Source organism: Caulobacter sp. GW456-12-1-14-TSB4, from assembly GCF_059424195.1.
The window spans coordinates 114,891-169,991 of the sequence record NZ_JBWKZF010000011.1 but is presented as its reverse complement, the minus strand read 5'-3'; the positions used below and the strand labels follow the sequence as shown (position 1 = coordinate 169,991).

The following is a 55,101-nucleotide window of genomic DNA, read 5'->3' as shown; positions in this document are numbered from 1 at the left end:
TACCGCTCTTGGTTGCCAAGGGGTGACCCGGTCCGACTTCCGTTATGACGACATTAACGACATTCTGGTCCTTCTAGAGGTCAACACGCAGCCCGGCATGACGCCGACCTCGCTCGCTCCCGAGCAGGCCGATCACGTCGGGATCCCTTTTGACCAACTAGTTCTATGGATCGTGGAGGACGCTTATGCCCGCTGTAGTGCGGGGGGGACCGCCTAAGCCTAGGCGACCCCGGGCCGAAGCGCCCGCAAGTCCGAGCAAAGGCAAGCCGGCGCCCCGGGGGGCGCAGCCGGCCGCGAAGTTGCACGCCGCCAAGGGCGTGGGTTTGTCGCCCACGGTGGCCCTGAGCGTTGCGGGCGCGGCCTTGGGTCTCGGTCTTGTGATCATGCTGGCGACCGGCCACCGGGCCGAGCGCATCGGCGTGTCCATGGTCCACGGCGTCGACAACTCGTTCGCTTCGGCGGGCTTCAAGTTGAAGACGGTTCACATCCGCGGCGCCTCGGCGACCGCGCAAGGCGATATTCTGGCGGCCTCGGGCCTCTATCTGAACCAGCCGACGCTGGGCATGGACCTGAACGACGTCCGCACGCGGGTGCAGGGCGTGGGTTGGGTCAAGGACGCCAAGGTCGTGCGCATGCTGCCCGACACCGTGCTGATCGCGGTGGAGGAACGCCCGGCTCTCGCCGTCTGGCAGAACCAGGGCCGCATGAAGGTGATCGACGGCGAAGGCCGGGTGATCAGCGAGGCCGATCCGGCCCGCTTCCCCGCCTTGCCGCTGGTGGTGGGGCAGGGCGCCGACCAGGCGGCCGGCCTGATCCTGCCGGCCGTGGCCTCCCGGCCGCGCCTGCGGGATCGTCTCGAAGCGCTGGTGCGCGTCGACGATCGCCGCTGGGACTTGAGACTGAAGGACGGTTCGCTGATCCAGCTGCCGGCCATTGACGAAGAATCCGCGCTGATTCAATTGGATCAGCTCGACCAACGACAGCGAATCCTCGACATGGGATTTGCGCGGATCGATCTGCGCGACCCCGAAATGGTGGCTGTCAGACCCCGCGACGCCGTGCTCCCCGGAGCACCGGCGGCTGACGGGGCGTAGACGACGAAATGATGTGCTGAGGTGACGATAGCGATGTCGCGATTGGAGGAACGGAAGCAAGCTCGCGAGGGCCTGAAGGCCACGCTCGTGCGCCAGCCCGCCATCGCGGCCGTCGACCTGGGCGCGTCCAAGGTCACGTGCTTCATCATGAAGGCCGACGGTGTCCACCGCGACAACCGCACCCTGACGACGGCCGGTGTCGGCTACGTCCAGTCGCGCGGCGTGCGCGGCGGCGCGATCGTCAATCTGGACGAGGCCGCCCAGGCGATCGCCCAGGCGGTCGAGCGCGCCGAGACCGTGGCCGGCGTCAACGTCCAGGGCGTGTCGGTCTGCACGGCCGGCGGCCAGCTGGCGTCGAACCGCGTCCACACACAGGTTTCGCTGGGCGCCCGCCCGATCGGCGACGGCGACCTGTCGCGCGCCATCACCTCGGCCCTGGCCCAGGTCCGCATTCCCGGCCGCAAGCCGATCCACCTGCTGCCGATCGCCTGGTCGGTCGACGGCCAGCGCGGCATCCGCGACCCGCGCGCCATGTTCGGCCGCTCGCTGGGTCTCGAGCTGCTGGTCGTCTCGGTCAACGAGAACATCTTCCACACCCTGGCCCACTGCGTCGAACGCGCCCACCTGTCCTTCGAGGGCGTGGTCGCCGCGCCGTTCGCCTCGGCCCTGGCGGCCCTGGAAGAGGACGAGATGGATCTGGGCGCCGTCTGCATCGACATGGGCGGCGGCTCGACCTCGGTGGCCGTGTTCAACAACGGCGCCCTGTGCCACGTCGACAGCCTGTCGGTCGGCGGCGGTCACGTGACCCAGGACATCGCTCGTGGCCTGCAGACCTCGGTGGTCGGCGCCGAGCGCATCAAGACCCTGCACGGTTCGGCGATCGCCTCGGCCAACGAGGATCGCGAGATGATCGAGGCCCCGCCGCGCGGCGACGATCCGGGCGCGGGTCCGGTAATCGCGCCCCGCAGCCTGCTCAAGGGCATCATCCAGCCGCGCGTCGAAGAGACCCTGGAACTGCTGCGCGAGCGCCTGAAGGCCTCGGGCGCGCCGGTCGAGCCGGGCGCGGGCATCGTCCTGACGGGCGGCGCCAGCCAGCTGGCCGGCGTCCGCGAAGTCGCCGTCCGCGTGTTCGATCGCCCGGTCCGCCTGGGTCGTCCGCGCCGCGTGCCGCACCTGGCCGACGCGGCCTCGGGTCCCGCCTTCTGCGCCGCCGCCGGCACCCTGCACCGCACCGCCTTCGGGCCGCGCGAAGCCGTTTCCTCGAAGGCCCTAGCCGGTGGCCCGGTCCGCAAGCGTCCGCTCGATCCCAATGCTTCGCCGATGGCCAAGGCCGCCGCGTGGCTGCGCGACAACCTCTAGCTTGGACCAGTAGCCAAGCTTCTAAGTTTTAAGCGTGATTAACTGTACTGCTTAACTTTAAAGGCCCGGCCGAGCTTCTCGGCCGGGCCTTTTGCTGTCCGAGTCAGCGTATATTCGCCAGAATTCGCGCTTAGCGTCGTTCGGTCGCACGCGTCTGTGAATCCCCGGTGGAACCCTTGGTTCCTTTGGAGATTCTGTTGATAGACCACAATTTATCCCACGGTCGCGCTCGACCAGACCACGACTCAGATTATGCAGTTAACTGCCGATTAACGATGGTGGTTGTTCTGTTAACACGATCGTCGAGGCATCCCCGGCGATTGGGTGTCGCCGAGGTCTACATTCGACGATTTCGGCGTTAAGGACGCGAGGGTCCCATGGCTATTTCTCTTTCTGCGCCGCGTACGACTGAACTGAAGCCGCGTATCGTGGTGTTCGGCGTCGGCGGCGCTGGCGGCAACGCCGTGAACAACATGATCGAGGCGGGCCTCGAAGGTGTCGAGTTCGTGGTGGCCAACACCGACGCGCAACAGCTGCAGTTCGCCAAGACGGACCGTCGCATCCAGCTCGGCGTGCAGATCACGCAGGGCCTGGGCGCTGGCGCCCATCCCGAAGTCGGCATGAGCGCCGCCGAAGAGTCGTTCCCGGAGATCGGTGAGCACCTCGACGGCGCCCATATGGTCTTCATCACCGCCGGCATGGGCGGCGGCACCGGCACTGGCGCGGCCCCGATCATCGCCAAGTGCGCTCGCGAGCGCGGCATCCTGACCGTTGGCGTCGTGACCAAGCCCTTCCACTTCGAAGGTCGTCACCGCATGCGCCTGGCCGATAGCGGCATCCAGGAGCTGCAGCGCTACGTCGACACCCTGATCGTCATTCCGAACCAGAACCTGTTCCGCGTCGCCAACGAGCGCACGACCTTCGCCGAAGCCTTCGGCATGGCCGACCAGGTGCTGCACTCGGGCGTCCGTTCGATCACCGACCTGATGGTCCTGCCGGGCCTGATCAACCTCGACTTCGCCGACGTCCGCACGGTCATGACCGAGATGGGCAAGGCGATGATGGGCACCGGCGAGGGCACGGGCGAAGACCGCGCCCTGATGGCCGCTCAGAACGCCATCGCCAACCCGCTGCTGGACGAAGTCTCGCTGAAGGGCGCCAAGGCCGTGCTGGTCAACGTGACCGGCGGCATGGACATGACCCTGCTGGAAGTCGACGAGGCCGCCAACGCGATCTCGGACCAGGTCGATCCGGAAGCCAACATCATCTTCGGCGCGGCGTTCGATCCGTCGCTGGAAGGCGTGATCCGCGTGTCGGTGGTCGCCACGGGCATGGACGGCGCCTCGATCGCCCAGATCGAGCCGAAGCCGGTCACCCGCAACACCACGACCCAGCCGCTGATCGCCGACACCACCCGTCCGGCCCCGCAGCCGGAACCGGCCCGTCCGACCGGCCGCTACGAAGCCGCTCGTCCCGTCGAGCGTCCGTCGTCGGCCTTCGCGCCCGAGCCCATGCCGGCTCCGGAGCCCGAGATCGTCATGTCCGCGCCCCAGCCGGAGCCGGAAGCCGAGCTGTACTACGACGAGCCGCGTGTAGCTGAAGAACCGCGTATTTCCGCGCCTGCGCCCCGGCCGGTGACCCGCATCGTCGACCCGATGGTCGATGACGTCGCCGCCGAAGAGCCGCTGTTCCCGGAGAACAACTACTACGAAGAGCGTCGTCCCCAGAAGCAGGGCGGTGGCTTCTTCTCGATGTTCGGCGGCGGTCGTCAGCGCTACGAGCAGCAGGCTTCGGCGGCTCCGCAGCCGCAGGCCCGCTCGACCCAGAGCGCCCGTCCGCAGCTGCAGCCGATCGAGACGCCGCAGACCGACGACGGCGAGGACCTGGAAATCCCGTCGTTCCTGCGTCGCCTGGCCAATTGAAAGGAAGACCCCAAGCGGGATCCTTCCAAACGACCTAAGTGACTACGAAACGCCCCGGGGAAACCCGGGGCGTTTTGCTTTGCGGGCTTCGCCTTGCGACTCCCGTTCCGCCTGGGCCAGAGTGCCGCCTTCGATCGCGACGGTTCGCGGCGGGGGAAATTCATGCGGAAAGTTCTGTTCGGCCTGGCGGGCCTGGCCTTCGTCGCGACCGGGGCCGCGGCGGCTCAAGACCCGGGCGTCAACGCGCCGACCCAGTACGAGGTCTCGTTCGACAACGCCCGCCACCACGAGGCCCAGATCGTCGCCACCTATCGCGGCGTGCCCAAGGGGCCGCTGAAGGTGCGGATGTCGCGCTCGTCGCCGGGCCGCTACGCGATCCACGAGTTCGCCAAGAACGTCTACCAGGTCAGCGCCGTCGACGGCGCTGGCAAGCCGCTGAAGGTCGAGCGCAGCGAGCCCTACGGCTGGACCGTGGCGGGCCACGACGGGACCGTGAAGGTCACCTACACGCTCTATGCCGATCGCGGCGACGGCACCTATTCGCAGGTCGACACGACCCACGCCCACCTGAACATGCCGGCCACCTTCCTGTGGGCCGAAGGCTATGACGCCAAGCCGATCCGCGTAACCTTCAAGCGCGCCGACCCCAGCTGGAAGATCGCCACCCAGCTGCCGGCGGTGGCGGGTCAGGCTGACGCCTACTGGGCGCCGAACCTGCAGTACTTCATGGACAGCCCGACCGAGATCGCCGCCCTGACGGTGCGCGAGTGGCAGGTGACCGACAGCGGCCGCACCTACACCTTCCGCCTGGCGCTGCATAACCCGGGCACGGACGAGGACGCCGACAAGTTCGTCGAGAAGCTGAAGGCCATCGTGCCCCAGCACATCAAGGTGTTCGGCGAGCTGCCGAAGTTCGACCACGGCCAGTACACGTTCATCGCCGACTACATGCCGCAGATCACCGGCGACGGCATGGAGCACCGCAACTCGACCTTCATCAGCCAGCCGCGCTCGCTGTTCCGGGGCAATTTCAGCCAGCTGGGCACGGCCAGCCACGAGTTCTTCCACGCCTGGAACGTCGAGCGCATCCGCCCGGCCGAGCTGGAGCCGTTCGACTTCACCAAGGCCAATCCGACCCCGTCGCTGTGGCTGGCCGAGGGCTTCACCCAGTACTACGGCCCCTTGCTGATCCGCCGCGCGGGCCAGTCTACCGTAGACGAGTTCCTTACCGGGCTGTCGGGCACGCTGAATGGCGTGGTGACCGGCCCGGGCCGCCTCTATGGCTCGCCGCAGGAGATGAGCTTGCGCGCCCCGTTCGTCGACGCCGCCGCCGCGCTGGACCCGACCAATCCGAACATCTTCACCTCGTACTATCCGTACGGCGCGATCATCGGCCTGGCCCTGGACCTGCAGATGCGCGGGCGCGAGACGCCGGTGACCCTCGACGACTTCATGAAGCAGATGTGGCGCGTCCACGGCGCGCCGGAGAAGCCCTACAAGCCCGCCGACATCCGCGCGGCCCTGGCCAAGACGACCGGTGACCAGGCCTTTGCCGACACCTTCTTCAAGGCCAGCATCGAAGGCTCGGCCCTGCCGGACTTCGCGCCGCTCCTCGACAAGGCCGGCCTGAAGCTGCGGCCCAAGTCGCCGAAGAAGGCCTGGCTGGGCGCGTCGCGCGTGAAGGTCAGCGGGACCGACGTGATCCTGGACGCCCCGCCGGTCCCGAACAGCCCGCTCTATGCGGCCGGCGTCGAGATCGGCGACCGGATCGTCAGCATCGGTCGCTTCGAGTTCGCCAACGACGGCGACTGGACCGACGCCCTCGACCGCCTGAAGCCAGACGACGCCACGACGGTGAAGTTCGTCCAACGCGGCCAGACCCGCGAAGCCCCGCTGAAGATCGCCGCCGACCCGACCATCGAGGTCGTCCGCTACGAAAAGGCCGACCTGAAGCCCACGGAGGCGCAGCTGGCTTTCCGCAAGGCGTGGCTGGGCGAGGAGATGGAAGCGGCGAAGTAGGAACCGATACCGACGCTCATACGCTGCCTTCAGGAACAATCCTGGAGGCGGCCATGAGCCTAGTGATGCGTGTGACCACCGGTTTGATGCTGACCGTCGCGGTCAGCGGCTGCGCGATGGGCGGCCGGATGGCCAGCGGCGGGCCCAGCAGCGACGAGCGCATGTTCGCCACCACCTTCGCCTCGTGCCGCGACCAGGTGCGGGCGGGCAAGACCGACAACTTCAAGATCTCGTCGGCCTCGCCCGCCGCCCAGGCGACGCCCGGCGGCGACACCGGCCTGCGCCTGAAGGCCCCCTACGACCGGACCAAGGGCAAGTCCCGCCACGGCCGCGACGCCGCCATCGAGGCAGCGACAGACCGCTGCCTGACGGCGAACGGGTATCAGCTCTAGTCGATCTTCACGAACGGCGTGGACCCGCCGGTGACCTTTGGCAGCTCGCCGTTCCACTTCTCGATGGCCAGCTGCTGAAGGACCTGCGGGTTGGCGCGCAGCGCCTCGCCCTTGATGCGGATCGACTCGGCCTCGCCGCGCGCCTTGGCGATGGCGGCGTTGGCCAGGGCGGTTTCCTTGGCTTCCAGAGCCTTGGCGGCCAGGGCTTCCTGCTCCAGCTGGGTCTTGGCCTGCATCTGCTGGATGATGGCCGCCGGGTAGCGGATCGAGCCGATCCAGTCGAGCTGCGAGACCGTCACGCCGTGGCGGGCCCATTTGTTCGACACCCGGGCATAGGCGCGCTGGATCACCTGCTGGCGGCCGCCGCTGTAGAGGGTCTCCACCCCGACCTTCTCGGCCTCGGCGGCGACGGCCGAGCGGACGTCGTTGCGGATCGGTCCGTCCAACAGCTGGTCGAACGACAGGCGGTAGGTCTGGTAGAGGTTCGGGGCCGAGGCCGGATTGACCTGCAGGGTCACCGAGATATCGGCCGTCATCGGCAGGCCGGTGTTGTCGGAGAAGGTGATCTCCTCGTTCTCGTTGCCGCGCTCGTCCTTCTCGCGGGTGTAGCTGTAGGTGCGCTGGATCACCGGATACTGGATGATCCGCTCGCCGATCCCGCGGAAGTACCAGCGGGCGGGCAGGGGCTCGGGCGCGACGCCGGCCGAGGCGCCCAGGGTGCGAATCTTCACGCCGACATTGCCTGGCTCGACCGTGGTGCTGTGCGACAGCACGCTGCACGAGCCCAGCAGCAGGATCAGCACGATCGTCGCGCCGCCCAGGACCCGCTGGCCCTGTTGCTGGAACGGCGTCTTCAGCTTCTTGGGCGAGGCGAAGGGGCTGTCGGTCATGGCGGGGTCCTGGCGCTGTGCGTCTCGCCCGATGGTAGAGCGTCAAGCGGAGCCTTACGCAAGGCTCGTCTCCCTACGGACTTGGAAATGCGCTAGCTTGGCACATCCTGCCAATGCCTAGCCTGAACCGGTCACGATGAAGCTCACCCGCGCCGATCGGAAAATCCTCCAGATCCTGCAGGAGGACGGCAAGATCTCGAACGTCGACCTGGCCGAGCGGGTGGGGCTGTCGCCCAGTCCGTGCCTGCGGCGGGTCAAGCAGCTGGAGGCCTCGGGGCTGATCAGCGGCTATGTCGCGCTGCTGGACCGGCGCAAGGCCCAGCTGGGCGTGCTGGCCTATGTCGAGGTGCAGGTCGACCACACCGAGGGGGCGGCCGAGGCCTTCAAGCAGGCGGTGCTGCGCGAGCCCGAGGTGGTCGGCTGCTATGTGATGACCGGCAGCTACGATTACCTGCTGCGGGTGGTGGCGCCGGACCTCGACGCCTATGGCGACCTGATGATGCAGCGCTTGCTGAAGATGCCCGCCGTGAAGGACGTGCGCTCGGCCTTCGTGCTGGACACGGTCAAGGATTCCACGGCCCTGCCGCTGGACTATATGGATTGATCATGTCGTGCCGAGTTCGGCGTTATCCGTTGGCATGATGTGACCGAATTGACATCCACCATGGTCATCATCGCCACGTTCTGACTTCAGGACCGCGATAAGCTGCTTTCCGTCGAAACTTCCCCGGCCTCCAGGCCGGCGGGCCGTCCGGAAAGCGCCATGACCTCCTCCGTGTTCACCGGCCTGACGCCTCAGGCGCCGGACTCCCTGCTGTCGTTGATCGGCCTCTATCGCCGCGACCCGCGCCCCGCGAAGATCGACCTGGGCGTGGGCGTGTTCCGCGACGACGCCGGCGCGACGCCGGTGCTGGAATGCGTGAAGACCGCCGAGCAGATCCTGCTGAACACCCAGACCACCAAGTCGTATCTCGGCCCCGAGGGCGACATCGGTTTCCTGGACCTCTTGAAGCCGATCATCTTCGGCGACGCGGTCGGCCATGAGATGTTCGGGGTCCAGACGCCGGGCGGCACCGGCGCGGTGCGTCTGGCCTGCGAGCTGCTGAAGGCCGCCAAGCCCGACATCCGCATGTTCATCGGCGCGGCGACCTGGCCCAACCACACCCAGATCCTGGACCAACTGGGCATCGAGACGGTCACCTTCCGCCACTACGACCAGCGCGCCCAGAAGCTGCCCTTCGACGAGATGTTGGCGGCGCTGGAAACGGCGCGTGCTGGCGACGCGGTGCTGCTGCACGCCTGCTGCCACAACCCATCGGGCGCCGACTACAGCCTGGAGCAATGGGCGGCGATCGCCGAGCTCGTTGGTCGTAAGGGGATCACGCCGCTGATCGACCTGGCCTATCAGGGCCTGGGTCTGGGCCTCGAGGAAGACGCCGCCGGCATGCGCCTTGTCCTGGCCGCCGCCGAGGACGGCCTGTTGGCCTATTCCTGCGACAAGAACTTCGGCCTGTACCGCGAGCGGGTCGGCGCGCTCTACACGCTCACCCGTGACGCCGCGACCCTGGACCTGGCCGCCAGCAACATCCGCGCCCTGGCCCGCACCAACTGGTCGATGCCGCCGGATCACGGCGCCGCCACGGTTCGTGTTATCCTCGAGAGCGAGACCCTCACGACGCTCTGGAAGTCCGAACTGGAAGCCATGCGCGCCCGCGTGGCCGACCTGCGCCAGCGTCTGGCGACGGCGGTCCCGGTGCTGGCGCCGCTGGCCGGTCAGCACGGCCTGTTCGCCCTGCTGCCGCTGTCGCCGGCCCAGGTGGCCCAGCTGCGTGAAGACCACGCGATCTACATGGCGGGTTCCGGCCGCATCAATCTGGCCGGCCTGACCGTTGAGAACATCGACACATTCGCGCGGGCGCTGAACGCCTGCCTGCAGGGAGAACCCGCATGACCCTCGTGACTGAACAGAACCCGCTGGGCCTCGACGGCTTCGAGTTCGTCGAGTTCACCAGCCCCGATCCGGCGGCCATGATCGGCCTGATCGAGCAGCTGGGCTTCGTCGCCGCCAGCAAGCACCCGACCAAGGCCGCGACCCGCTACAAGCAGGGCCGCATCAACCTGATCGTCAACCAGGAGACGGCCGGCCAGGTCGCCGATTTCCGGCAAGCCCACGGCCCGTCGGCCAACGGCATGGCCTTCCGCGTCGAGAACGTCGAGCAGGCCTATGCCGACGCCCTGGCGCGCGGCGCCAAGGCCGCCGACGCCTCGCGCTCGCTGCTGGGCGCGGACGCCAAGGTGCTGGAAGGCATCGGCGGGTCCTTGCTGTATCTCGTCGACCGCTACGGCGACGGCGGCACCATCTATGACAGCTGGGAGCAGGTTCCGGGCGCGGCCCTGGAAGAGGCCAAGAACAATGTCGGCCTCGACCTGCTCGACCACCTGACCCACAACGTCAAGCGCGGCCAGATGCGCACCTGGTCGACCTTCTACAACTCGGTGTTCGGCTTCGAGGAGCAGAAGTACTTCGACATCAAGGGCCAGGCCACGGGCCTGTTCAGCCAGGCGATGATCGCGCCCGACAAGGCCATCCGCATCCCGCTGAACGAGAGCCAGGACGACAAGAGCCAGATCGAGGAGTTCATCCGCCAGTACAACGGCGAGGGCATCCAGCACCTGGCCCTGACCACGGACGACATCTACGGCACGGTCGAGAAGCTGCGCGTCCGCGGCGTGAAGCTGCAGGACACCATCGAGACCTATTACGAGCTGGTCGACAAGCGCGTCCCCGGCCACGGCGAGGACCTGGAGCGCCTGAAGAAGAACCGCATCCTACTGGACGGCAATGTCGGCGACGAAGGTCTGCTGCTGCAGATTTTCACCGAGAACCTGTTCGGCCCGATCTTCTTCGAGATCATCCAGCGCAAGGGCAACCAGGGCTTCGGCAACGGCAACTTCCAGGCCCTGTTCGAGAGCATCGAGCTGGACCAGATCCGCCGTGGGGTGATCACGGTCGAGGCGTAGGCCTTCCGGTCGGGGAGGGAGGATGCTTACCTCTCTCCCGTCTTCCCGGCGAAAGCCGGGACCCAGGTGAAACCCACGAACAGCTCAGGATGAATCTGGGCCCCGGCTTTCGCCGGGGAAACGGCGTGGGGAGGAAGCGAAGAGATTCCGACCACATGACAGATGCGCTCAAATACCAAACCGGCTTCGGCGCCCACTTCGCCACCGAGGCCGTGGCCGGCGCCCTGCCGGTGGGCCAGAACTCGCCGCAGCGGGTTCCGTTCGGGCTCTATGCCGAGCAGCTGTCCGGCACGGCCTTCACCGCCCCGCGTCACGAGAACAAGCGCAGTTGGCTCTACCGCCTGCGGCCCAGCGCCGGCCACGGGCCGTACGCGCCCTACGCCCAGGACAAGCTGGTCTCGCGCTTCGACGGCCCGGTGACGCCCAACCGCCTTCGCTGGAGCCCGCTGGAAATCCCGGCCGCGCCGACCGACTTCGTGGACGGCCTCGTCACCCTGGCCGGCAACGCCGACGCCGCGACGCTGAACGGCATGGGTGTCCACCTCTACCTCGCCAACGCCTCGATGCAGAACCGCGTGTTCTACGACGCCGACGGCGAGCTGCTGATCGTGCCGCAGCAGGGCGTGCTGACCTTGGTCACCGAGTTCGGCGTGCTGAAGGCCGGCCCCGGCCATATCGCGGTGATCCCGCGCGGCGTGCGCTTCCGCGTCGAGGTCGACGGCCCCTCGCGCGGCTATGTCTGCGAGAACTACGGCGCGGCGTTCAAGCTGCCGGACCTGGGACCGATCGGCTCCAACGGCCTGGCCAATCCGCGCGATTTCGAGACCCCCGTGGCGGCGTTCGAGGATGTCGATGCGCCGACGCAGGTCATCCAGAAATTCCAGGGCGCGCTCTGGACCGCCGAGTGGGATCACAGCCCGCTGGACGTCGTGGCCTGGCACGGCAATCTCGCGCCGTACCGCTACGACCTGTCGCGCTTCAACACGATCAATACGGTCAGCTTCGACCACCCTGATCCGTCGATCTTCACGGTCCTGACCTCGCCCAGCGATACGCCTGGGACGGCCAATTGCGACTTCGTGATCTTCCCGCCGCGCTGGATGGTGGCCGAGCACACGTTCCGCCCGCCGTGGTTCCACCGCAACGTGATGAGCGAGTTCATGGGTCTGGTCCACGGCGCCTATGACGCCAAGGAGGGCGGCTTCTCGCCGGGCGGGGCGTCCTTGCACAACTGCATGAGTGATCACGGCCCGGACGTGGCCAGCCACAAGAAGGCGACCGAGGCCGAGTTGGGGCCGCACAAGATCGACGGGACCATGGCTTTCATGTTCGAAAGCCGCTGGGTGATCCGGCCGACGAAGTTCGCGCTGGAGACTTCGGCGCTTCAGGGTGACTATGACGCGTGCTGGACGGGCTTCCCCAAAGCCCGCCTGCCGTAACGAGAACAGAATAAGAGGAAGCGCCGATGAAGCTCGCGTCTCTCAAGGGCGGCCGCGACGGCCGGCTTGTGGTGGTCTCCAACGACCTGGCCTGGTTCACCGACGCCGGGACCATCGCGCCGACGTTGCAGGCCGCGCTGGACAACTGGGAGCGCTGCGGGCCGATGTTGCAGGGGCTGGCCGACAGCCTCGAGCACGGCGCCGTGCCGCAGGAACGCTTCCATGAGCACGACGCCCTGAGCCCGCTGCCGCGCGCCTATCAGTGGGTCGACGGCTCGGCCTATGTGAACCACGTGCAGTTGGTGCGTCAGGCGCGCGGCGCCGAGATGCCCGAGAGCTTCTGGACCGATCCCCTGATGTACCAGGGCGCGTCGGACGGCTTCCTGGCCCCCCGTGACCCGATCCCGCTGGCGGACGCCAGCTGGGGCTGTGACCTGGAGGGCGAGGTCGCCGTGATCGTCGACGACGTGCCGCAGGGCGCGACCCGCGAGGAGGCTCTGGCGGCCATCCGCCTGGTCATGCTGTGCAACGACGTCAGCTTGCGCAACCTGATCCCGGCGGAGTTGGGCAAGGGCTTCGGCTTCGTGCAATCCAAGCCGCACAGCGCCTTCTCGCCGGTGGCGGTGTCGCCCGCAGCGTTGGGCGACGCCTGGAAGGACGGCAAGCTGCACGGCGCGCTGCTGGTCGAGCTGGACGGCAAGGACTTCGGCAAGGCCAATGCCGGCGTCGATATGACCTTCGACTTCGGCACCCTGGTGGCCCACGCCGCCAAGACCCGGTCCTTGAGCGCCGGCACGATCGTCGGCTCGGGCACGGTGAGCAACCGTGGCGAGGACGGCGGTCCCGGCAAGCCGATCAGCGAGGGCGGCCTGGGCTATTCGTGCCTGGCTGAGCTGCGCACGGTCGAGACCATCCTGCACGGCGCGGCCAAGACGCCGTTCCTGCTGGGCGACGACACCATCCGCATCGAGATGAAGGACGCCAAGGGCCACACGATCTTCGGCGCCATCGAGCAGACGGTCGAGCGGGTTTGAGCGAAGACGCGCCTGCCACGGTCGGACGGATCTGGTCGACGCGCGCCGGGATCAATCTCGGCCCGCTGGACCTGATCGCCGACGGCAAGGCGCGGAACTATGTGCTGCAGATCGGCGAGAACCGCTTCCACGGCTTCGTGGTGCGCCGGGGCGAGGCGGTGTTCGGCTATGTCGACCGCTGCCCGCACGCCGGCCTGCCGCTGGCCCAGGAACTGGACCGCTATTTGACCCCCGACGGCGAGCTGATCATGTGCTCGTGGCACGGGGCCGTGTTCACGGTGGAGGAGGGGGCCTGCGTCGGCGGTCCCTGCGTGGGCGCCAAGCTTTCGCCGTGGCCGGTCGAGGCGCGGGAAGGACGCATTGTCACGGCCTGAGGGTTAACCCTGTTTGGTCAGGCCTGCTTAAGGCTTGCCGCCCAGATTGCCCGCGATCCGCAGAGGAACGCGTCGTGCAGATTTCCGCCTCCAACGCCGCCCAGTACACGCCGCGCCCGGCCACTTCGAGCGACGCCGCCGCGAAGATCGTCGACCTGACGCAGCTGGCGGTGGCTCAGACCAACGCCCAGGCCACGGCCTCGGCCGGCGCGGCCCTGGCGCAGACCACGGGCGAGCTGACCGGCACGCTGGTCAACATCTCGGCCTGAGCAGCTTAAGACCGCCCCGTCTCCCACGAGAGAAGACGGGGCCAGTTCCAGTTCTAGAACAGAATGCCCGTCTCGATCAGCGCGCGGGTCTGGGATTTCTTGTCGCCATTGGCGCCCAGGCCCGAGCCAGCGGCGTAGTCGTTCAGCTTGATGTAGGCGACCTCGCCCCGCACGAAGAACGCGCCCTTCTGGTAGGTGGGCGTCAGGGTCAGGGTCGTGGCCTTGCTGTCGGGGCCATACAGCAGGTTGGTCACGCCGTTGCCGTCGGTGGTGATGTGTTCAGCCCGGGCGGCCAGCGAGAAGGTGTCGCTGAAGCTGTACTTGCCCAGCACCGCCACGCCCGTGGTCGAGGCCTTCTCGGTGACGCCCAGCGACGGCATCTTGGGCACGCGCGTGTACTGGACGTAGGGCATGATCGTCAGCGGCCCGTTGGTGTGGGTCCAGATCAGGTTGTAGATTTCGGAGTTGTTCTGCAGCAGCGGCGTGGCCGAGGTGGAGACGTCGACCGCCTTGTCGAAATTGGCCCCGCCGGCGAAGGCGATGACGTTCTTGTCGTTGACGGCGTAGGACACCAGGGCCGAGCCCCAGCTGTACTTGTCGGAATAGAAGCCGTCGTTCAGCGAGGCGGAGATGCTGAGCGGGCCGGCGGCGTAGTTCACCTGGACGCCGCGGTTGATCAGGTTCTCCTGGTTCCACAGCTGGCCGCGGGTGATGTTGGCGTTCTGGAAGGTGAAGCTGTACTCGGCGCCGATCAGGGTCGGGAGCTTGCCGACCATGATCGAGAAGTTCTCACTGGGCACGAACTTCACGAACGCCTGCGACACCGTGCCGAAGGTGTTCTTGGTGTTGTCGGTCGCCTCGCCATAGGGGACGCCGATGGTCGGGAACGAGTAGGCGCCGAACTGGGCGAAGAACTGGATCGGCCCCTCGGTGGTCTGGACCATCACCTGGGCGTTGGAGATGTCGCCACGGGATTTGACGTCGCTGCCGGCCTTGCGGTCCTGCACATAGCCGATGCCGCTGATCGCGCCGGTGACATAGACATTGCCCAGCGGCCCGGCGTCGATCGAGGTCGGCTTGGGATTGGCGGCCAGGGGCCAACTCATCGACGGCGTGGTCATGGCTTGGGCCGAGGCCGACCCGGCGGCGGCCAGGGCGAGCATCATGGCGGCGCCAGCGAGCGCGGCGGACTTGGTGAATTTCATCGGACTATCCCCTTGGACGACGACAACCGCGGTCTTCCGGTCGAGCGGAAGGGCGTGTCGAATGTCCAAGGCTGAGACGTGAGCGGGTCTCGGCGAAGCATAGTGGCGCTGAACTGCGCCCATCTTCTGATTGTGGGCTAAATATTGAGCGGCTTGTGGCTCAATGGTTGAACATTTCTACATCGGAAAATGATAACATTTCCAGATGCTTGCTGTATCGTGTCAAACTATGTCTATCGATTTTATTGTTATCTATTGTCTTGGGTGATGGCTGGCTCGTCATCGCCCAGGCGCGCTTCGAGCCCATTGCGGAGGTGTTTCGAAGCACTCCATTTTACCCGCTCGATTCCGGGGTGGGTGGAGCGTTCAAGTGTCTGATGGACCGCGCGTGGCCAAGAGCGGCTGGATGCTCTTCGGGATCGGACTTCTCGCCGCTTCCCCGTTCATTCCCCCGACCCAGATCGGGCTGCTGCTGCCGGGGATGATCGCGTTGGGCTTCATGGCGCGGAGCCACATGCTCAATCCGGACCTCTCCATCGCCGTCTATCCGTATCAGGTCCTGATCTTCAACATCCCGATCGTGGGCTGGTGGCTGGCGCTGAGGCCGATCGTTCCGGACGGGCGCTGGGAGCTGCCGGCCATGGCGGCCGCATCGGTGTGCTACAGCTTCTCGGTCGGCGCCGTTGGCCTCTATCTGTGGCTCATGCGTCGATCGATGCCGGCGAGATGGGCTCTTCTCGCGGCGACAGCGGGTCTGCTGGCGATCTCCGTCGCCATGATCCTGACGGTCGCCAAGACGCAGGACGGCGCCTTGATCGCGTTCGCCGCCGTCGCCACGACCTTCGCCCTGCTCCTGCAAAGGCTGCTGGCGCTGCCTTTCGACGACGAGCTCCTGGAGACGCGGAACAAGCTCATGGCCGTGACCGGCGTGGCGCTGTTCATCGCGTATCAGTTCAAGCTGTTGCCGGCGATCTTCGCGCCAGCCCTTGTCTATGGCGGCGGCTGGTTGCTGGCCGGGGCGCTGTTCACCCTCGTGATGAGCGCGATCTCGGAGATGCGCGCGTCAAGCTGACGACCGGGGTGGGGATCGGTCGCGGGCCTCTACGCGTCTCTACGGGAGACGCGTAGAAAGGAATCCCGCATGTCTTCACGAGCCATGGTCGCCAGCGTGCTTTCCATCCTGGCCTTGGCCGCATGCGGCGAGCGGTCCGCGCCGGCCGACAAGGCCGAAGCGCCGGCGAGCGCCCCGGCGGCGCCGACGCCCGCGGCGCCATCCGCGCCAGCGCCAGCCGCCGCGCCCGAGCGCGAGGCGCTGATCGAGCCGTCGCGTGACCTGGGCGGCGTCCTGCCGCTCAAGCACGGCATCTTCGTCTCGGCCGACATCCCTTGCAGCGACCCGCCCAACGCGGCGCTGCGCCGCTATGATGGCGAAGGGCTGAGCGGGGCCCACACGCATGCCTGCCGGATCAAGATCGTCGGCCAGCGGGGCAAGTCCTACGATATCGAGCAGTCCTGCATCGACGCGGGCCGGGGACCCGGACCGCGCTCGACCGAGGCGGCGACGATCGACATCCAGGACAATCTGACTTTCACCCTCAAGCGGGGCGGCGCGGGCGAGACGTTCCGCTACTGCGCGGCGTCGGAGCTTCCGCCGGGCCTGCGCAGCTGGTGAGCCGGACGCCAGACAAAAGAACGGCCGCCTTCCAGGAGAAGAAGGCGGCCGAGTCATTGGGAGGAAACGCCCGAAAGGGCTGAGTTCCATATAGCCGTCTGGAAGCGATTTGACAACGTTGTCACGAAATTATTTCGTGGAACGGTGAAATGGGAGCCCCGCGTGGGCTCCGCGCTACTTCTTCTTCGCGGCCTGGACCTCGATCTCGACCAGCATGCCGTCCTGGACCAGCGAGGTGATCTGGCTGGTGATGCGCGAGGGCTTGTTGGGCTGGGTCGCGGTGCCGAAGTAGGTCTTGTAGCCCTCCATCATGCCGGCGAAGTCCATCTTGCCCTCCTTGGCCGGGTCGCCGACCAGCAGGACGCGCATCATGACGACGTCGGCCATGGTCGCGCCCTGGGTCTTCAGCGCGGCCTCGATGCGGCCCAGCACGCCCAGGGTCTGGGTCTTGGTGTCGCCGAACTTGGCCACGCCCGTGGCCTTCTCGTCGATCACCGGCGGGGTCATGCCCGAGACGTAGATGGTGTCGAAGCCGGCCGGCACGGTGACGACACTGGCGATCGGCGACTTGGGATCGCCGCCCCGGACGATCTCCTGAGCGTGGGCGGCGGCGTCGAAGCCGGCGAGGGCGACGATGCCGGCGGCGAGGGCGATGAGGCGTTTCATGATCTTCTCCCGTTGGAATTTGGATTAGTGGGCCTGCAGGCCGCGCGCCTTGGCGGCGGCCTTGGCGGCGTTGCGGGCGGCCAGGACGTCGGCGGGCTTGATGGCCGAGGCCTTGTTGCCCCACGACGAGCGGACATAGGTCAGGATGGCCGCCAGGTCGGCGTCGGTCAGGTCGTCCTTGAAGGCCGGCATGCCGGCGCGGCCATTGAGCACCGTGGTCATGACGATCTTCGGATCGCCCTGCACGAAGGCCGAGCCGGCCAGGGCCGGGAAGGCGCCCTTGACGCCCTTGCCCGTAGGCTGGTGGCAGGCCGAGCAGTTGTCCAGGAACTGCGACTGCGGGGTCGCCGCTGAAGCGAGCGCGGGAAGGGTCAGCGCCGCGACGAGGGCGGCGAGTTGGATAGCTTTGCTCATCATGTCCTCGGGGCTCAGGCTTGCGACACGCGGGCGTGGATCTTGCCGATCTGCTGCCAGGCGGACTCGATGGCCCCGGCCTGCCAGCCGCCCAGATAGCTGAGGTGCTCGCCGGCCAGGTACAGGCGGCCGTCGGGCTCGCACAGGGTGGGATAGCTATCCTTGCGGCCGGTCTCGCCCCACTCGGCCCAGCCCCCCAGATTGTACTCGGCCAGGTGCCAGCTGAAGGAGAAGGCGTTGTCGAAATTGGCGGCGTATTCCGGGAAGATCTTCTGGCCGGCGGCGACCGCGAAGGCCGCGCGCTCGGCCGGGGTCTTGGCGCTGATCCGCGCCGCCTCGCCGCCAAACGCGTAGTAGCCCAGCAGCACGCCCTTCTGACCCTGCCAGCCATAGGAGGGCAGGGTGATCGTGTTGATCCCGGGCAGGTCGTTATAGATGTGGCCGCCGTAGATGTGGTGGTTGTCCTCCCAGAAGCGGCTCTTCATCTGGAGGCCGATCTTGTTGACCGGGGCGTAGGCCACGCCGCTCATCGCCGCCTTGAAGCCGGGCGAGGCGTCCAGGTCGATCTGCTTCAGCACGCTGAGCGGGATGGTGCACAGGCAGTAGTCGGCGGTGACCTCCGCCGCCTTGCCGTCGGCGCCCTTGTACGAGACCGTCACGCCGGTGGGCGACTGCTTGATCTTCTCGACGACCGCGCCGTAGCGGATCATCGGTCCGACCTGCTTCTCGAAGGCCTTGGCGATCTGGTCCATGCCGCCGATCGGCTGCAGCATGGTGCGCTGCTGCTCGTAGCCGGTGACCGAGCTCAGGACCTTCCACGCGCCGCTGTCGAGCACGTCCTTGAAGGCGAAGGGCGGCAGCTCCTTGCCGGGGCCAGGGGCCACGCCCGCGCCTGGGTGGACCGAGAAGCCACGGCCCTCGGTGCCCTTGTAGGCCAGGTCCTTGGACAGGCGCCCTTCGGTGACCAGGTAGGAGACGAACTTCTCGCGATCGATGCCGCTCAGCGGCGCATCCAGCTGGCCCTGGCTGGCGGCCTTGGCGACCAGCTCGGCGGTGTAGCCGCGGATGTCGGCGGCGACCTCGCCCTTGCGGACGGGCTTGCCGGCCAACGGGCCCTGGCCCTTCTCGAAATAGATATAGGCCGCGTCGTTGTCGTTGACGAAGCTCTCCAGCGGCACGCCAAACTTCTTGGTGTAGTGCAGGGTGGAGCGGTGGTGGTACGGGATCCGCCACGGGCCGTGGTTGATGTACTGGCCCTCGTCGAATTCGCAGGTCTGTTCGTGGCCGATCAGGTCGGTGTGCTTGAAGCCCTTGCGCGCCGTCTGGCAGCGGCCGCCGGCATAGGCGCGGGCCTCCAGCACCTGCACCTGATAGCCAGCCTTGCTCAATTCGTAGGCGGCGGTCATGCCCGCCAGACCCGCGCCCAGGATGACGATCTTTGTCCCCTTGGCACCGCCGGTCAGTTCGGGCGGCAGCTCGGTGGCCGAGGCCATGCCGTAGCCCAGCGCCTCCATGCCCGACAGCACCAGCGACATGCCGCCCACCGCGGCCAGGCTTTCGAAGAACCGACGACGGGTGAGTACGCCACCCGCCGAAGACGCGTCCAATCCGCTCATAACATCCCCGCCCGTCTTGTTGTCGGCGCGCGCCTGAGGACGTCGCGCTCGAGGCCGGCGGACGCTGTCGCGCCGGAACGCCGTCATCTCGAAATCACCGCCTCCCCGAGGCAATCCGTTTTCAATCGCGACACAAAGTGACATGTCAGTCGCCTTGGCATTGGGCGCCTGGGGCGGCGGGTGAGCGATCGGTGGGCGAGGGCGGAACATTGTCCGGCGTCGCAGCGAATCCCTGTTTGCTGGCGTCCGGCCGCGACGTGATGGAACCGTGATGAACTCGTCCGAACCCGCCCTTCAATTGCGCCTGGCGCGCGCCGAGGACATGCCCGTCCTGTCGGCCCTGATGGACCGCGCGATCGGCGAGCTGCTGCAAGCGTTCCTGCCGCCCGAGGGCGTGAAGGCCTCGTTCGAGATCATGGGCCTGGACACCCAGCTGATCGCCGACGGCACCTATTTCGTCGTGGAAGATGGTGGCGAAATCGCCGGCTGTGGCGGATGGAGTCGACGCGCCACCCTGTTCGGCGGCGACCACTCGGCCGGCCGCGACGCTGCCGTGCTGGATCCGAAGATCGACGCCGCCCGGGTGCGCGCGATGTACACCCACCCCGACCACACCCGCAAAGGCGTCGGCCGCGTCGTGCTGGACGCCTGCGAGGCCGCCGCCCGCGCCGAGGGCTTCACGCGCGTCGAGATGGCCGCGACCATGGGTGGCGTGCCGCTGTACCGCGCCTGCGGCTACCACGACATCGAGCCGTTCGAGGCGGTGACCTCGACGGGCTACCGCGTGCCGCTGATCCGGATGGGCAAGGGGCTCTAGCGGGGCGCCAGGCCACGCAGGGCCAGGCGCGCCATCTCGCGGAGGTCCGCCTCGTCGACGCCGCCGCGCGCCGAGACCTTCAGGCCCGAGCGTAGGGCCAGCAGCATCTTGGCGGCCGCCACGGCATCCAGCCCGGCGTCGAACTGGCCGGCAGCGATCCCGTCCCGAACGTGCTCGGCGAAAGCGGTGACCACGGCGACGCCGGCCGCGTCGTTCAGGGCGTTGACGTCGGTGTCCGAGCGACTGAACTCGACGATCGAGCCGACGCCCAGGCAGCCGGTCTCGACATCGGCGCTGGAGCCCAGCCCGACCAGCAGGGCGGCTTCGATCCCCTCGACCGGCGTTCCCTTGTCCAGGGCCTCGCGCATCTGAGCCAGCGAGTCGGCGGCGTAGCGGCGCAGGGCTTCCAGGAACAGCCGCCGCTTGTCGCCGAATGCGCCGTAGAGGCTCTGGCGGGCGATGCCCATGCCCTGCAGCAGGTCGCTCGTGGACGCCGCCTCATAGCCATGGCGCGCGAACACCTTGATCGCGCTGGCGATCGCTTCATCCCGATCGAACTCTGAGGGTCTGGCCATTGTCGCATCCTAGCGATCTGGACCAATGAGTCCAGAATGTTATTGACTGATTGGTCCGGAATGGATCATGGATTTGGGACCAATCAGTCCAAAACGGAAATCCATCATGTCAGACACCTTCTCGCCCACCGCGCCTGCCCTGGTCTTCGGCGGCTCGCGCGGCATGGGCGCCGCCATCGTCCGGCGCCTCGCCGCCGAGGGACGTCCGGTCGCTTTCACCTATGTCAGCGCGCCCGACAAGGCCGCAGTCCTGGTCCAGGACATCCAGGCCGCTGGCGGGACCGCCCTGGCGATCCAAGCCGACAGCGCCGACGCCGAGGCGGTGCGCCGCGCGGTCGAGAATGCGGTCGAACGTTTTGGCCCGCTGGGTGTGCTGGTGGTCAACGCCGGCATCCTGATGGGCGGCCCGATCGGCGATTTCGCCATCGAAGACTTCGACCGCATGCTGGCGGTCAATGTGCGGGGCGTGTTCGCCGCCATCCGCTATGCCACGCCGCATCTGCTGGACGGCGGCCGTATCATCACCATCGGCAGCAACACGGCCGACCGGATCGGCAGCCCGGGGTCCAGTGTCTACGCCATGACCAAGGCGGCGGTGGCCCAGCTGGTGCGCGGGGCCTCGCTGGACTTCGCGCCGCGCGGGATCACGGTCAACAACGTCCAGCCCGGCCCGGTCGAGACCGACATGACCGCGCCTCTTATGGACTACATCCGGCCTCGGTTGCCGCTCGGCCGCGTCGGCCAGCCGGACGAGATCGCCGACCTCGTCGCCTGGCTGACCGGTCCCGGCGCGGGCTATATGACCGGCGCCAGCCTGACCATCGACGGCGGCTGGAGCGTCTGACGCCCAAGCAAAAGGGGCGGACCTCGCGGTCCGCCCCTTCGCTGTTCAGTCTGAGCCCAAGCCCTAGAAGGCGTAGGTCAGGCGGCCATAGTAGTAGCCGCCGTTGATGCCGTAGGGCGAGAAGCCCGGGTACTGGGTCACGCAGCCGCCGCCCGAAGCGACACAGGCGGTCTGGAACGCGGCCGAGAACTTGTCCGGATACTTGTTGAACAGGTTGTTGGCGCCGATCGCGGCGGTGACGCCGACCGGGAACTTGTACGAGAGCTCGGCGTCGGTGATCGCCGCGCTGCTGGCCACGGTGTCCAGCAGCGGACCGGTGCCCGGATCCGACAGGGCCGAGGCCTTGCCGTAGAAGGTTTCGGTCAGCGACAGCGAGACCTTGCCGAAGGTGTAGAGGCCGTTCAGGCCGATCTTGTACTTCGGCGCGGCCTTTTCGAGCAGCGAAGCGGCGTTGCCGGCGAACAGGACCTGGCCCGACGGGAAGGCGGTGCTGGTGGTCGCCAGGGCGGTCGGGGCGGCCTTGACCTTGGTGATCTTGGTCTTGTTGAAGTTGCCCGACAGCGTCCAGTCGATGCGGCCCATGTCGCCCAGGTCGGTCGGATAGGCGACCACGAAGTCCAGGCCGCGGGTGCGGGTGTCCAGGCCGTTCGAGAAGATGTTGATGCCGGTGCTGGCCACCGTGCTGTCCAGCACGTTGCCATTGGCGGCGATCGCGGCGTTGACGTTGCTGTTGACCACCACGCCGTTGCGCAGACCGTAGACCGAGCTGGAACCGAAGATGCGGTTCTTCAGGTTGATCTGATAGGCGTCGATCGTCGCCGTCATCTTCGGGATCGGGTGGGCCACGATGCCCAGGCTGTAGTTCTTCGACTTCTCGGGCTTCAGTCCGTCGATGCCCAGCAGGCGAGCGGCCGCCGAGTTCGGGGCCAGCTGCACGAAGGCGCTGGTCGGCGAGACGTTGGTGGCCGAGTAGTAGGATTCCGCCAGGGTCGGGGCGCGGAAGCCGGTCGAGGCCGTGCCGCGGATGGCGAACATCTCGTTGAAGTCATAGCGGCTGGTCAGCTTGACCACCGTGGTGTCGCCGAAGTCGCTGAACTTCTCGTAGCGGACGGCCGCGTCGACCTTCCACTCCGGAACCGGGGTGGCGGCGACATCGCCGTACAGCGCCCAGCTGGTGCGGGAATGGCCGCCGGCGTCGGTCTTCTGGAAGCCCGGATAGGACTGCGAGCCTTCCTTGTAGGTCGAGGCGGCGTCGCCCTGGCCGATACGGTAGGTGTCGCGGCGTTGCTCGTAACCGAGGGCGACGTTCACCGGGGCCGAGAAGCCGACCTCGAAGTCGTGGCGCAGATCGACGTTGTTGGTCCATTGGGTCGTGCGCCAGCTGCCGGCGTGGAACGAGGTCGGGGTGAAGCCCTTGGTCGTCGTGGTCGAGGTGTCGACATAGAGGCTGGCGTTGGCCGAGTCCTCGACGCGGACCTCGATGTCGTCCTTGCCGTAGGTCGACGAGACGTCGAGGTCCCAGCCCATGAGCTTGCCAGAGACGCCCAGCGTCATGGCGTAGTCGTCCTCGATGATGCGTTCACGCGGGCTGAAGCCCTTGGGGAACGGCATGTCGAGGGCGGCGCCCATCTTGCCGATGATGCGGTTGTAGCGGCGGTAGTTCTCGTAGGCCGAGGCGTCCTTGTGGCCCAGGGTGCCGAACGAATAGACCTCGAAGTCGGCCGGTAATTCGATGCCGGCGTTGTAGGTTAGGTTGTTCAGGCGGTACTCGGCGTCGCCCGAGATCAGGTTCAGGTTCGGATAGCCGGGGATCTTGCTTTCGACGGCGTTGTTGGCCGCCGAATAGCCGGAACTGGCCGGGTTGAACACGCGCTGGTCGGGCAGGCCGCGGTTGGAGAAACCGTGATATTTGCTCTCGACGGTGATGTTCAGATAGCTGTTCTCGGTCGGCGCCATGCCGATATTGATCGCGCCGCCGGCCGTCTTGCCGCCGCCGTCGAAATATTCGCCGCCCGTGGCCGAGATCGAGCCGCCCGAGGGGTTCTTCTTCAGGATGATGTTGACGACGCCGGCGATGGCGTCGGTGCCGTACTGGGCGGCGGCGCCGTCGGTCAGCACTTCGATGCGGCCGATGCCGGCCATTGGGATGAAGCCCAGGTCCGCGGCGGCGGCGCCCTGGTAGACGCCCGACAGCACGGCGAGGTTGCCGGTGGTGTGACGGCGCTTGCCGTTGACCAGCACCAGGGCCTGGTTGGGCGAGAGGCCGCGCAGGCGGGCCGAAAGGGTCAGGTTGGCGGTGTCGCCGCCGAACGCCTGGGCGTTGAACGACGGAACCAGGTTGGCCAGGCCGAGGCGAAGGTCGACCGCGCCGGTGCGTTCCAGCGTGCTGGTGTCGACGACCTGAACGGGGGCGGGGCTGTCGATGACGCGCAGGCCGGTCTGGCGCGTGCCGGTGACGATGATGGTGTCGACTTCAGTCTGATCCGGCGCCTTGTCGGGCGTGTCGGCGGCATAGGCTAAGGCAGAGTATCCAAGAGTAACCGAAAGCGCAGAAATACCCGCCAACAAGGCAGGTTTGAAACGCCGAGTCATTAATAGCCCCCTCTTTGTCTTTATGAACGCGTGATGATTCCCTTCTCCATGACGTTTTTCTCCCCGAGTTTATTATTTTTGACGCGGGTACTAAAAATCTATCGGGTACTGTCCGATCTATTCATGGGGATCGAAGTCGCGAATTTCGGCAATGGGGCGCTGAAATAAATCCGCAACACAAATGCCGGCGCCCGGTGGGCGCCGTTTTGCGCGGCGGCGGATCACGGATTTTGAGCAAATGGCGCCGCTTCTCCGCACGCGGAGGCGGTAGAGGGGGCGGTCGGCGCGGTCTGGTTCAGGCGACGAGGCGCATCGGTTCGGCCATCTCGCCGGTCTCTTCGCGCTCTTTGCTGTCTTCGGTCTCGAACAGGTCGAAAGCCTCTTCCCAGGCGGCCATCCGGGAATCGCGCAGTTCGGCGTCGTCGGTGATGCGGACGATCTGATCCTCGCGGTCGTTCCAGACCAGGCCGATGTCGGTGACCCGCTCGGCGTCGCGACCCAGCAGCAGGAAGATGTCGGCCCGCGCCGCGCGCTCGTGGCTGATCCGGCGCAGGGTGCGGCCGCCGCCCAGGTCGCGGTGGATGTCCGCGAAGTCGAGCACGGCCGAGACCATGGCCTGGTTCACGGGAGCGGTAGCCCAGGGGCTGCAAGCGAAGCGCGACATTGGTTTCTCCAGTCTCGACACGGGAAAGAATGTGCGGGTGTTGCGACAGAAACGGTCGTAATGTGTGTGCCTGTTTGAGGAACGCATGAGACACGAGAAAGCTACGCGCCTGCTGGACCTGGCCCGGATGCTGGCCGGTTCGGCCGAGGGGCTGACCCTGGACGAGATGGCCCAGGCGCTGGACGTCGGCCGCCGCACCGCCGAGCGGATGCGCGACGCCGTCTGGGCGGCCTTTCCGCAGATGGAAGCGATCGACGATCCGCCGACCAAGCGCTTCCGCATCCCCTCGGGCCTGGACAGCCTGTTCCAGACCCCGACCGCCGAGGAGCTGGCGGCCCTGCGCACGGCGGCGGATTCGCTGCGAGCTTCAGGCGCGGAAAGTCGCGCGGCCTCGCTTCATTCCCTGGAGGCCAAGCTGCTGTCGGCTCTGCGCGGCTCGGCTCGCCGCCGCGTGGCCCCCGATGTCGAGGCGTTGGTCCAGGCCGAGATGATCGCCGTCCACGCCGGCCCGCGTCCGTTCGAGGAGGAGTCGGTGCTGGCCACCATCCGCACGGCGATCAAAGGCTTGCAGGCCCTGTCGTTCCGCTACGAGGGCGGCAGCACGCCGGGGCGGACGCGGGAGGTGACGCCGCTGGGCGTCCTGTTCGGCCGCAGCAACTATCTGGTGGCGCTGGAAGGGAAGGGCGGCAAGCCGCGCTCCTGGCGCCTGGACCGGATGAGCGATCTGAAGGCGCTCGACAAGCCGGCGCCGCCGCCCGAGGACTTCTCGCTGCAGGCCTTCGCCGACGAGAGCTTCGGCATCTATCACGACGAGATCCAGGACGTGGTGCTGCGCATCAAGCCCAAGGGGGCCGAGGACGCCCTGCGCTGGCGCTTCCACCCGACCCAGACGGTGACGCAGGAGGCGGACGGCTCGGTGACCGTCACCTTCCGGGCCGGGGGCATGCGCGAACTGGCCTGGCACCTGTTCACCTGGGGGGACGCGGTGGAGATCGTCGCGCCCCAGACCCTCAAGGATAAGATGATCGAGGAACTGCACGAGGCTGGTCGCGCGCACGGGGCGTGGTAGGAGCGGGACCATGAACTACCGTCACGCCTTCCACGCCGGCAACTTCGCCGACCTGCACAAGCACGCGATCCTGCTGGCCATGCTGTCGGCCTTGCAGGAACAGAGCGCGGCCCTGTCGGTGATCGACTCCCATGCGGGGGCGGGCGGTTACGATCTCTCGGGCGAGATGTCCCGCCGTTCGGGCGAGGCCCAGGCGGGGATCTTCCGGCTGAAGGCGGCCAGCGATGCGCCGGCGGTGTTCGGTCCGTTGTTGAAGGCCGTGGCGGAGATGAACGGCGGAGAGGATGGCGACCTCTATCCGGGCTCGCCGCTACTGATGTCCCGCGCGCTGCGCAAGACCGACCGCTATGCCGGTTGCGAACTGCGGGCGGATGACGTGGCGCTGCTGCGCAAGAGCTTGGCGCCCTATGCCAACGCCCAGGCTCTGGAGGCCGACGGCTACGCGACCGCCGTGAACCAGGCCGGCAAGAGCGGTCGTCCCTTCATCGTCATCGATCCGCCGTTCGAGCGACCGGACGACTACCAGCAGATCGTGACCACGACCCGCGACGTCCTGGCCCGCGCGCGCGACGCGGCATTGGCCATCTGGCTGCCGGTCAAGGACCTGGAGACCTTCGACGCCTTCCTGCGCGGGATGGAAACCGTCACCAACGACCTGCTAGTGGCCGAGCTCCGCCTCCGGCCGCTGACGGACCCCATGAAGATGAACGGCTGCGCGATGGTGATGGTCGGCGCCCCGGCCAGCGTCGATGGCGCTGCCAGCGAGGCCGGCGACTGGATCGCCGCGCGCCTGGGCGAAAAGGGCGGTCGCTCGCGCGTCTGGCGCACGTGAGCCGTAAGCCGCCCAGCTTCGCCGAGGCCGTTCGGGTCTGGCTGAAGGTCGGGCTGCTGGGCTTCGGCGGTCCCGCCGGCCAGATCGCGCTTCTTCATAGAGAAGTGGTCGAGACCCGGGACTGGATCGAGGACGACGATTTCGCGCGGGCCTTGAGTTTCTGCATGTTGCTGCCGGGGCCCGAAGCCCAGCAACTGGCCACGTGGCTAGGCTGGCGGATGCACGGCATTCGTGGCGGCGTCGCGGCGGGGCTGCTGTTCGTGCTGCCCGGCCTGGCGGTGATGCTCGCCCTCTCGGCGCTCTATGTCGCCCATGGCCGTTCGAACTGGGCCGGGCCGGTGCTGCTGGGCCTGAAGGCGGCGGTGGTCGCGCTGGTCCTGCAAGCCCTGCTGAAGATCGGCCGGCGCACGATCAAGGACCGTACGTCCGCCGTCGTCGCCGGCGCGGCCTTCGCGGTGATGGCCTTCACGACCCTGCCGTTCCCGCTGGTGATCCTCTGCGCTGGAGCGTTCGGCTGGTTGACCGCCAAGGAGGGCGAGGGGAAAGCGCCGCCGCCCGCTCCGCCGCTGAAGGGCCAGGCCAGGACGGCGTTCGTTTGCCTGGCGCTGTGGCTGGCGCCGATCGCCCTGGCCTGGCTGGTCGCGCCGAACTCCGTGCTGGCCTGGATGGGCCTGACCTTCGGCGGGCTGGCGGCCATCAGCTTCGGCGGCGCCTATGCGGCCCTGGCCTATATCGGCCAGACGGCCTCGGCTCTGGGCTGGCTGTCGCCGACCCAGATGCTGGACGGACTGGGCCTGGCCGAGACCACGCCGGGACCGCTGATCCTGGTCTTCGTCTTCGTCGGCTTCGTCGGCGCCTTCCAGACCGCGCCGCCCGAGTGGGCCTGGGCGCTGGCCGTGCTGGGCGGGTTGCTGGCGGCCTGGACGACCTTCGCGCCGTCTTTCCTGTGGATCTTCGCCGGCGGGCCACTGTTCGAGCGCTGGGGCCGCCGGCCCAAGCCCGCGCGGGCGCTGGCCATGATCTCGGCCGCCGCCGGCGGCGTCATCGGCCAACTGGCCCTGTGGTTCGCCATCCACCTGCTGTTCCGCGGCGGCCAGACGATGGAGGTGGCGGGCCTGCTCAGCGTCATGCTGCCGGACGTCGGAAGCCTGAACCTGCCGGCTCTGGGCCTGACCGTCCTGGCCCTGGCGCTGACCTTCGCCACGCGCTTGCCGATGCTGGCGATGATCGGTGTGCTGATCGTCGCGGGCGTGCTCCTGAAGGTGCTCGGCGCGAGTTGACCTAAGGTCAGCATTTTTGCGCTTGCGAACGAATTTTCCGTGTTATGCTGCACCGCAATAGATCGCGGTTGTCAGCCCAACGGAGCGCGCCATGGTTTCGATCTTCTCCTTCCTTCCCGATGACACGGCCCAAAAGGTCGAGTCCCCCGCCGCGCCCCACCTGGCGATCGGCATGGCCTCGCCGCTATGGCTGATGTTCGGCGGCGCGGCCGCCGCCGGCGCTACCTACTGGTGGTGGACCAATCGCTGGCGCGAGGCGGTCAATGTCGAAGCGCTGATGGCGCTGGCCCCCGAGCCGGTGGCCCCGCCGGTCGCGGCGGTCGCCGTGCTGGACGCGGCGCCGGAGCCGATCCTGGAAGCCGTGACCGAGCCGGTCGTCGAAGCCGTCGCCCTGGCCGCCGAGACCACCGAAACGGTCCTCGACGCCACGCAGGAGATCGCCGAGGCCGCCGCCGAGCCGTTGGTGGAGACGATTGTCGCTGCCAATGAAGATGTCGCCGAAGCGGTGGTCGAGCCCGCCGTCTTGGCCGAACCGGTCGCGGCCGAGCCGCTCGTGGCCGAGGCCGTCGAAGCCGCGCCCGCCGCTGTCGAAGCCGCTCTCGACGATCTGACCAAACTGGTCGGCGTCGGTCCCAAGCTGGCGGCCTCGCTGGCCGACCTGGGCGTGACCAAGTTCAGCCAGATCGCCGCCTGGACGCCGGACGAGCTGGCCTCGTTCGACCAACTGCTGAACCTGAAGGGCCGCGCCGAGCGCGAGGCCTGGATCGATCAGGCCAAGCGCTTTTCGGAAGCCTAGGGCCTAAAGGACGACGGCGGTCCCCGAGACGGAGACCATCATCATCTGGGCGTTGGGGCCGACCGTGTTGTAGTCGAGGTCGACGGCCAGGATGGCGTTGGCCCCGACCTTCTCGGCTTCCTTCACCAGCGCCTTCAGGGCGTCCTCGCGAGCGCGCGCCAGCACGCGCTCGTACGACTTGGAGTGACCGCCGACGAAGTCGCGGATCGCCGCCAGCAGATCGAGCACGACGTTCGCGCCCAGGATCGACTGGGCATAGATCGCGCCCTTGTACTCCTGGACCGGGCGGCCCTCGATGAACGGCGTTGTCGAGATCAGCATCCGGGAATCCTGGCGGGCGAACACGGTTAACTTAGGCGCAAACGCCGCCATTCGCGAGGGGCTCCCTCGAAACGCGAGACTTTCCATCACGCCGTTCGCCCAACGAGGGAATCTGACGGGGCGGGCCTTCCTGTACGGCCGTGCTTCGGGCAGATTGCCCGCGTTTACCGCGTCCGGAGCCGTCTGGTGATCTTCGCGAAATCGCACGTCGAACTGCACAACATCCGCAACAACGTGGAGCGGGTGAAGAAGCTGTCCGACAACGTCGTCGGCGTCGGACCGCTGGGCATCGGCCTGGACGGCCTGCTGACCTGGATTCCAGGCGCGGGCGAGCTCTACAGCCTGGGCGCCGGCAGCCTGATCGTGTTCGACGCCGTGCGGGCCCGGGCCGCGCCGATGATCGTCATCCAGATTTGCGCCATCATCCTGATCGACACGGTCGCCGGCTCGATCCCGGTGGCCGGCAAGGCGCTGGACGTGCTGTTCACCGGCCACAAGTGGTCGGCCGACATGCTGACGCGGCACATGGACGACACCATCTATTTCGAAGGCGCGCGCAAGGACGTGCAGGGCACCCAGGAATATCGTGACCTCTTGGCCCGCATCCAGGCGGGCAAGGAAAAGCGCCGGGTCGTCTTCCTGGGTTAGATTCCAGACACAACCTTCAGCGAGGCGGGGCGTTCAGGGAAGCATGACCGACGACATCTCCGTCTCCTCCGGCTATTCGGACGCCCACGCGGATCGCCGCGCCAAGGCCCACCGCGCCTGGCGTTCGGCCGAGACGATCAAGCGTGTCTCCGACCGGCTGATCGGCATCGGGCCCTTCGGCCTGGGCCTGGACGGCGTGCTGGCCTGGGTGCCGGGCGTGGGCTTGGCCTACGGGCTCGGCGCGGGAGCGTTCCTGATGATGCACGCCTTCCACGCGGGGGCGTCGGCGGGCACCCTGGCGCGGATGGCGGCCTATCTGGCGGCGGATAACCTTTCCGATACGGTGCCTGGCCTGGGCTGGGCGATCGACACCCTGTTCCCCGGCCACCTGATGGCCGCCAAGGCCCTGCAGAAGGACATCGAAAGCCGTCACGGCCTGCCCGAAGAGATCGCCTTCGAGCGCTCCCAGAAGAAGCGCGGGCTGTTCGGGCGGAAGAAGGGCTAGCGGATCGGCGGAAGGTTCGCGAGCGACAGCGAGACGCTCGGCAGGACCAGCGCGGTCACGGTGTCTTGGGCCGAATAGCGGGTGACGTCGCGATAGACGCCGTCGGCCGGATCGCGATGGACGATGATCGTGTCGGTGTTCACATCCACGACCCAGTAGTCGCGCACGCCGTGCTGAGCGTAGAGCTCGGTCTTGAAGGCTAGGTCGTACGTGATCGTCGAGTGGGCGACCTCGATGACAAGACCGACGTCGGTCCCGTTGACGGAAGCCAGCGGAAGGCTCGCGTCGTAGACATAAAGATCAGGGTCCGGCGCGTTGGTCGGCGAAAGTCTTAGCGTCGAGTCGACCACCACGATCGCGCTGCCCATGCCCTTGGCCATCAGTGCGTAGGCGATCTGCATCTTCACGCGCGTATGCGGTGCGCCTTCAGGGGCCATTTCAAGCAGCGCTCCGTCGATCAACTCGATACGGGCGCCCTCTTGGAGGATACCGGCCTCCTGCATGCGCAGAACATCGTCCAGCGTGAAGCGGTGCTGTTGCGACGTCTCCAGCGCTCGGACGAGGGCGTTCATGACCTCAGGATAACACGGGCTTGGCGGATCGCTATGCCGCCGTGCCCTGACTGTAGCCTAGCTGGATGTTCAGCTTCTCCAGCACCTCGATGGCCGCTTCGGCGATGACCGTGCCGGGTGGGAAGATGCTGGCGGCGCCGGCGTCGAGGAGGGCCTGGAAGTCCTGGGGCGGGATCACGCCGCCCACCACCACGACGATGTCGGAGCGGTCGCGCTTGGCCAGTTCGGCCTTCAGTTCCGGCACCAGGGTCAGGTGTCCGGCCGCCAGGGATGAGGCGCCGACCACGTGGACGCCGGACTTGATCGCCTCGTCGGCGGCCTCGGCGGGGGTCTGGAACAGCGGGCCGATCTCGACCTGGAAGCCCAGGTCGGCGAAGGCGCTGGAGATCACCTTCTGGCCGCGGTCGTGGCCGTCCTGGCCCATCTTGGCGACCATGATGCGCGGCGCGCCGCCATGGGCCTCGCGGAAGGCGGCGACCATGGCGCGGGCGCGGGCGGCCTTGGGATCGGCACCGGCCTCCTTGCCGTAGACGCCCTCGATGGCCTGGATCACCGCGCGGTGGCGGCCGAAGACCTTCTCCATCGCCAGGCTGATCTCGCCGACCGTGGCCTTGGCGCGGGCGGCGTCGACCGCGAGCGCCAGCAGGTTGCCGGTCCCGCGCGCGCCGTCCTCCAGCGCCTTCAGCGCCGCCTCGGTCGCAGCCGGATCGCGCTCGGCCTTCAGGCGCTCCAGCTTCTCCAGCTGTTGGGCGCGCACGGAGCCGTTGTCGACCTTGAGCATCGGGATCACGTCCTCGCCCTCGGGCTTGTAGCGGTTGACGCCGACCACGCTCTGGCGATTGGCGTCGATGCGGGCCTGGGTCTTGGCGGCGGCTTCCTCGATGCGCAGCTTGGGGATGCCCTGCTCGATGGCCTTGGCCATGCCGCCGGCGGCCTCAACCTCTTCAATGTGGGCAAGGGCCTTCTGGGCAAGATCGTGGGTCAGGCGCTCGACGTAGTAGCTGCCGCCCCACGGGTCGGCGACGCGGGTCGTGCCGCTTTCCATCTGCAGGAACAGCTGGGTGTTGCGGGCGATGCGGGCCGAGAAGTCGGTCGGCAGGGCCAGGGCCTCGTCCAGGGCGTTGGTGTGCAGGCTCTGGGTCTGGCCGTTCACGGCGGCCATGGCCTCGACGCAGGTGCGCGAGACGTTGTTGAACACGTCCTGCGCCGCCAGCGACCAGCCGGAAGTCTGGCTGTGCGTGCGAAGCGAGAGCGAGCGGTCGTCCTTGGGCTCGAACTCGCGCTTCATCAGGCGGGCCCAGAGCAGGCGGGCCGCGCGCATCTTCGCGACCTCCATGAAGTAGTTCATGCCGATCGCCCAGAAGAACGACAAACGCGGCGCGAAGACGTCGATGCTCATGCCCGCCGCGACACCGGCCCGGGCGTATTCGATGCCGTCGGCCAGGGTGTAGGCCAGCTCCAGGTCGGCCGTCGCTCCGGCCTCCTGCATGTGATAGCCGCTGATCGAGATCGAGTTGAACTTGGGCATGTTCGCCGAGGTGAAGGCGAAGATGTCCGAGATGATCCGCATCGAGGGCGCGGGCGGATAGATGTAGGTGTTCCGCACCATGAACTCTTTGAGGATGTCGTTCTGGATCGTCCCCGACAGCTTGTCGGGCGAGACGCCCTGTTCCTCGGCCGCGACGATGTAGAGCGCCAGGATCGGCAGCACCGCGCCGTTCATGGTCATCGACACGCTCATCTTGTCGAGCGGGATGCCGGAAAACAGCGTGCGCATGTCCAGGATCGAGTCGATGGCCACGCCGGCCATGCCGACATCGCCCTTCACCCGCTCGTGGTCGCTGTCGTAGCCCCGGTGCGTGGCCAGGTCGAAGGCCACCGACAGGCCCATTTGGCCAGCGGCCAAGTTGCGCCGATAGAAGGCATTGGAGTCCTCGGCCGTCGAGAAGCCCGCGTACTGCCGCACCGTCCACGGGTTGGTCACATACATGGTCGGGTAGGGACCGCGCACGAACGGCGCGACGCCCGGGAAGCCGCCGGTGAAGTCCAGGCCCGCCACATCGTCGGCATCGAAGACCGGGGCGACGGCGACGCCTTCGGGCGTGTTCCAGGCTTCGCCCTCGGGCGCGGGCGCGGAGGCGACCTCGGCGAAGTCGATGGTGGTGAAGTCGGGGAACTTGCTCATGGTTTCAGGCTCCCTCGAAGGCGGCGGCGAAGCGCACCGGCGTCAGGGCCGGGCAGTGGCTGTCGGGACCAGGCAGGCGGACATCGGGACCAGCGACGGCGATGGCCTGTGGCGTCTCGACCTCCGGCGTCTTGTCGTCGGCGTTCGGGAAGACGGTGACCCCCAGGATCTTGCGGCTCTTGTCGGCGAAGGCGGCTTCCTGCGCTTTGCGGGTGCTCGCCACTGCGTCGGCGACGAGGCCGCTCTCCAACGCCTTGATGATCCCGCCGGCGGCCTCGATGGCCTGGAAGCCGCCCCAGGCGGCGCGGGCCATCTGGTCGGTCAGGCTGTCCAGGTACCAGGCCCCGCCGGCCGGATCGGCGACGCGGCCCAGATTGCTCTCTTCCATCAGGACGAGCTGGGTGTTGCGGGCCTGGCGGCGGGCGAAGGCGGTCGGCAAGCCGATGGCGTCGGTGAAGGCGTCCAGCAGGATCACGTCGGCCCCGCCGACCGCGCCGGCGAATCCGGCCGAGGTCAGGCGCAGCAGGTTGGTCCAGGCGTCGGCCTTGGCCAGCATCCGGCGCGAGGAGCGGACCTCGATCTTCGGGGCCACCGAAACACCGCAGGCGTCGGTCAGCCGCGCCCACATGGCCTTGGCCGCGCGGACCTTGGCGACGCCGGTGAAATATTCCCCGTCCAGGCTGACGCCGAGCACGATCCTGCCGAAGGCGTCTTCCATCGTCAGGCCCTGGCGGACCAGGGCCTTGGCGTAGGCGAGAGCGCTGGCGGTCATCATCGCCAGCTCCTCGGTATTGGAGCCGCCGGCCTCATGCGCGGCGCGGCCGGCAGCCAGGAACAGGCTGGCCTTGACGTAGGTCTGGGCCAGGCGCGAACCGACCGTGGCGGCGCTGAAGACGTGGCTCTCGATCGGGCCGGGGCTGACGCCGGCGGTCGCGAAGGCGGTGAGGGGATCCAGGTGGAAAGCCAGCGGCGCATTGGGCGCGGCCTTGGCCAAGGTCCCCAGCCAGTCGGCGGCCTTGGGGCCCAGGAAACCGGCGTCCAGGGCGACGGGAGCAAGGTCCACCAGCACGCCCGACAGCGCCTTGGCCAGGTCCTCGGCCGAACCCACCGCGACACCATTTTCGCCGGTCGGATCGATCTGCAGCAGCACCGAGGCCGCGCCGTTCTCCAGGTCCGTCAGGACATCCTTGGCGGTATGCGACACGTCGGGATGGGCGGCGCGGACGCGCAGGTCCCAGGGGCGATCCGGATCGCGGGCGCGCAGATCACGGGCCACCGCGACGCCGTCTTGTGCCGTGTACAGGGGCTGGATCGTCAGGCCGTCGGGCGTCTTGACCGTCAGGGCGTCGTCGAAGCTCTGGCCCTTCAGGGTCTTCTCGACCAGGGCCATCCAACGCGCGCGCGTCGCGTCGTCGCCTTGGGCGCCAAAATCCTCGGCCAGGGACGTCGTCGGCACGGTCAAAGCGTCTCTCTCCTGCGGTGCAGCATTTTTTGTCTTTTGGACCGTGATGCGCTCCTGCCCTTACGGCCGTCAAGTCTTGCGCCCGAACCAAACGCGCGTTTAATCTGATCGGTGATCACATATGTCGGCGCTCCAGACCGACTCAAAGGGGAACTCCTCCATGGCTCTGCCGCCGATCCTGCGCGACCGCCTGCGCCTGCCGGTCATCGCCTCGCCGCTGTTCATCATCAGCAATCCCGACCTGGTCATCGCCCAGTGCAAGGCCGGCATCGTCGGTTCGTTCCCGTCGCTGAACGCCCGTCCGATCTCGCAGCTGGACGAGTGGCTGCACCGCATCACCGAGGAACTGGCCGCCCACGACAAGGCCCATCCGGAGGCCCCCTCGGCGCCGTTCGCGGTCAACCAGATCGTCCACAAGACCAACAACCGGCTCGAGGAGGACATCGAGCTGTGCGTGAAGCACAAGGTGCCGGTGGTCATCACCTCTCTGGGCGCGCGCGAGGACCTGAACCAGGCGATCCACTCGTACGGCGGCATCACCCTGCACGACGTCATCACCGACCGCTTCGCTCGCAAGGCCATCGAGAAGGGCGCCGACGGCCTGATCCCGGTCGCGGCCGGCGCGGGCGGCCACGCCGGCACCCTGTCGCCGTTCGCGCTGATCCAGGAGATCCGCCAGTGGTTCGACGGGCCGGTGGCGCTGTCGGGCTCGATCGCCTCGGGCCGTTCGATCCTGGCCGCCCAGGCCATGGGCGCGGACCTGGCCTATATCGGCTCGGCCTTCATCGCCACGCAGGAAGCCAACGCCATCGAGGGCTACAAGCAGGGCATCGTCGAGGGCCGCGCCGACGGCATCGTCTATTCGAACCTGTTCACCGGCGTGCACGGCAATTACCTGCGCTCGTCGATCGTCGCGGCGGGCCTCGATCCCGAAAACCTGCCGGTCAGCGATCCGTCCAAGATGAGCTTCGGCTCGGGCGGCAACCAGGAGGCCAAGGCCTGGCGCGACATCTGGGGTTCGGGCCAGGGCATCGGCGCCATCGACCAGGTGCTGCCGGCCGCCGAACTCATCGCCAAGTTCGCTGCGGAGTACGAGCAGGCCAAGGCCGAACTGGCGGCCAAGACGGCGCTGACCTCCGGAAATCATTTGGCTTTCGCCGCCGAGTAGGCGGGTGGAGCACGGGGACGGAGCAGCCTCCGTCCCCGGCCTTCGCGGCGACGTGATGCTGGGAGCGACTTCAACCCGCTCCCGGAGCCGCCCATGTTCGACGACGTCACGCCTCGCCTCGGTCTGCCCTATGTGGTCGCCGCCCAGGCCCAGAAACACATCCCGATCAATGAGAGCTTGGCCCGGCTGGATGGCCTCGTGCAGCTGGCCGTCGAGAGCCGCTCGGTCTCGATCCAGCCGGCCAGCCCCGTCAGCGGCGCTGTCTGGATCGCGGCTTGGCCCGGTCCGCCCGCCGGGACTCTGATGCGCTTCGAGGCCGGCGCCTGGGAAGCGCTGACCCCCGCCGAAGGCGTGCTGGCCTGGGTCAAGGACGAGAACCAGATGGTCGCCTTCGACGGCGCGGCCTGGGTCCCGTTGTCGGCGACGTTCCGGAGCACCGTGGCGGCCCAGACGCCAAACCTTGCCAACACCCGGCTGGAGGTCCTGGAGCAGGAGGTCACGCTGTCGGGCGTCTCGACCGCCACCAGCATCGCCATCCCCAACCGCGCCATCGTGCTGGCGGTCTCGACCCGGACCACGGTCGCGGTCACCGGCGCGGCCTCTTACAACTGCGGCGTTTCGGGCGAGGTCAGCAAGTTCGGCGGTTCTCTGGGCGTGGCCAAGAATTCCAGCAACATCGGGGTGGTCGGGCCGACGGCCTACTACGCCGACACGCCGGTGCTGATCAGCGCGGTCAGCGGCAGCTTCACCGCCGGCAAGGTGCGGGTGGCCATCCACGTGCTGCGGTTCGACGCACCTGCTTCGGTCGCCTGACGCGTTGACGGCGGCGGCTTGGGCGGCTACACGCGCCTCACCTTTGGGGAGTAGCCGCCCGCATCCATCAGTGGGCCCCGCCGTCAACACACTCGGTCTTCGGACCGTGGCGCGGGGAAGGGAAGCTGAAGTTCAAGCTTCCTTGGCGAGACCAATGGCGCCGATTTTCATCCGGGCCGGGTGGACGTCGACGCTATTGGCATGCGCCCGGCCCGGAGGACTATTTCAAATGGAAGCCCTGCTCGTCTCGACCCTGGTCGTGGCCATCGCCGAAATCGGCGACAAGACCCAGCTGCTGGCCATCATCCTGGCCACGCGGTTCAAGAAGCCGATCCCGATCATCATGGGCATCCTGGTCGCCACCCTGGCCAACCACGCCCTGGCCGCCACGGCCGGTTACTGGGTGTCGGATTTCCTGAGCGGCGAGTGGTTCCGCTGGGCCATCGCCGTGTCGTTCATCGCCATGGCTGGCTGGGCGCTGATCCCCGACAAGGCCGATGACGAAGAGGGCCAGAGCGTTGGCCGCTATGGCGTGTTCGCGACGACGGCCATCGCCTTCTTCCTGGTCGAGATGGGCGACAAGACCCAGATCGCCACCGTGGCCCTGGGCGCCAAGTTCCACTCGATCGCCTGGGTCGCCGCCGGCACCACCCTGGGCATGATGCTGGCCAATGTCCCGGCCGTGTATCTGGGCGAGGCCGCCACCAAGATCGTGCCGCTGAAGTATGTGCGGATGGGCGCGGCGCTGATCTTCCTGCTGCTGGGTATCTGGCAGGTGGCCGAGCTGACGGGGCTGTTGAAGTAGACACCCCAACGGCTATGAGGGGCGGAGCAAGGAGTTCCGTCCCTCATGACTCAAGATCCGCGCGGTTGGGAGTTCTGGATCGACCGGGGCGGCACGTTCACCGACATCGTCGCGCGGCGGCCGGACGGGTCGCTGGTCACCCACAAGCTGCTGTCGGAAAATCCCGAGCACTATGCCGACGCCGCCGTGGCGGGTGTCCGGGCGCTGTTGCCGCACGGCGCGACCATCGACGCGGTGAAGATGGGCACCACGGTGGCCACCAACGCGCTGCTCGAGCGCAAGGGCGAGCCGACGGTGCTGGCGATCACCAGCGGTCACGCCGACGCCCTGCGGATCGGCTACCAGGCGCGGCCCAAGCTGTTCGAACGCCATATCGTCAAGCCCGAAGCCCTCTACGATCGCGTCGTCGAGATCGATGAGCGGATGAGCGTCGAGGGGGCCGTGCTGCGGCCGCTCGATGAGGCCGCAGCGCAGGCAGGCCTGCAGGCGGCGTTCGACGAAGGCTTCCGCGCCATCGCCATCGTGCTGCTGCACGGCTTCCGCTTCACCGACCACGAGGCGCGGGTGGCGGCGATCGCGCGCGAGATCGGCTTCACCCAGGTGTCGGTCAGCCATGAGGTCAGCCCGCTGATGAAGCTGGTCGGGCGCGGCGACACGACGGTGGTCGACGCCTACCTGTCGCCGATCCTGCGGCGGTATGTGGATCAGGTCGCCGGCGCGCTGGGTCACGACACGCGGCTGCTCTTCATGCAGTCGAACGGCGGGCTGACCGACGCGCGGGCGTTCCGGGGCAAGGACGCCATCCTGTCCGGCCCGGCTGGCGGCGTGGTCGGCATGGCGCGGACGGCGGGCGAGGCCGGCTTCGAGCGCGTGATCGGCTTCGACATGGGCGGCACCTCGACCGATGTCTGCCACTATGCCGGCCAGTACGAGCGGGCCTTCGAGACCGTGGTGGCCGGCGTGCGGATGCGCGCGCCGATGATGAACATCCACACCGTGGCGGCGGGCGGTGGCTCGATCTGTAGCTTCGACGGCGCGCGACTGCGGGTGGGCCCGGCTTCGGCCGGTGCCGTGCCAGGACCGGCGGCCTACCGCCGGGGCGGGCCGCTGACCGTCACCGACTGCAACGTCATGCTGGGCAAGCTGCGGCCGGAGTTCTTCCCCAAGGTGTTTGGCCCCAACGCCGACCAGCCGCTGGACGCCGAGGCGGTCTCACGAGGTTTCGAGGCGGTGTCGGCGCAGATCGAAGCCGCGACCGGCAGGGCCATGACCCCGCAGGAAGTGGCCGAGGGCTTCGTCACCATCGCCGTCGAGAACATGGCCAAGGCCGTGCGGCAAATCTCGATCCAGCGCGGCTACGACGTCACGCGCTATGTGCTGGCCTGCTTCGGTGGGGCGGGCGGGCAGCATGCCTGCCTGGTCGCCGACGCGCTGAGCATGACCAAGGTGATGATCCACCCGTTCGCGGGCGTGCTGAGCGCCTACGGCATGGGCCTGGCCGACCTGCGCCTGATCCGCGAGGAGACGGTCGAGCGGCCGCTCGACGCGGCGGGCGATCTGGCCGACCGCGCGAAGGTGCTGGCCGCCGAGGCCGAAGCGGCCTTGCGCGCCCAGGACGTGCCGATGGCCTCGGTCGAGACGGTCGCCAGCCTGCGGGTAAAGTACGCCGGCACCGATACGCCGCTGGTCGTGCCGTTCGGCGATCGGGTTCGCGAGGCGTTCGAGGAATTGCATCAGCGCCGCTTTGGCTTCACCTCGCCCACGACGCCGCTGGTGGTCGAGACGCTGTCGGTCGAAGCGATCGGGCATTCGGATGCGGGAGACGCACCAGAACCTAAATCTAGTGCGTTTGCGGAAGTCGGTCCGCTCGCCACTGTCGAAGCCCGCATGGCCGGCGAACTCCACAGCACCCCCGTCTTCGACCGCGAAGCCTTGGCGATCGGCGCCGAGATTCTCGGCCCGGCCATCATCCGCGAGGCCACCGGCACCACCGTCGTCGAGCCCGGCTGGCGCGCGACCGTCGACGCCCACCTGAACCTGATCCTCGACCGGGTCGTCGCCCTGCCGACCCGCAAGGCCATCGGCACGCAGGCCGACCCCGTCATGCTGGAGGTGTTCAACAACCTCTTCATGGCCGTGGCCGAGGAGATGGGCTTCGCGCTGCAGAACACGGCGTATTCCGTGAACATCAAGGAGCGGCTCGACTTCTCCTGCGCCCTGTTCAGCCGCGACGGCGACCTGATCGCCAATGCCCCGCACATGCCGGTGCACCTGGGCTCGATGGGCGACAGCGTGCGGGCTATCCGCGACGGCCGCGAGCACGACGGTCGAGGCATGCGGCCCGGCGACGTCTACATGCTGAACGCGCCCTACAACGGCGGCACCCACCTGCCGGACGTGACGGTGGTGATGCCGGTGTTCGACGCGGCGGGGGTCTTGCTGTTCTACGTCGCCGCGCGCGGGCACCAGGGCGACATCGGCGGGATCACGCCGGGCTCGATGCCGCCGACCAGCAAGACGGTCGAGGAGGAGGGCGTCCTGATCGAGAACTTCCTGCTGGTCGAGGGCGGGCGGTTCCTGGAGACCGAGACGCGCGCCCTGCTGGCCTCGGGCAAGTGGCCGGCGCGCAATCCCGACCAGAACATCGGCGACCTCAAGGCCCAGATCGCCGCCTGCGCGCGCGGAGCCGAGGCCCTGACCGGCATGGTCGCCGAGTTCGGCCAGGACGTCGTCGAGGCCTATATGGCGCACGTCCAGGACAACGCCGAGGAGGCCGTCCGTCGCGTGCTGGCGAAGACCCGGAGCGGGTCGTTCGCCTACGAACTGGACGACGGAGCGGTGGTCCGCGTGGCCATCGATGTTGATCAGCAAGCCCGTACCGCCCGCGTCGATTTCACCGGCACCAGCGACCAGGTCCCGACCAACTTCAACGCCCCGGCCTCGATCTGCCGGGCGGCGGCGCTGTACGTGTTCCGCACCCTGGTCGACGACGAGATCCCGATGAACGACGGCTGCCTGCGGCCGGTCGAGCTGGTGATCCCCGAGGGCTCGATGCTGCGGCCGCGCTATCCGGCGGCGGTGGTGGCCGGCAATGTCGAGACCAGCCAGGTGGTGGTCGACGCCCTCTATGGCGCGCTTGGCGTGATGGCCGGGGCGCAGGGAACGATGAACAACTTCACGTTCGGCGACGAGCGGCGGCAGTACTACGAGACCATCTGCGGCGGCTCGGGGGCGGGGCCGGACTTCGCCGGGACCGACGCGGTCCAGACCCACATGACCAACAGCCGCCTGACCGATCCCGAGGTGCTTGAGACCCGCTATCCGGTGCTGGTCGAGGCCTTCGGGGTCCGGCGCGGTTCGGGCGGGCAGGGGAGCTATCGCGGCGGCGACGGCGTGGTGCGCAAGATCGGCTTCCGCGAGCCGATGACCGCCACCTTGCTGTCCAACCGCCGCCGCGTGCCGCCGTTCGGGCTGGAGGGCGGTGGTCCGGGCGAAGTCGGCAAGGCGCGGGTCGAGCGGACTGACGGTTCCATTCAGGCGATGTCCGCCACCGATCTCGTCGAGGTCGGCGCGGGCGATAGCATCGTCATCGAGACGCCGGGCGGCGGCGGTTGGGGGAAAGCGTGAAGGCCTCGGTTCTCTTCGTCTGCCTGGGCAACATCTGTCGCTCGCCCCTGGCCGAGGGCGCGTTCCGCGCCGAGGCGCAAGCCTTGGGCCTGGACGTCACGGTCGATAGCGCCGGCATGGGCGGCTGGCACACGGGCGAGGCCCCGGACCCCCGTTCGGTGGCCGTGGCGCGCCGCAACGGCGTCGATATCGGCGGCCAACGGGCGCGCCAGGTGAAGGCCGACGACTTCCGGACCTTCACCCACATCTACGCCCTGGACCACGACAACCTGCGCGGCCTGCTGCAGATCGCGCCGTCGGATGCGACCGCCGAGGTGGGGTTGCTACTGGACCTGGTCAAAGGCCATCGCGGACGGGCCGTGGCCGACCCGTACTATGGCGATGACGCCGGGTTCGATGTGACGTGGAGCGACGTGGTGATGGCGTCGCAGGCGTTGGCGCAGCGGCTGGTGGAAGAGGGCTGGCGCTAGCTGAGGGGCCGAAACCTCGTCCTTCGACAAGCTCAGGATGAGGTTTCTAGTGCAGCGCTCGAATTAGTCTTCATCCTGAGCTTGTCGAAGGACGAGGGCCGGCCCTCAGTGCAGCGTGGGCCGCCGGACAGGCTGAACCACCACCTCCGGCTCGTCGAACCGCATCGGCAGCGCCATGCCGTCATTGGCCAGCGCCGTGTTCAGGAACCGCGCCATGACCGTCACGGTCTCGGGCGTGATCACCATGCCCTCGATCAGGCGGCCGGCGATCTCGGGGGAGGCGGGGCAGACGCCGCAGGCGGTGATCAAGCGCTGTTCGTCGTCGGCGTAGCCCTTGCAGCAGGGCGCGGAGACGCAGAGCGGGCGGCGGACCTGGCCCTCGATGGCGCTCATCATCAGGATGAAGGCGGTGGCCACGCGGGGCGAGACGAAGGCCCCGGCCTTCTTCGACAGTCGCTGGCCGGGCTCCTCACCGAGGACGCGGGCGGTGACCCACTGGCGCAGCATCCAGAGCAGGATCCGCTCGCCGTCGGCCAGGCCGACCGGGCCGCAGTGGGTCAGGTGAGTCTCAGAGAAAGGGTCGGACCGCACGCCGGAAATCTCCTCGCCTGGCAGGGGGCCGACACCCGCCCTGGCGAACCGATCTCGGTGAGCGGCCCGACGCGTTCTTGCGAACACATCGCAACTAGACGGGATGTGTAGTTGCGAGTCAATTGCAAAAACGCGCCGGCGTGATTTAACCGCCGAAACCGCCCCGGAAGCTGCGGCTGGAATAGCTGCTGCCGCTGGAGGAGCCCTTGCCCGTGGCGTAGCTGGAGCTGCCGCGGAAGCTGCTGCGGGCGTAGCTGCGATCACCGCCGAAGCCGCCGCGCGACACGACCGAGGTGCGGGTCTGCACCTTCGGCGGGGTCTGGCGGATATTGGCCGGCGGATCGATGCTTTCGCGGGTGATCACCGTGCGGCCGGTGTTGTAGTCGCGATCGAGGCGCCCGCCCCAGGTCGAGTAGTAGCCATCGTCCCGGTGATAGAGGCCGGTGCCGCGATAGCCGCCGCCGTTCAGCATCTGGCCGACCACGAAGCCCGCCAGCAGCGGGGTGAAGAAGCTGCCGCTCGAACCGTTGTTGTAGCTGCGCGGCACGCAGTTGCCGACGCCGTAGACGTCCTCGCAGGTGGCGCGTTCGTCGTAGCGCGGCGCGTTCTCTTCGTTGTCCTTCTGGGCCGCGGCGTAGGAGGTGCGGCACTGGTCGTCGGTCAGGTCGTTGGCCTTCAGGCACTCCTGCAGGGTCTTGTAGTCGTAGGCCTGGACCTGTTCGCCGCGATTGGGGTCCCAGGTGGCCTGCCCGGCGGGATCGCCGCAGCCGGCCAGGCCCAGGGTGGCCGCGCCCGCGACCATGGTGGTCAGCTTCAGCGAGGTCGAGCGTTTGCGCGTGGTCATGGGAAGCGTCCTCACGCGGTCATGCAGGCGGCGTTCAGCAGGCCGACCGCGATGGAGATGCCGGCCAGGTAGATGCCGATCGAGGTCTCACCGTTCTCGATGCGCGCCTTGACGTCGGGCAGGGCGACCAGGCGCACGCCGGTGAAGGCGGCGATCTGGATGACGCCCGCGACGGTCGCCCAGGCGGCGAATTCCGGCAGGCTGACGGTGTGGCTCAGCGCCGAGGCCAGGGGCAGGGCGTAGCCGATCAGGGCGCCGGCCAGCGAGACGGCGGCGGCGTTGTTGCCCGAACGGATCAGCGCCTTCTCGTTATAGGGCGTCACCCACTGGTAGATGTACTTGAAGGCGATGGTGAACAGGCCGGCCACGACGAAGGCCAGCAGGAAGGCGATCGCGCCGTCCGTGAAACCGATGAAGTCGAACATTCTTGGGGTCCCCCTAGGCCTTGAACTCGCCGGCCGACAGCGGCAGGCCGATCATCATTTCGTGGGTTACGTCGCCGCCTTCGGGCTCCAGCGTCAAGGCGAGCATCAGCTCGCGCCCGTCGCCGTCCGCCAGGTCGCGATGGAACAGCATGGTGGTCTGGAACAGGCGCTTGTCCGGAACGGTCGAGGCGCGGTCGTAATAGACGTCTTCCCAGAAGGTCACCGGGTCCTGCTGTTCGGCCTCCTCGCCGAACCAGAAGCGCCGATATTCGGGAAGGTCGGGCGGGGTGAACGTCCGGGCGCTCAGGCGCTGGGCCCAGGCGAAGCGGCTGCCGTCGCCGGTCCCGCTGCCGGGATACTCGCTGGCCCATGGCAGGAAGATCGTGAAGTCGTCGGCCGTCGCGCCGTCGGGGTCGTTGGAGACCGCCTGGAACAGGATCTCGTCCTCGGTATAGAACCGATGGACATAGCCGCCGTCGCTCAGCTGGATCAGGCCCTGGGCGGTGATCTCCAGCGTATCGCGATCGAGGGCGAAGCGGGTCTCGGAACCGAAGCGACGCCAGGTCAGCGGATCCAGGATCACGGTCCGGCCGATGGTGACGTTACGGACAACGGGCAGGGCGGCCTGGGGCTGCTTGTCCTTGCCGCCGAAAAGCTTACCGAACATCAGTCCTAGACTCCCATCGGATCGGCCAGCCGCCGCTGAGCGACATAGAACAGGCGCGCGCCCGCCGGAAGGTCTGCCTGGCTGCGGACGTCGAACGAAGGCTGGGCGGCGCCAGCGGCCTGCCAGGCCAGCAGGGTGGCGTCCTTGGCGTGCAGGCGCTGGGCGGCCTGGTCGATCGTCGAGGCCGCGCCGCCGCGCCACTCGGCGCAATACAGGGTGGCCGAGTCGTCCAGGTGGCTGATCAGGGCGTTCAGGACGCGGCTGGCGCCGGGGTCCTGCACCGCGCGGACCACCAGCTCGGGGCCGGGCGCGATGATCGACTCGACCTGCGGGCAGTGCAGCTTCAGCAGGTTCGCGGCGTGATGGTCCTGGAAATAGCAGACCACGTGGGCGGTTTCGTTGATGCCGCTGACGGCCAGGGCGGCGGCCAGGGTGTCGGGATCGTTGTCGGTATAGATGGCCACGCGGCGGGCGTTGGGGACACCGGCGCGGCGCAGCTCGGCCGGATCGGTCAGGGCGCGAGCCCGGATGTAAAGCACCCGCTCGTCAGGATCGGCGAGCTCCTTGCGGGTGACCAGCACCACGCGCCCGCCATGGGCCTCGGCGTGCAGCTCGTCGATCATCTTGGGGGTCTGGTCGGGCACGAAGCCGATGACCACGGTGGTGTCCGTCATGCGTCCATAGTCTCCGCGGCCTTCCTTGCGCCGCCGCCAGAAGTCGCCCACGGCGGCGAGGCTCTTGGCCACGATCGTCGTGAAGATGGCGATCGCCCCCGGGAAGATGAAGATCGCCGTGACCAGGCGTCCGGCGGACGTCTGGGGGCTGAGGTCTCCGTAGCCTACCGTATAGGCGGTGGTCAGGTACCAGTAGAGGAACTCGACCGGCGTGACGATCTTGGCTTCGCCATCCAGGGCCAGGACCAGCCAGGAGAGGCCGGCGTGAACCGTCGCCGCCGCGGCCAGAACCCACCAATGCAGTTCCGCGACGGCGAAATGCACGCGGTCAACAGCACGGCGCAGCAGAATGACGAACGACAAGCTTGCCCCCGACCCTAGGTCAACTGCAGGATGAGCCTGCCCGGTCTCTTGTCAAGCGTTCATGGTATGCATACATGTAACGCATGCCCGCCAGGACGACCAGAGGCGCTCAGGCCGCCGAACGAACCCGCGCATGGCGCGAGGCGCGACGCAAGGCCGGCTTCGTCAAGATCGAGGTCTGGGCCCCGGCGGCATGTAAGCCCGACATCCTCTCGGCCGTCCAGGCCATCGTCGTGGAATCGGCGCGCGGGCCTACCCTGAACAGCAACCCCCATCCCCCCAAGGGCGTCAGACACATGGATTCCGTTATCGACACCGCCTGGACGATCCACAGCCTGCGCGACGCGCTGGTGGACAGCGCCCTCGTGCGCGAAGGCGAGCTGACCGCCACCGTGGTCGAGGGCGTCGAGCCCGTGCTGCAGGTCGTGATGCATGAGTTCGGCGACCTGCCGATCTATGTCAGCGGCGGCGCGCTGCAGCTGGTCGTCTCGACGCTGCTGTGGCCCTGCGACGAACAGAACGACCGCGCGGCCTTCAACGAGTTCCTGCTCAAGGCCCAGAAGATCGTGCCGCTGTCGAATTTCGGCATCACCAGCGTGGATGGCCGTGACTATTACGAGCTGATGGGCGAAATCTCGTCCAAGACCACCTTGCAGACGCTGATCATCGAGCTGCGCACCCTGGCCGACAACGCCATCGCCGCCGCCAGCGACCTGCGCGACACGTTCGAAAAAAGCCGCGCGTCGGCCGCCTAAAGAATTGGACCTGGAGACTTACTGATGTCGATCTGGAGCAAGCTCTCGGCCCTGTTCCGTGGGACCGCGCACGACGGCGCGCAGACCATCGTGGACGCCAACGCCCTGAGGATCCTGGACCAGGAAATCCGCGACGCCGACAACGCCCAGGGCAAGGCCCGGGACGAGCTGGCCAAGCTGGTCGCCCGCCGCCGCAGCCTGGAGACCGAGGTCGGCCAGCTGACCGAGCAGGCGCGCAAGTACGAGTCCTCGGCCCGCGCGGCGATGAACAAGGGCGACCAGGCCCTGGCCCTGGAAGTGGCCCAGCGCATCGCCGACCTCGAGAAGGACTCGGGCCAGAAGGCCACGCAGATGAACGAGCTGCGCGCGGCTGAAGAGAAGCTGCGCACGATCATCGCCCAGACCGACACCAAGGTCGAAGCGCTGCGTCGCGAGATCGAGATCGTGAAGGTCAACGAGAGCGTCCAGAAGGCCCAGGCCGCCGTGATCTCGCGCTCGGGTTCGGCCAGCGGCGTCGTCGGCTCGGCCGCCGATAGCTTGAAGCGCATCAAGGAGCGCCAGTCGGTTCGCGAGGAGCAGTTCCGCCTGCACAGCGAGTCGGAAGACCGCAAGACCGGCGCCGATCTCGACGCCAAGCTCGCGGCCGCCGGCATCCTGCCGGGCGGTGGCGGCGCCGAGGACGTGCTGGCCCGCCTGATGGCTCCGAAGGACGAGGCTCTGCCCGCCCCGATGCTGGCCATCGAGGACAAGCAGAAGGTCAACAAGGACGGCTCGGACGCCTGATGCGCCGCATTGATCTGACCCCTCGGCCCGACTGGAAGTCCAAGGCCGAGGCGGTCGGCTTCACCTGGCACCACGCCGATGGTCGTCGCTACTGGGACGAACGGGCCGCCTACGCCTTCACGCTGGAGGAGGTCGAGGGCCATCTGGAGCCGGCGACCGAGGCGCTGCACAAGCTGTGCCTGGAACTGGTCGACGACGCGGTGAAGAGCGACGCCCTGATGGCGCGTCTGCAGATTCCCGAGGCCGCGCGCGATCTGGTCGCCGCTTCGTGGGCGGCGCGCGATCCGTCGCTCTACGGCCGCTTCGACTTCGCCTATGACGGGGCGGGGCCGCCCAAGCTCTACGAATACAACGCCGACACCCCGACCAGCATCTATGAGGCCGGCGTGTTCCAGTGGCTGTGGCTTGAGGACCTGATCGCCCAGGGTCTGTTGCCGGAGAGCACGGACCAGTTCAACAGCCTGCACGACCAGCTGGGCGACCGCTTCAAGGCGATCTTCCCGAACGGCGGCTTCGTCCACTTCGCCAGCGTGCCCGACTTCGTCGAGGACCGGCAGACGGTGCGGTTCCTGGAGGACATGGCGGCCCTGGCAGGGCTGGAGCCCAAGTTCGTGCCGATCCAGGAGATCGGCCTGGACGCCGACGGTCGCTTCGTCGACCAGGACAACTACATCATCGGCGCGATCTTCAAGTTGCATCCCTGGGAAGAGATGTTGCGCGAGCCCTATGCGGCCAACATCGCCGGCTCGGGCGCGCTGTTCCTGGAGCCGCCGTGGAAGGCGGTGCTGTCGAACAAGGCCTTGCTGCCCCTCTTGTGGGAGCGCCATCCGGGGCATCCGAACCTGCTGGAGACCTATTTCGACGACGACCCCAAGGTCGAGCGGCTGGGTAACAGCTACGCCCGCAAGCCGCTGTTCAGCCGCGAGGGCGCGAACGTTGAGCTCTGGAAGGACGGCCGCAAGGGCCGGGTGCTGGACCTGGGCTATGGCGAGGAAGGCTGGATCCGCCAGGAACTGAAGCCGCCGCCGAAGTTCGGCGTGAACTATCCGGTGGTCGGCTCGTGGGTGATCGGCGACGTGGCGGCCGGCATCGGCGTGCGCGAGGATCGCGGCCGGGTGACGCGCGATCGCTCGCGGTTCGTGCCGCACATCATCGAGGGTTGAGGCGGTGGGCAAGCGGAGCGGCGTTCCGGAGACGGACGCGGCCATCGCGGCGCTTTCGACCGAGGCGTTGAGACGTGAGATCCGATCCGCCGAACTGCACTTGCCACATCTGGGCATCCTGCCGCGCAAGGGCCTGCAGAAGCGCCTGCATCGTCTCTACAAGGCGCTCGCCGAACGCGAAGGCTGACCGCGACGAAGCGTCTCCGTTGCGGCTCGTTTCATCTCGGTAGGAAACCGGTATCATTCCCGTGAGACAAGGCGTTCAACGACAACGACGCCTGCCGGGGAGAGACGTCCAGATGACCCACCGCGCCGCCATGATCGGCCTGTTCCTGAGCGCCAGCCTGTTGGCCGCGCCAGCCTTCGCCAGCGTCATCGGAACCAACATCCCCGCTCAGCCGATCACCGCCGAACGGATCGCCGCCCTGCCAGCCGCCCAGCAGCCGGCGTGGAAGGCCTATCTCGACCGCTCGATCGCCCAGGAGAAGGCCGACCGCGCCGCCCTGGCCGCCGAGCTGAAGCCGGGTGAAGCTACCCCGCCGCAGCCGCCGACCGGCCATGGCGACAACGGCATGGTCCTGAACAAGGACGCGGCCTGGTACGCCTCGCCCGAAGCGCGCCACATCGCCGACGTCATCGTCAGCTTCCAGACCCCGGCCGGCGGCTGGAGCAAGAACCAGGACCGCACCGGCGCCCTGCGCCTGCCGGGCCAGCCCTGGCACTCGGACAACAATTCCAAGCACCTCAGCGAGACCGATTTCGACGCCGCCCGCGATCCCAAGTGGGGCTATGTTGGCACGCTGGACAACAACGCCACCATCACCGAGATGCGCTTCCTGGCGAAGGTCGCGGCGCAGCTGCCGGGCAAGGATGGCGAGGCCTATCGGGCGAGCTTCCTCAAGGGCGTCCACTACCTGCTGGCGGCGCAGTTCCCGAACGGCGGCTGGCCGCAGGTCTGGCCGCTGCAAGGCGGCTACCACGACGCGGTCACCTTCAACGACAATGCGGTGTCCGAAGCCGCCGACCTGCTGACCGAGGTGTCGGAGGCCAAGACCGACTTCGCCTTCGTCCCGGCCGAGCTGCGCGCCAAGTCGGGCGCGGCCGCCAAGAAGGGGCGCGCGGTGATCGTCGCCGCCCAGATCCGCGTGAACGGCAAGCCGGCCATCTGGGGCCAGCAGGCCGACCCGTTCACGCTTGAGCCGGTCTCGGGCCGCAACTACGAGCCGCCGGCCCTGTCGACGGGCGAGAGCGCCGACCTGCTGGTTTATCTGATGAGCCTGCCCGATCCGACCCCGGCCGAGATCGCCGCCGTCCACGCGGGCGTCGCCTGGCTGAAGGGCGCGGCGATCATGGACAAGGCCTGGATCGGCGGGAAGGAAAACCCCGAAGGCCGCCGCCTGGTCGATCAGCCGGGCGCGGGGCCGATCTGGTCGCGCTACTACGACACCGCCGGCAAGCCGGTCTTCGGCGAGCGCGACAAGACCCTGCGCGACAACGCCAACGAGCTCTCGCTGGAGCGTCGCAACGGCTATGCGTGGTTCGGCACGGCGCCGGCCAAGGCGATCAAGGCGTATGAGGGCTGGGTGAAGACGCACCCGGCCGCTTAACCCAATTCTTGTCATCCCGGCCGAAGCGAAGCGTAGAGCCGGGACCCAGGGGCGGCCGGCACAGCGTTCACGCCCCCCTGGGTCCCGGACAGCCTCTGCGAGGCTTCCGGGATGACAAGTGTGGGGCGGTTAGAGCGTTCTGAGAATTCGCACGGCCTCAGCGACCGCCGCCTCGTCGGTGTCCCGCAATTCCGGCGGGACGAAACCCATCTCATTCAACTTCGAGCCCGGCTCGGCGCCCGGGATCGGGCCGCTGAACGAGCCGTGGACTTCGCGGACGCCGGTCCGCTTCACTAGCTCGGCGACGTTCTGCGGCTTCACGCCCGCGCCGGCCAGGATGCCGATGCGGCCGTCGGCCTGCTCGACCAGCGCCGCGATCCGCTCCGCGCCCGCCTGCGCCGTCAGGGCGCCGCCCGAGGTCAGCACCCGTTCGAAGCCCAGCGCGATCGCCGCCTCCAGGGCCACCGACTGATCCGGCACGAGATCGAACGAACGGTGCAGGCTCATGCCCAGGCCCTTCGAATGCTCGACCAGGAGTTTCAGCGCGGCGAGATCCAGCTGCCCATCCGGCAGGTTCGCCCCGATCACCACGCCCGCCAGGCCGTATTCCCGCACCGCGTCGATATCGCGCCGGATGTGGTCCAGGTCGCCGGCGTCGTAGCAGAAGTCGCCATTCCGAGGACGGATCATCGGATAGATCGGGATCGGCGCGCCGGCCGCCTGGGCCATCAGGCCGGGAGCGGGGGTCAGGCCCTGCAGCGCCAGGGCCGCGCAAAGTTCGATCCGATCCGCCCCGCCTTTGATCGCCGCCGCCAATCCGGCGGGCGTGTCGACACAGACTTCCAGGAGAATGTGGCCAGCGGTCATGCTCTGCTCCAGCGTGTGGTACGGATTCGCAACGCGGCCTTGTTGGAGCATAGGAATGTTGAATCGTAGAGGCCTGATCGGCGCTTCGCTCGTCGGATCGACCCTGTTGGGGGCGAAGGCCTCGGCTGCGGAACCCGTGACCAAGCTGGACGGGCCTTGCGTGATCTCCACCTGGGACTTCGGCGTCGCCGCCAACCAAGCCGCGTGGGCGGTGCTGTCCAAGGGCGGCCGGGCGCTGGACGCGGTCGAGGCCGGCGCGCGCATCCCCGAGCAGGACCTGAAGAACCACAGCGTCGGCCGCGCCGGCTATCCGGACCGCGACGGCCACGTCTCGCTGGACGCCTGCATCATGGACGAGCTGGGCAACTGCGGCGCGGTCGCCGCGCTGGAGCACATCGCGCATCCGATCTCCGTCGCCCGCAAGGTCATGGAGAAGACCCCACACGTGATGCTCGTCGGAGCCGGCGCCCTGCAGTTCGCGATCGAGCAGGGCTTCACCTACGAGGAGCTGCTGACCCCGGAATCCAAGACCGCCTGGGAGGCCTGGAAGAAGGAGGCCAAGTACCAGCCCAAGGCCAACAGCGAGAACGCCGACTACGGCAAGACCTCGGGTCAGCTGGGAACGCCGGGCGGGGCGAACAACCACGACACCATCGGCATGCTGGCCATCGACGCCAAGGGCGACATCGCCGGCGCCTGCACCACCAGCGGCATGGCCTGGAAGATGCGTGGCCGGGTCGGCGACAGCCCGATCATCGGGGCTGGCCTCTATGTCGACAACGAGGTCGGCGGCGCCACCTCGACCGGCGTCGGCGAGGAGGTGATCCGCAATGTCGGCAGCTTCCTGGTCGTGGAGCTGATGCGCCAGGGCCGCTCGCCCGAGGCCGCCTGCCGCGAGGCCGTCGAGCGCATCCTGAAGAAGAAGCCCAACGCCAAGGAATTCCAGGTCGGCTTCCTGGCGGTCAACAAGCAGGGCGAGGTCGGGGCCTGGGCGATCCAGAGCGGCTTCAGCTACGCCCTGTGCGACGGCAAGAAACAGGACCTGCTGCTGCCGGGCAAGGCGACGTACCAACTGACGACGTAAAGAGGGTAGGCGCTAGCGTAACGCGGTTATAGCGTGCCGGCCTCAAGTTCAGAGGGAGCCCGCCATGTGCGATGACGATATCCATCCAGGCCTCGTGCACGACCCCCGCCTTTCGCGTCGCGCGTTCGGCCTGCTGACGGTCGCGGCCACCGGCGTCGCCTCGGTCGCCTATGCCGACGACACGGTCGAGGAGAAGGACGTCGAGGTGAAAACCCCCGACGGCGTGGCCGACGCGGCGCTGTTCTATCCCAAGGCCAAGGGCAAGTACCCGGCGGTGCTGCTGTGGCCCGACGTCATGAGCCTGCGCCCGGTATTCCGCGACATGGGTCGTCGCCTGGCCTCGGCCGGCTATGTGGTGCTGGTCCCCAACCTCTATTACCGGGTCAAGAAGGCCCCGGTGGTCGAGGGGGCGTTCAACTTCGCCAACCCCGATGACCGCGCCAAGCTGACGCCGCTGCGCGCTTCGGTGACGACGGAAGGCACGTTCAAGGACGCGGCAGCCTACATCGCCTTCCTCGACGCGCAGGCCAAGACCAACAAGGCCAAGAAGGCCGGCGTCCAAGGCTACTGCATGGGCGGCCCGCTCTCGTTCCGCACGGCCGGCGCGGTTCCGGCTCGGATCGGCGCGGTGGCGACTTTCCACGGCGGCGGCCTGTGGACCGACAAGGACGACAGCCCGCACCTGCAGATCGCCAAGACCCATGCCGACTACCTGATCGAGGTCGCCGACAACGACGACAAGCAGGACCCGACCGTGAAGGACAAGCTGAAGGCCGCCTTCGCCGAGGCCAAGCGCCCGGCCCAGATCGAGGTCTTCGCCGGCTGCGCCCACGGTTGGACCGTCAAGGGCAGCCAAGTCTACAACGAGGAAGGGGCCGAGCGGGCCTGGACCAATCTGCTGGCGCTGTACAAGAAGGCGCTGGGCTAGAGCCCTCCGTCTCCCATCGCCCTTTTCCGCTCGACAAATCTCCACGGCGCCGCTCGATTGAGCGAACAGCGTTCTGGAGGGGCGGATGAGAGCGATGGGGCGACGCGCTGCGGCCGCGGCGGGCTTGATCCTGGGTCTGGCGACGGCGTCGACCGGCTGGGCCCAGGCGATCATCGACATGCACCTGCACGCGCTACCGGCGGACGGGCAGGGGCCGCCGCCAGTCTATGTCTGCGCGCCGTATGACACGATGCCCCGGCGAGATCCGCGCTGGGATGCGCGGACCTACGCAATGAAGACCTTCGCGGAGAAGCCGACCTGCGCCCATCCGCTGCTCTCGCCCAGGACGGACGGCGAGCTGCGTGAGCAGAGCCTGGAGGCGCTTCGCAAGTACGACATCCTGGCGGTGACCAGCGGCCCGCCGGACTTCGTCGCCGCCTGGAAGAAGGCCGACCCCAAGCGCATCCTGCCGGCCGTCTATGTCGACATGTCCGACCCGCCGCCGATCGCGGCGCTGCGGGCGCTGCACGCAGCGGGGCAGATGGTGGTGCTGGGCGAAATCGCGGCTCAGTATGACGGCATCGCGCCCAATGATCCGAAGCTGGAACCCTACTGGGCGCTGGCCGAGGAGCTGGATATCCCCGCCGCCATCCATATTGGCCCAGGCCCGCCCGGCGCCGCCTATCTGGGTCTGACCAAGTACCGCGCCAGCCTGTCCGATCCGCTGCTGCTAGAGGACGTGCTGGTCCGGCATCCCAAGCTTCGGCTCTACGTGATGCACGGCGGCTGGCCGAACGTCGACCGGATGATCGCGCTGCTCTACGCCCACCCGCAGGTCTATCTGGACGTCGCCGTCATCGACTTCACCCAGCCCCGCGCGGAGTTCCATCGCTACCTGCGACGACTGGTCGAGGCGGGCTATGGCGACCGGATCATGTTCGGCTCCGACCAGATGGTCTGGCCCAGCGCGATCGGCGCGGCGATCGAGGCGATCACCTCCGCCGACTTCCTCACCGCCGCCCAGACGAAAGCGATCCTGCACGACAACGGCGCGCGGTTCCTACGGCTAGATGAGAAGAAATAGGAGCCGCCGCGCCTCTTCCGGCGGAGAGGCGCGGCGGCCTTTGCGTCAGGCTTTCAGCCAGGCGATGAGTTCTGGTCCGAGCAGCTGGGCGTTCAGCTGCTCGTCCGACAACTCCACGAAGGCGTCCAGATCGCGGATGATGACGACGCCGGTATTCTTGAAGCGCTCGGCGACGTTCCGGATAAAGCCGAAGTCGACCTCGTGCTCGCAGGCGCCCACGAACAGGAAATAGACCTGATCGCCGCGCTGCTCGGACTCCTCCAGGATCCGGGTCGCGCGGACGTGGTCGCTGGGGCTGTTCTCGCCATCGGTGACGAAGATGACGATCGAACGTTTGCGGGCCTTGTATTCGGGCGATTTGGCGCGACCGAAGAACCGGCTCAGGAAGCCGCCGCCCTCCGAGGTCGGCAGCCAGCCGAAATGCTGCAGGTTGCGCTCCAGGACGTAGCTGTAGTCCGTCCCGCCGTTCCAGCCGGGCACGCGGCCCACGACCTTGCGGACGATGTAGTTCTCGCAGTCGTCGGGCGTGACCGTGCCGACGTGGTGAACGTTCTGCCGGGCGTCGCTGAACGTGAAGACGTCGATCTTGCCGTCCGGGTCCAGCTCCATGCCATAGGGCACCAGCCGCGCGACCAGCTTGCTGGTCGTGCCTTCCTCATGCTCGTGGAAGAACGAGCCCGACACGTCGATGTCGAAGATCAGCTCGGCCTTCACGTCCGGCGCGACGCCGGCCTTGTCGAGCGATACGCGCAGCGTGCGCGCCGATTTCTGCAGATTGAGTTGCAGGGTCATGGAAAGCGATCCTAGGACTCGAGGTTGCGAAGAAGAGCGCGAAGACGGTGCTGGAGCGCGCCGACCTCCGTGGGATTGGCGCGTCGCGCCTTGGCCAGGGCGGCGACGCCCTCAAGCCAGTCGGGCAGGGCCGTGAGCACGACATCCTGGATGATGACGACGAGCTTGCGCGTTTCGTCGCGCTGGCCGTTCCGCTCGAACTGGCCGCTTCGGATTTCCAGCGCGGTCTTCGTCAGGCTCATCTCGCGCTGGAGGAAGCGGCGCGCGAGTTCGGGGCGGAGCGTCGCCAGGTGTCCGGCCAGGAACGTCGCGGCCAGTGCGGCCGCCTCGATCTCGAAACCCGTCTCGTCGATGCGGCGCGCATGGTCTTCACGCGCGGCCATGAGCGTTCGCAACGGATCAAACGCGGCCCGCGATCGATCCACGAGTTGCCGCAGTTCGGTGCGGGTGGAGCGCTCTAGATCGCAGGTCGCCGCCAGATCGACCGCCTGGAGAAGGTCGATGATCCGTCCGACATAGCTGCGGGCCAGGTCCAGGAGGTCGAGCTGGGCCGCCTTGGCCCCGTCGGAGGCGAGCAGGGCGTAGTCCTGCTGGGTGGCGTGTCCCCATTGCGCGACGTGCTGATCGCGGGCGTTCTCGACGACGAAGCTGTCGATCAGGCGCACCGCGCGCGCCGCGGCTTGCGACGTGGCGTCTGGAGAGAGCCGCGTGATATCGGCGACGCCCACCGTGATCCGCCTGCGCTGGACGCCCGGAATGGCGGTCGGTGCGAGCACCGCCGGTGGCGACGCAGCCTTCTGGCGTTTCAAGCGGCCGGCGGGCAGATCGATCACCGTGGGCCGCAGCCGCTTCGGTGTCGTGCCGGGTTTGGGGTCTTCCGACACGCGTCTGGTCAGGAGAAGTGCGCGAGCACGTCGTTGAAGTCGCCGTTGAAGCCTCGTCCTACCGCCGCATATTCCCAGCCGTTGGGACCCAGCAGGACGCTGCCCAGCTGGACGACGTTGAATTCCTTGAACTCGGACGAGAGTTGATAGGCGGCGAGT

General features: G+C 67.8%; 58 protein-coding genes (2 of these 58 running past the window's edge). 37 read left to right on the top strand and 21 right to left on the bottom strand.

Translation table 11 applies throughout. From position 1 onward, the window contains the following. From AC07YH_RS13060 to AC07YH_RS13030, 7 genes are all read left to right on the top strand, one after another. Positions 1-217, top strand: the 3' end of a protein-coding gene (locus AC07YH_RS13060) for a D-alanine--D-alanine ligase (protein ID WP_494747411.1). It extends 740 nt beyond the left edge of the window; the window shows 217 of its 957 coding nt (coding positions 741-957); its start codon lies off the left edge, out of view; the stop codon is at positions 215-217. Continuing rightward, positions 186-1,094: a cell division protein FtsQ gene (gene ftsQ / locus AC07YH_RS13055; protein WP_494747410.1), complete on the top strand. Its 909-nt coding sequence runs from the start codon at positions 186-188 to the stop codon at positions 1,092-1,094. The genes AC07YH_RS13060 and ftsQ overlap by 32 nt, the downstream gene beginning before the upstream one ends. A 33-nt stretch (positions 1,095-1,127) precedes the next feature. Then, positions 1,128-2,453 (top strand): cell division protein FtsA, encoded by a 1,326-nt coding sequence (gene ftsA / locus AC07YH_RS13050; protein WP_494747409.1) that lies wholly within the window; start codon positions 1,128-1,130, stop codon positions 2,451-2,453. Between the two features lie 275 nt (positions 2,454-2,728). Then, entirely contained in the window at positions 2,729-2,815 is an 87-nt protein-coding gene (locus AC07YH_RS13045) for a hypothetical protein (protein WP_494747417.1), read from the top strand. A 15-nt stretch (positions 2,816-2,830) separates the two neighbouring features. Next, on the top strand, positions 2,831-4,375 hold the full coding sequence (ftsZ, locus tag AC07YH_RS13040) for a cell division protein FtsZ (protein ID WP_494747408.1): 1,545 nt from the start codon (positions 2,831-2,833) through the stop codon (positions 4,373-4,375). Between the two features lie 162 nt (positions 4,376-4,537). Beyond that, a complete protein-coding gene (locus tag AC07YH_RS13035) occupies positions 4,538-6,394 on the top strand; it encodes a M61 family metallopeptidase (RefSeq protein ID WP_494747407.1) in 1,857 nt (618 codons plus the stop codon). Positions 6,395-6,447: 53 nt separating this feature from the next. Next, positions 6,448-6,786 (top strand): hypothetical protein, encoded by a 339-nt coding sequence (locus AC07YH_RS13030; protein WP_494747406.1) that lies wholly within the window; start codon positions 6,448-6,450, stop codon positions 6,784-6,786. On the opposite strand, the gene AC07YH_RS13025 is transcribed toward AC07YH_RS13030, so the two are convergent. Next, positions 6,783-7,676 (bottom strand): SPFH domain-containing protein, encoded by an 894-nt coding sequence (locus tag AC07YH_RS13025; RefSeq protein ID WP_494747405.1) that lies wholly within the window; start codon positions 7,674-7,676, stop codon positions 6,783-6,785. The two genes, AC07YH_RS13030 and AC07YH_RS13025, sit on opposite strands and share 4 nt — an antisense overlap. A gap of 136 nt (positions 7,677-7,812) precedes the next feature. Here AC07YH_RS13025 and AC07YH_RS13020 point away from each other — a divergent pair, with 136 nt between their 5' ends. From AC07YH_RS13020 to AC07YH_RS12990, 7 genes are all read left to right on the top strand, one after another. Beyond that, positions 7,813-8,280 carry an Lrp/AsnC family transcriptional regulator gene (locus tag AC07YH_RS13020; protein ID WP_494747404.1) on the top strand — a complete coding sequence of 156 codons (468 nt, stop codon included), beginning with the start codon at positions 7,813-7,815 and terminating at the stop codon, positions 8,278-8,280. Positions 8,281-8,439: 159 nt separating this feature from the next. Then, positions 8,440-9,627: an amino acid aminotransferase gene (locus tag AC07YH_RS13015; RefSeq protein ID WP_494747403.1), complete on the top strand. Its 1,188-nt coding sequence runs from the start codon at positions 8,440-8,442 to the stop codon at positions 9,625-9,627. Further along, entirely contained in the window at positions 9,624-10,697 is a 1,074-nt protein-coding gene (gene hppD, locus AC07YH_RS13010; protein ID WP_494747402.1) for a 4-hydroxyphenylpyruvate dioxygenase, read from the top strand. Before AC07YH_RS13015 ends, hppD begins: the two co-directional genes overlap by 4 nt. Before the next feature lie 155 nt (positions 10,698-10,852). Then, positions 10,853-12,136, top strand: coding sequence for a homogentisate 1,2-dioxygenase (gene hmgA / locus AC07YH_RS13005; protein ID WP_494747401.1), 1,284 nt, complete (start codon positions 10,853-10,855; stop codon positions 12,134-12,136). A gap of 26 nt (positions 12,137-12,162) precedes the next feature. Continuing rightward, positions 12,163-13,170 (top strand): fumarylacetoacetate hydrolase family protein, encoded by a 1,008-nt coding sequence (locus AC07YH_RS13000; protein ID WP_494747400.1) that lies wholly within the window; start codon positions 12,163-12,165, stop codon positions 13,168-13,170. Continuing rightward, a complete protein-coding gene (locus tag AC07YH_RS12995; RefSeq protein ID WP_494747399.1) occupies positions 13,167-13,544 on the top strand; it encodes a Rieske (2Fe-2S) protein in 378 nt (125 codons plus the stop codon). Before AC07YH_RS13000 ends, AC07YH_RS12995 begins: the two co-directional genes overlap by 4 nt. A gap of 74 nt (positions 13,545-13,618) precedes the next feature. Continuing rightward, on the top strand, positions 13,619-13,813 hold the full coding sequence (locus AC07YH_RS12990; RefSeq protein WP_494747398.1) for a hypothetical protein: 195 nt from the start codon (positions 13,619-13,621) through the stop codon (positions 13,811-13,813). Positions 13,814-13,866: 53 nt separating this feature from the next. On the opposite strand, the gene AC07YH_RS12985 is transcribed toward AC07YH_RS12990, so the two are convergent. Further along, the gene (locus tag AC07YH_RS12985) at positions 13,867-15,018 is read right to left on the bottom strand and encodes an outer membrane beta-barrel protein (protein WP_494747397.1); all 1,152 of its coding nucleotides are present in this window, start codon (positions 15,016-15,018) and stop codon (positions 13,867-13,869) included. 388 nt (positions 15,019-15,406) lie between these two features. Here AC07YH_RS12985 and AC07YH_RS12980 point away from each other — a divergent pair, with 388 nt between their 5' ends. Further along, entirely contained in the window at positions 15,407-16,090 is a 684-nt protein-coding gene (locus tag AC07YH_RS12980; protein ID WP_494747396.1) for a hypothetical protein, read from the top strand. 69 nt (positions 16,091-16,159) lie between these two features. Further along, a complete protein-coding gene (locus AC07YH_RS12975) occupies positions 16,160-16,690 on the top strand; it encodes a hypothetical protein (RefSeq protein WP_494747395.1) in 531 nt (176 codons plus the stop codon). Positions 16,691-16,864: 174 nt separating this feature from the next. On the opposite strand, the gene AC07YH_RS12970 is transcribed toward AC07YH_RS12975, so the two are convergent. The 3 genes from AC07YH_RS12970 to AC07YH_RS12960 are packed head-to-tail and all read right to left on the bottom strand — an operon-like array spanning position 16,865 to position 19,386. Further along, positions 16,865-17,356 (bottom strand): RidA family protein, encoded by a 492-nt coding sequence (locus AC07YH_RS12970; RefSeq protein ID WP_494747394.1) that lies wholly within the window; start codon positions 17,354-17,356, stop codon positions 16,865-16,867. A 24-nt stretch (positions 17,357-17,380) separates the two neighbouring features. Next, positions 17,381-17,770 (bottom strand): c-type cytochrome, encoded by a 390-nt coding sequence (locus tag AC07YH_RS12965; protein WP_494747393.1) that lies wholly within the window; start codon positions 17,768-17,770, stop codon positions 17,381-17,383. Positions 17,771-17,784: 14 nt separating this feature from the next. Next, a complete protein-coding gene (locus AC07YH_RS12960) occupies positions 17,785-19,386 on the bottom strand; it encodes a flavin monoamine oxidase family protein (RefSeq protein WP_494747392.1) in 1,602 nt (533 codons plus the stop codon). Positions 19,387-19,657: 271 nt separating this feature from the next. On the opposite strand from AC07YH_RS12960, the gene AC07YH_RS12955 reads away from it, so the two are divergent. Beyond that, on the top strand, positions 19,658-20,203 hold the full coding sequence (locus tag AC07YH_RS12955) for a GNAT family N-acetyltransferase (RefSeq protein ID WP_494747391.1): 546 nt from the start codon (positions 19,658-19,660) through the stop codon (positions 20,201-20,203). Here the strand turns inward: AC07YH_RS12955 and AC07YH_RS12950 are convergent. Further along, complete coding sequence (locus AC07YH_RS12950) at positions 20,200-20,778, bottom strand: TetR/AcrR family transcriptional regulator (RefSeq protein WP_494747390.1); 579 nt, start codon at positions 20,776-20,778, stop codon at positions 20,200-20,202. The two genes, AC07YH_RS12955 and AC07YH_RS12950, sit on opposite strands and share 4 nt — an antisense overlap. A 106-nt stretch (positions 20,779-20,884) precedes the next feature. Here AC07YH_RS12950 and AC07YH_RS12945 point away from each other — a divergent pair, with 106 nt between their 5' ends. After that, on the top strand, positions 20,885-21,622 hold the full coding sequence (locus AC07YH_RS12945; protein WP_494747389.1) for an SDR family NAD(P)-dependent oxidoreductase: 738 nt from the start codon (positions 20,885-20,887) through the stop codon (positions 21,620-21,622). Between the two features lie 63 nt (positions 21,623-21,685). On the opposite strand, the gene AC07YH_RS12940 is transcribed toward AC07YH_RS12945, so the two are convergent. Both AC07YH_RS12940 and AC07YH_RS12935 read right to left on the bottom strand, forming a co-directional pair. Continuing rightward, the gene (locus AC07YH_RS12940) at positions 21,686-24,187 is read right to left on the bottom strand and encodes a TonB-dependent receptor plug domain-containing protein (protein WP_494747388.1); all 2,502 of its coding nucleotides are present in this window, start codon (positions 24,185-24,187) and stop codon (positions 21,686-21,688) included. A 322-nt stretch (positions 24,188-24,509) separates the two neighbouring features. Beyond that, positions 24,510-24,878: a hypothetical protein gene (locus AC07YH_RS12935; RefSeq protein ID WP_494747387.1), complete on the bottom strand. Its 369-nt coding sequence runs from the start codon at positions 24,876-24,878 to the stop codon at positions 24,510-24,512. Positions 24,879-24,963: 85 nt separating this feature from the next. Here AC07YH_RS12935 and AC07YH_RS12930 point away from each other — a divergent pair, with 85 nt between their 5' ends. The 4 genes from AC07YH_RS12930 to phaH all read left to right on the top strand — a co-directional run bounded on the left by AC07YH_RS12930 (position 24,964) and on the right by phaH (position 28,855). Continuing rightward, positions 24,964-25,947, top strand: coding sequence for a helix-turn-helix transcriptional regulator (locus AC07YH_RS12930; RefSeq protein ID WP_494747386.1), 984 nt, complete (start codon positions 24,964-24,966; stop codon positions 25,945-25,947). 10 nt (positions 25,948-25,957) lie between these two features. Further along, positions 25,958-26,779 carry a 23S rRNA (adenine(2030)-N(6))-methyltransferase RlmJ gene (rlmJ, locus tag AC07YH_RS12925; RefSeq protein ID WP_494747385.1) on the top strand — a complete coding sequence of 274 codons (822 nt, stop codon included), beginning with the start codon at positions 25,958-25,960 and terminating at the stop codon, positions 26,777-26,779. Then, the gene (gene chrA / locus AC07YH_RS12920) at positions 26,776-28,059 is read left to right on the top strand and encodes a chromate efflux transporter (protein WP_494747384.1); all 1,284 of its coding nucleotides are present in this window, start codon (positions 26,776-26,778) and stop codon (positions 28,057-28,059) included. Before rlmJ ends, chrA begins: the two co-directional genes overlap by 4 nt. 91 nt (positions 28,060-28,150) lie before the next feature. Then, positions 28,151-28,855 carry a phasin PhaH gene (gene phaH, locus AC07YH_RS12915; protein WP_494747383.1) on the top strand — a complete coding sequence of 235 codons (705 nt, stop codon included), beginning with the start codon at positions 28,151-28,153 and terminating at the stop codon, positions 28,853-28,855. A 3-nt stretch (positions 28,856-28,858) separates the two neighbouring features. On the opposite strand, the gene AC07YH_RS12910 is transcribed toward phaH, so the two are convergent. After that, positions 28,859-29,176: a heavy metal-binding domain-containing protein gene (locus tag AC07YH_RS12910; protein WP_494747382.1), complete on the bottom strand. Its 318-nt coding sequence runs from the start codon at positions 29,174-29,176 to the stop codon at positions 28,859-28,861. Positions 29,177-29,359: 183 nt separating this feature from the next. Between AC07YH_RS12910 and AC07YH_RS12905 the strand changes: the two genes are divergently transcribed. Then, complete coding sequence (locus AC07YH_RS12905) at positions 29,360-29,824, top strand: DUF4112 domain-containing protein (protein ID WP_494747416.1); 465 nt, start codon at positions 29,360-29,362, stop codon at positions 29,822-29,824. 43 nt (positions 29,825-29,867) lie between these two features. After that, positions 29,868-30,329 carry a DUF4112 domain-containing protein gene (locus tag AC07YH_RS12900; RefSeq protein WP_494747381.1) on the top strand — a complete coding sequence of 154 codons (462 nt, stop codon included), beginning with the start codon at positions 29,868-29,870 and terminating at the stop codon, positions 30,327-30,329. Here AC07YH_RS12900 and AC07YH_RS12895 read toward each other — a convergent pair. The 3 genes from AC07YH_RS12895 to AC07YH_RS12885 are packed head-to-tail and all read right to left on the bottom strand — an operon-like array spanning position 30,326 to position 34,476. Further along, on the bottom strand, positions 30,326-30,901 hold the full coding sequence (locus AC07YH_RS12895) for a Uma2 family endonuclease (protein WP_494747380.1): 576 nt from the start codon (positions 30,899-30,901) through the stop codon (positions 30,326-30,328). The genes AC07YH_RS12900 and AC07YH_RS12895 overlap by 4 nt on opposite strands. Before the next feature lie 31 nt (positions 30,902-30,932). Continuing rightward, the gene (gene scpA, locus AC07YH_RS12890; protein ID WP_494747379.1) at positions 30,933-33,086 is read right to left on the bottom strand and encodes a methylmalonyl-CoA mutase; all 2,154 of its coding nucleotides are present in this window, start codon (positions 33,084-33,086) and stop codon (positions 30,933-30,935) included. Positions 33,087-33,090: 4 nt separating this feature from the next. Next, positions 33,091-34,476, bottom strand: coding sequence for a methylmalonyl-CoA mutase subunit beta (locus tag AC07YH_RS12885; protein ID WP_494747415.1), 1,386 nt, complete (start codon positions 34,474-34,476; stop codon positions 33,091-33,093). A gap of 232 nt (positions 34,477-34,708) precedes the next feature. On the opposite strand from AC07YH_RS12885, the gene AC07YH_RS12880 reads away from it, so the two are divergent. From AC07YH_RS12880 to AC07YH_RS12860, 5 genes are all read left to right on the top strand, one after another. Beyond that, positions 34,709-35,716: an NAD(P)H-dependent flavin oxidoreductase gene (locus AC07YH_RS12880; RefSeq protein ID WP_494747378.1), complete on the top strand. Its 1,008-nt coding sequence runs from the start codon at positions 34,709-34,711 to the stop codon at positions 35,714-35,716. A 93-nt stretch (positions 35,717-35,809) separates the two neighbouring features. Next, a complete protein-coding gene (locus AC07YH_RS12875) occupies positions 35,810-36,529 on the top strand; it encodes a DUF2793 domain-containing protein (protein WP_494747377.1) in 720 nt (239 codons plus the stop codon). A gap of 229 nt (positions 36,530-36,758) precedes the next feature. After that, positions 36,759-37,334, top strand: coding sequence for a TMEM165/GDT1 family protein (locus AC07YH_RS12870; RefSeq protein ID WP_494747376.1), 576 nt, complete (start codon positions 36,759-36,761; stop codon positions 37,332-37,334). 45 nt (positions 37,335-37,379) lie between these two features. Beyond that, positions 37,380-40,961, top strand: coding sequence for a hydantoinase B/oxoprolinase family protein (locus tag AC07YH_RS12865; protein ID WP_494747375.1), 3,582 nt, complete (start codon positions 37,380-37,382; stop codon positions 40,959-40,961). Further along, positions 40,958-41,431, top strand: coding sequence for a low molecular weight protein-tyrosine-phosphatase (locus AC07YH_RS12860; RefSeq protein ID WP_494747374.1), 474 nt, complete (start codon positions 40,958-40,960; stop codon positions 41,429-41,431). The genes AC07YH_RS12865 and AC07YH_RS12860 overlap by 4 nt, the downstream gene beginning before the upstream one ends. Before the next feature lie 105 nt (positions 41,432-41,536). Here AC07YH_RS12860 and AC07YH_RS12855 read toward each other — a convergent pair whose 3' ends face one another. From AC07YH_RS12855 to AC07YH_RS12835, 5 genes are all read right to left on the bottom strand, one after another. Next, the gene (locus AC07YH_RS12855) at positions 41,537-42,022 is read right to left on the bottom strand and encodes a hypothetical protein (RefSeq protein ID WP_494747373.1); all 486 of its coding nucleotides are present in this window, start codon (positions 42,020-42,022) and stop codon (positions 41,537-41,539) included. A gap of 145 nt (positions 42,023-42,167) precedes the next feature. After that, positions 42,168-42,866 carry a DUF1190 domain-containing protein gene (locus AC07YH_RS12850; protein WP_494747372.1) on the bottom strand — a complete coding sequence of 233 codons (699 nt, stop codon included), beginning with the start codon at positions 42,864-42,866 and terminating at the stop codon, positions 42,168-42,170. An 11-nt stretch (positions 42,867-42,877) separates the two neighbouring features. Further along, on the bottom strand, positions 42,878-43,291 hold the full coding sequence (locus AC07YH_RS12845; RefSeq protein ID WP_494747371.1) for a DUF350 domain-containing protein: 414 nt from the start codon (positions 43,289-43,291) through the stop codon (positions 42,878-42,880). 13 nt (positions 43,292-43,304) lie between these two features. Beyond that, the gene (locus AC07YH_RS12840; RefSeq protein ID WP_494747370.1) at positions 43,305-43,958 is read right to left on the bottom strand and encodes a DUF2491 family protein; all 654 of its coding nucleotides are present in this window, start codon (positions 43,956-43,958) and stop codon (positions 43,305-43,307) included. A gap of 5 nt (positions 43,959-43,963) precedes the next feature. Then, entirely contained in the window at positions 43,964-44,995 is a 1,032-nt protein-coding gene (locus AC07YH_RS12835; protein WP_494747369.1) for a potassium channel family protein, read from the bottom strand. 83 nt (positions 44,996-45,078) lie between these two features. Between AC07YH_RS12835 and AC07YH_RS12830 the strand changes: the two genes are divergently transcribed. The 5 genes from AC07YH_RS12830 to pelA all read left to right on the top strand — a co-directional run bounded on the left by AC07YH_RS12830 (position 45,079) and on the right by pelA (position 49,303). Continuing rightward, the gene (locus AC07YH_RS12830) at positions 45,079-45,750 is read left to right on the top strand and encodes a YjfI family protein (RefSeq protein ID WP_494747368.1); all 672 of its coding nucleotides are present in this window, start codon (positions 45,079-45,081) and stop codon (positions 45,748-45,750) included. Between the two features lie 24 nt (positions 45,751-45,774). Next, on the top strand, positions 45,775-46,533 hold the full coding sequence (locus AC07YH_RS12825) for a PspA/IM30 family protein (RefSeq protein WP_494747367.1): 759 nt from the start codon (positions 45,775-45,777) through the stop codon (positions 46,531-46,533). Continuing rightward, complete coding sequence (locus AC07YH_RS12820; RefSeq protein WP_494747366.1) at positions 46,533-47,696, top strand: glutathionylspermidine synthase family protein; 1,164 nt, start codon at positions 46,533-46,535, stop codon at positions 47,694-47,696. The genes AC07YH_RS12825 and AC07YH_RS12820 overlap by 1 nt, the downstream gene beginning before the upstream one ends. A 4-nt stretch (positions 47,697-47,700) precedes the next feature. Then, entirely contained in the window at positions 47,701-47,883 is a 183-nt protein-coding gene (locus AC07YH_RS12815; protein WP_494747365.1) for a hypothetical protein, read from the top strand. Positions 47,884-47,995: 112 nt separating this feature from the next. Further along, positions 47,996-49,303 carry a pectate lyase gene (gene pelA / locus AC07YH_RS12810; RefSeq protein WP_494747364.1) on the top strand — a complete coding sequence of 436 codons (1,308 nt, stop codon included), beginning with the start codon at positions 47,996-47,998 and terminating at the stop codon, positions 49,301-49,303. Between the two features lie 129 nt (positions 49,304-49,432). On the opposite strand, the gene AC07YH_RS12805 is transcribed toward pelA, so the two are convergent. Next, a complete protein-coding gene (locus AC07YH_RS12805) occupies positions 49,433-50,170 on the bottom strand; it encodes a copper homeostasis protein CutC (RefSeq protein ID WP_494747363.1) in 738 nt (245 codons plus the stop codon). A gap of 55 nt (positions 50,171-50,225) precedes the next feature. On the opposite strand from AC07YH_RS12805, the gene AC07YH_RS12800 reads away from it, so the two are divergent. The 3 genes from AC07YH_RS12800 to AC07YH_RS12790 all read left to right on the top strand — a co-directional run bounded on the left by AC07YH_RS12800 (position 50,226) and on the right by AC07YH_RS12790 (position 53,266). Then, entirely contained in the window at positions 50,226-51,254 is a 1,029-nt protein-coding gene (locus AC07YH_RS12800; protein ID WP_494747362.1) for a glycosylasparaginase, read from the top strand. 64 nt (positions 51,255-51,318) lie between these two features. Next, positions 51,319-52,182, top strand: a complete 864-nt coding sequence (locus AC07YH_RS12795; RefSeq protein WP_494747361.1) for a dienelactone hydrolase family protein — start codon at positions 51,319-51,321, stop codon at positions 52,180-52,182. A 94-nt stretch (positions 52,183-52,276) separates the two neighbouring features. Beyond that, a complete protein-coding gene (locus AC07YH_RS12790; RefSeq protein WP_494747360.1) occupies positions 52,277-53,266 on the top strand; it encodes an amidohydrolase family protein in 990 nt (329 codons plus the stop codon). Positions 53,267-53,311: 45 nt separating this feature from the next. Here the strand turns inward: AC07YH_RS12790 and AC07YH_RS12785 are convergent, their stop codons facing one another. The 3 genes in view from AC07YH_RS12785 to AC07YH_RS12775 are tightly spaced (at most 11 nt apart) and all read right to left on the bottom strand, a layout consistent with a single transcriptional unit that may run on beyond the window. Then, positions 53,312-54,058 carry a VWA domain-containing protein gene (locus tag AC07YH_RS12785; protein WP_494747359.1) on the bottom strand — a complete coding sequence of 249 codons (747 nt, stop codon included), beginning with the start codon at positions 54,056-54,058 and terminating at the stop codon, positions 53,312-53,314. An 11-nt stretch (positions 54,059-54,069) separates the two neighbouring features. Continuing rightward, positions 54,070-54,942: a hypothetical protein gene (locus tag AC07YH_RS12780; RefSeq protein ID WP_494747358.1), complete on the bottom strand. Its 873-nt coding sequence runs from the start codon at positions 54,940-54,942 to the stop codon at positions 54,070-54,072. Positions 54,943-54,950: 8 nt separating this feature from the next. Then, positions 54,951-55,101 carry the final stretch of a TerD family protein gene (locus tag AC07YH_RS12775; RefSeq protein ID WP_494747357.1) on the bottom strand. It continues 503 nt past the right edge of the window, so the window shows 151 of its 654 coding nt (coding positions 504-654); its start codon lies off the right edge, out of view; the stop codon is at positions 54,951-54,953.

Bases quoted from the DNA above. Each gene is read 5' to 3' on its own strand.
- pelA (WP_494747364.1), top strand. From the start codon at position 47,996: ATGACCCACCGCGCCGCCATGATCGGCCTGTTCCTGAGCGCCAGCCTG.
- AC07YH_RS12820 (WP_494747366.1), top strand. From the start codon at position 46,533: ATGCGCCGCATTGATCTGACCCCTCGGCCCGACTGGAAGTCCAAGGCC.
- AC07YH_RS12830 (WP_494747368.1), top strand. From the start codon at position 45,079: ATGCCCGCCAGGACGACCAGAGGCGCTCAGGCCGCCGAACGAACCCGC.
- AC07YH_RS12910 (WP_494747382.1), bottom strand. From the start codon at position 29,176: ATGCTGATCTCGACAACGCCGTTCATCGAGGGCCGCCCGGTCCAGGAG.
- ftsA (WP_494747409.1), top strand. From the start codon at position 1,128: ATGTCGCGATTGGAGGAACGGAAGCAAGCTCGCGAGGGCCTGAAGGCC.
- AC07YH_RS12895 (WP_494747380.1), bottom strand. From the start codon at position 30,901: ATGAACGCCCTCGTCCGAGCGCTGGAGACGTCGCAACAGCACCGCTTC.
- AC07YH_RS12965 (WP_494747393.1), bottom strand. From the start codon at position 17,770: ATGAGCAAAGCTATCCAACTCGCCGCCCTCGTCGCGGCGCTGACCCTT.
- AC07YH_RS13020 (WP_494747404.1), top strand. From the start codon at position 7,813: ATGAAGCTCACCCGCGCCGATCGGAAAATCCTCCAGATCCTGCAGGAG.
- AC07YH_RS12900 (WP_494747381.1), top strand. From the start codon at position 29,868: ATGACCGACGACATCTCCGTCTCCTCCGGCTATTCGGACGCCCACGCG.
- AC07YH_RS13045 (WP_494747417.1), top strand. From the start codon at position 2,729: ATGGTGGTTGTTCTGTTAACACGATCGTCGAGGCATCCCCGGCGATTG.
- AC07YH_RS12960 (WP_494747392.1), bottom strand. From the start codon at position 19,386: ATGAGCGGATTGGACGCGTCTTCGGCGGGTGGCGTACTCACCCGTCGT.
- AC07YH_RS12945 (WP_494747389.1), top strand. From the start codon at position 20,885: ATGTCAGACACCTTCTCGCCCACCGCGCCTGCCCTGGTCTTCGGCGGC.
- hmgA (WP_494747401.1), top strand. From the start codon at position 10,853: ATGACAGATGCGCTCAAATACCAAACCGGCTTCGGCGCCCACTTCGCC.
- AC07YH_RS12800 (WP_494747362.1), top strand. From the start codon at position 50,226: ATGTTGAATCGTAGAGGCCTGATCGGCGCTTCGCTCGTCGGATCGACC.
- scpA (WP_494747379.1), bottom strand. From the start codon at position 33,086: ATGAGCAAGTTCCCCGACTTCACCACCATCGACTTCGCCGAGGTCGCC.
- AC07YH_RS12875 (WP_494747377.1), top strand. From the start codon at position 35,810: ATGTTCGACGACGTCACGCCTCGCCTCGGTCTGCCCTATGTGGTCGCC.
- AC07YH_RS12825 (WP_494747367.1), top strand. From the start codon at position 45,775: ATGTCGATCTGGAGCAAGCTCTCGGCCCTGTTCCGTGGGACCGCGCAC.
- AC07YH_RS12805 (WP_494747363.1), bottom strand. From the start codon at position 50,170: ATGACCGCTGGCCACATTCTCCTGGAAGTCTGTGTCGACACGCCCGCC.
- AC07YH_RS12845 (WP_494747371.1), bottom strand. From the start codon at position 43,291: ATGTTCGACTTCATCGGTTTCACGGACGGCGCGATCGCCTTCCTGCTG.
- AC07YH_RS12880 (WP_494747378.1), top strand. From the start codon at position 34,709: ATGGCTCTGCCGCCGATCCTGCGCGACCGCCTGCGCCTGCCGGTCATC.
- ftsZ (WP_494747408.1), top strand. From the start codon at position 2,831: ATGGCTATTTCTCTTTCTGCGCCGCGTACGACTGAACTGAAGCCGCGT.
- hppD (WP_494747402.1), top strand. From the start codon at position 9,624: ATGACCCTCGTGACTGAACAGAACCCGCTGGGCCTCGACGGCTTCGAG.
- AC07YH_RS12935 (WP_494747387.1), bottom strand. From the start codon at position 24,878: ATGTCGCGCTTCGCTTGCAGCCCCTGGGCTACCGCTCCCGTGAACCAG.
- AC07YH_RS13015 (WP_494747403.1), top strand. From the start codon at position 8,440: ATGACCTCCTCCGTGTTCACCGGCCTGACGCCTCAGGCGCCGGACTCC.
- AC07YH_RS12930 (WP_494747386.1), top strand. From the start codon at position 24,964: ATGAGACACGAGAAAGCTACGCGCCTGCTGGACCTGGCCCGGATGCTG.
- AC07YH_RS12865 (WP_494747375.1), top strand. From the start codon at position 37,380: ATGACTCAAGATCCGCGCGGTTGGGAGTTCTGGATCGACCGGGGCGGC.
- AC07YH_RS12985 (WP_494747397.1), bottom strand. From the start codon at position 15,018: ATGAAATTCACCAAGTCCGCCGCGCTCGCTGGCGCCGCCATGATGCTC.
- phaH (WP_494747383.1), top strand. From the start codon at position 28,151: ATGGTTTCGATCTTCTCCTTCCTTCCCGATGACACGGCCCAAAAGGTC.
- ftsQ (WP_494747410.1), top strand. From the start codon at position 186: ATGCCCGCTGTAGTGCGGGGGGGACCGCCTAAGCCTAGGCGACCCCGG.
- AC07YH_RS12790 (WP_494747360.1), top strand. From the start codon at position 52,277: ATGGGGCGACGCGCTGCGGCCGCGGCGGGCTTGATCCTGGGTCTGGCG.
- rlmJ (WP_494747385.1), top strand. From the start codon at position 25,958: ATGAACTACCGTCACGCCTTCCACGCCGGCAACTTCGCCGACCTGCAC.
- AC07YH_RS12970 (WP_494747394.1), bottom strand. From the start codon at position 17,356: ATGAAACGCCTCATCGCCCTCGCCGCCGGCATCGTCGCCCTCGCCGGC.
- AC07YH_RS13025 (WP_494747405.1), bottom strand. From the start codon at position 7,676: ATGACCGACAGCCCCTTCGCCTCGCCCAAGAAGCTGAAGACGCCGTTC.
- AC07YH_RS12955 (WP_494747391.1), top strand. From the start codon at position 19,658: ATGAACTCGTCCGAACCCGCCCTTCAATTGCGCCTGGCGCGCGCCGAG.
- AC07YH_RS13030 (WP_494747406.1), top strand. From the start codon at position 6,448: ATGAGCCTAGTGATGCGTGTGACCACCGGTTTGATGCTGACCGTCGCG.
- AC07YH_RS12840 (WP_494747370.1), bottom strand. From the start codon at position 43,958: ATGTTCGGTAAGCTTTTCGGCGGCAAGGACAAGCAGCCCCAGGCCGCC.
- AC07YH_RS12795 (WP_494747361.1), top strand. From the start codon at position 51,319: ATGTGCGATGACGATATCCATCCAGGCCTCGTGCACGACCCCCGCCTT.
- AC07YH_RS12850 (WP_494747372.1), bottom strand. From the start codon at position 42,866: ATGACCACGCGCAAACGCTCGACCTCGCTGAAGCTGACCACCATGGTC.
- AC07YH_RS12785 (WP_494747359.1), bottom strand. From the start codon at position 54,058: ATGACCCTGCAACTCAATCTGCAGAAATCGGCGCGCACGCTGCGCGTA.
- AC07YH_RS13000 (WP_494747400.1), top strand. From the start codon at position 12,163: ATGAAGCTCGCGTCTCTCAAGGGCGGCCGCGACGGCCGGCTTGTGGTG.
- AC07YH_RS12950 (WP_494747390.1), bottom strand. From the start codon at position 20,778: ATGGCCAGACCCTCAGAGTTCGATCGGGATGAAGCGATCGCCAGCGCG.
- AC07YH_RS12975 (WP_494747395.1), top strand. From the start codon at position 16,160: ATGTCTTCACGAGCCATGGTCGCCAGCGTGCTTTCCATCCTGGCCTTG.
- AC07YH_RS12870 (WP_494747376.1), top strand. From the start codon at position 36,759: ATGGAAGCCCTGCTCGTCTCGACCCTGGTCGTGGCCATCGCCGAAATC.
- AC07YH_RS13035 (WP_494747407.1), top strand. From the start codon at position 4,538: ATGCGGAAAGTTCTGTTCGGCCTGGCGGGCCTGGCCTTCGTCGCGACC.
- AC07YH_RS12885 (WP_494747415.1), bottom strand. From the start codon at position 34,476: ATGGCCCTGGTCGAGAAGACCCTGAAGGGCCAGAGCTTCGACGACGCC.